Below are 57,671 nucleotides of genomic sequence, written 5' to 3'. Positions count from 1 at the left end.
ACGGCGCCGACGGGGCGCCCGTACGGGCCGTGGCGCGGATCGGTTAGCGCGTGCCCCAGGAGTACGACTGCTTACGCAGCTTCAGGTACACGAACGACTCGGTGGCCCGTACGGCGGGGATGGCCCGGATCTTGCTGAGGATCTCCAGCAGGTGACCGTCGCCCTCGCAGACCACCTCTACGATCACGTCGAAGGAGCCCGCCGTGAGCACCACGTAGTCGATCTCCTCGATGGCCGACAGCTCGTCGGCCACCGACTCCAGGTCGCCCTCGCAGTTGACCCCGATCATCGCCTGCCGGGGGAACCCGAGGGTGAGCGGGTCGGTCACCGCGACGATCTGCATCACCCCGGCGTCCTGCAACCGCTGGACGCGCTGGCGCACCGCGGCCTCGGAGAGCCCGACGGCCTTGCCGATCGCGGCGTACGGCATGCGCCCGTCGGACTGGAGTTGCTCGATGATCTGCTTGGAGAGATCGTCGAGCACGACGGGCCCGGAACTGGCGTTGGTTCGTCGTACGCGGGGCGGCGTCGTCATGTCAGAGGAATCCTCCTAGCGGTCCGGCGTTACGGGGGCGTTCCCGCTTGATTGCCGTCCTGGTGCGACATGTTGTCAGTTCTTGGAGCTCTGTCAAGCGAATTCGTAGCAATTTGATATCTTCACCACGAAATCCCTTGTCCAGATGCATCTGCTCTGTAAGAGTCGCGGCATCTCAGCCACCTCAACGAGGAGGTCGTGCATTGACCACCCGTCTGCAGAACTTCATCAACGGTGAGTTCGTGGACGCCCAGAGCGGCCGGTTCTCCGACATCATCGACCCTTGCACGGGAGAGGCCTACGTACAGGCGCCCGTCTCCGGCGTCGAGGACGTCGATGCGGCTTACGCCGCCGCGGCCGCCGCGTTCGAGTCGTGGGGTCGTACCACCCCCGGTGAGCGGGCGAACCTGCTGCTCAAGGTCGCCGACGCGATCGAGGCGCGGGCCGACGAGATCAACGAGGCCGAGTGCCTCAACACCGGCAAGCCGCGCGCCCGCATGGCCGAGGACGAGACCCCGGTGGCGGCCGACCACTTCCGCTTCTTCGCCGGCGCCGCGCGCACGCTGGAGGGCCCCACCGCCGGTGAGTTCCTCGCCGAGCACACCAGCGTCATCCGGCACGAGCCCATCGGCGTCGTCGGCCAGGTCACGCCCTGGAACTACCCGATGATGATGGCCGTGTGGAAGATCGCCCCGGCGCTGGCCGCCGGGAACACGATCGTGCTCAAGCCGTCGGACACCACCCCGGCCTCCACGCTCAAGCTCGCCGAGATCGTCGGCTCGGTGTTGCCGCCCGGCGTCTTCAACGTCGTCACCGGCGACCGCGAGACCGGCGCCCTCGTCGTGGGCCACCCGACCGCCGCCATGGTGGCGATCACCGGCTCGGTCGGCGCGGGCATGGCGGTCGCCAAGAGCGCCGCCGACGACCTCAAGCGGGTGCACCTGGAGCTCGGCGGCAAGGCGCCGGTCGTGGTCTTCGAGGACGTCAAGGACCTCGCCAAGGCCGCCTCCGACATCGCCACCGCCGGTCTCTACAACGCCGGCCAGGACTGCACCGCGGCCTGCCGCGTGCTCGTCCAGGAGAGCGTGCACGACGAGTTCGTGGCCGCGCTGACCGAGGCCGCCGCAGCCACCGTGACCGGCGACCTGGGCAACGAGGAAGCGCTCTACGGCCCGCTCAACAACGAGAACCAGCTCGCCAGGGTCCAGGGCTTCATGGACCGGGTCCCCGGCCACGCCAAGGTGCTCACCGGCGGTCACCGCGTCGGCGACAAGGGCTACTTCTTCGCCCCGACCGTCGTGGACGGCCTCAAGCAGGACGACGAGATGGTGCAGAACGAGGTCTTCGGCCCGGTCATCACCGTCCAGACGTTCAGCGACGAGGCCGACGCGCTGGCCAAGGCCAACGACGTCAGGTACGGCCTGTCCAGCTCGGTGTGGACCTCCGACCACGGCCGCGCCATGCGCATGTCGAACCGCCTCGACTTCGGCGTGGTCTGGGTCAACACGCACATCCCGTTCGTCTCGGAGATGCCGCACGGCGGCTTCAAGCACTCCGGGTACGGCAAGGACCTGTCGGTGTTCGGTCTGCACGACTACACCAGGGTCAAGCACGTCATGCACTACATCGGCGAATAAGGACAAGCCTGGACATGACCGAGCTATCCGCGATTCAGCTAGAGGACGTCGTCAAGGAGTACCTCTCGCACGGCGAGGTCGTCCAGGCGGTCAAAGGTGTGTCGCTGGACATCGCCGAGGGGGAGTTCTTCTCCCTCCTCGGCCCGTCCGGATGCGGCAAGACCACGACCATGAGGATGGTCGCCGGCTTCGAGGAGCCCACCAAAGGGCTGGTGAGGCTGCACGGCAAGGACGTCACGAACGTCCCGCCGAACAAGCGCGACGTCAACATGGTCTTCCAGTCCTACGCCCTGTTCCCGCACATGAGCGTGTGGGACAACGTGGCGTTCGGGCTGAAGCAGCGTAAGACGCCGCAGGAGGAGATCAGGCGGCGGGTCGGCGAGATGCTGGAGATCGTCGACCTCGCGGGCCGGGAGAAGCGCCGGCCGCGGGAGATGTCCGGCGGCCAGCAGCAGCGCGTGGCCCTGGCCCGCGCCCTGGTCAACCGGCCGAGGGCGCTCCTGCTGGACGAGCCGCTCGGCGCGCTCGACCTCAAGCTGCGCCAGGCCATGCAGATCGAGCTCAAGCGCATCCAGCGCGAGGTCGGCATCACGTTCGTGTACGTGACGCACGACCAGAGCGAGGCGCTGACCATGAGCGACAGGATCGCCGTGATGAACGACGGGCTGGTCGAGCAGCTCGCCGGCCCGCGGGAGATCTACGAGCGGCCGGCGACCGCCTTCGTGGCGGGGTTCATCGGCACCTCCAACCTGATCACCGGGACGGTGGCCGGCGGGGTGCTGGAGATCGGCGGCGGCCGGGTGCTGGTGCCGGGACACGAGGGCGACGTGACGGTGACCGTCCGCCCCGAGAAGATCACGATCTGCCCGGACGAGCCGGGGCGCGGGCTGAGCGCCGTGCCCGGGACCGTCACGGAGATGGTCTACCTGGGCACCTCCAACAGCTACGCGGTGAAGCTCGCCGACGGGGCCGACATCACCGTGTTTGAGCAGAACGCGCACGACGCGACGGCGACGGCGGAGCGGGGCGACTCCGTGTGGCTGTCGTGGGAGGCGCAGCACTCTTACGTGATTGGAAGTTGATAGCACCCCATGAACCCCCGCCAGATCACCCCCGCCCTCCTCAGGGGCATGACCCAGCCCCGCACCCGCCGCGACTTCTTCCGGGTCACCGGCCTGTCCGCCGCCGGCCTCGCGCTCGCCGCCTGCGGCGTCCAGGGCAAGAAGGCCGCCCCTCCGAAGGCCGACGCCGTCCAGGATTACTGGTCCAAGCAGACCAAGCACGGCAAGCTCGTCTTCGCCAACTGGCCCGAGTACATGCCCGAGGACCAGGCCCCGCTGAAGAAGTTCACCGAGACCACCGGGATCTCCGTGGAGTACAAGGAGGTCATCCAGGAGAACGCGGAGTTCTTCGGCAAGGCCGACCCCGTGCTCCGCGCCGGCCAGCCGCTCGGCTACGACATCGTCGTGATGACCAACGGCGTCCAGCTCCAGCACATGGTCGAGCTCGGCTACATCGTGCCGCTCGACCACAGCCGGATGCCGAACTTCCTGGCCAACGCCGGCGAGAAGTACAAGGAACGCGCCTACGACCCGGGCAACCAGTACACGATGCCCTACTCCTCGGGCGTGACCGGCATCGCGTACAACACCAAGTACGTCAAGGACGACGTCACCAGCATCGAGGCGCTGTTCGACCCCAAGTACAAGGGGCGGGTCGGGATGATGGCCGACGCGCAGGAGATCGGCAACTTCGGCATGTTCGCCCTCGGCATCGACCCGGAGAAGTCGACCGAGGCCGACTGGAAGAAGGCCGGCGAGAAGCTCAAGCAGCAGCGCGACGCGGGAATCGTCCGGAAATATTACGACCAGAGCTACATCGACGCGGTGTCCAAGGGCGACGTGTGGCTGACCATGGCCTGGTCGGGCGACGTCTTCCAGCGGCAGCTCGCCGGCGAGCCGGTCAAGTTCGTGGTGCCCGCGGAGGGCGGCACGATCTGGACCGACAACATGCTCATCCCCAAGGGCGCGGCCAACCCCGTGGACGCGCTCACGCTCATGGACTACCTGTACCAGCCCGCGGTGGCCGCCGAACTGGATGAGTTCATCCAGTTCGTGACGCCGATCCCGGCCGTGCAGGACCTCATGCGCGAGAAGGCCAAGACGGCCAAGGGCGACGCGAAGAAGGCCCTGGAGGACATGGTGGACAGCCCGCTCATGTTCCCCTCGGCGGCCGACTACGCCAAGCTGCGCACGTACACCACCCTGACCACGCAGCAGGAGCAGGTGTTCAACTCCATCTTCCAGTCGATCACCCAGGCATAGCCATGAAACGGCTCACCCCCTACCTGCTCGCCCTGCCGAGCTGGCTGTGGCTGGCGATCTTCCTGGTCGTGCCCATGGTGGCGATGGCGTCGGTCTCGCTGCAGACGGGCAACGCCATCGACGGCTACGCGATGACGTTCAGCTTCTCCAACTACGCCGACGCGCTCGGCAGGTACAGCGACCAGTTGCTGCGCTCGCTCCTGTACGGCGGCCTCGCCACCGTGGCCATGCTGGTGATCGGGTACCCGGTGGCGTACTGGATCGCCTTCAGGGGCGGCAGGCGCAAGTCGGTGTACCTGTTCCTGCTGCTGCTGCCGTTCTTCGTGTCGTTCGTGTTGCGCACGATCTCGTGGAACTTCCTGCTCGCCGACAACGGCATCCTGTTCGGGACGCTGAAGGGGTGGGGGCTGCTGCCCGAGAGCTTCCACGTGCTGGCCACGACCCTGGCGGTGGTGGGCGGGCTCACCTACAACTTCCTGCCGTTCATGATCCTGCCGATCTACGTGGCCCTGGAACGGGTCGACCCGCGGGTGGTGGAGGCCGCCCAGGACCTGTACGCCACCCGCGCCGGAGCCTTCCGCCGGGTGGTGTTGCCGCTGTCGCTGCCGGGCGTCTTCGCCGGGGTGCTGATGACGTTCGTGCCCGCGACGGCCGACCCGGTCAACGCGCAGATCCTCGGCGGCACGGCCAACACCATGATCGGCAACATCATCCAGACCGAGTACCTGACCAACCTCGACTACCCGACCGCCTCGGCGCTGTCGTTCACGCTGATGGCGATCCTGCTGGTCGGCATCTTCGTCTACGCCCGCGCGCTCGGCACCGAGAACGTCCTAGAGGCGGCGGCGCGATGAGGGGCGTACGGGGCAGGCTCGGCGACCGCCTGCTGCACGTCTACACGTGGCTGATCATCCTGTGGCTGTCGTCGCCGATCGCCGTCATGATCCTGTTCGGCTTCAACGACAAGAAGAGCAAGTCGAACACGAGCTGGCAGGGCTTCACCCTGAAGTGGTACGGCGAGCTCTTCGAGATCTCCGACCTGACCACGGCGCTGCGCAACTCGATCGTGATCGCCCTGGTCAGCACCGTGATCACGGTCGTCATCGGCACGATGCTGGGCCTGGCCGTCGGCCGGCACCGCTTCCGCGGCCTCGGCGCCACGAACTTCCTGGTCTTCGCCGCCATCTCCACCCCGGAGCTGGTCATGGGGGCCTCGCTGCTGTCGCTGTTCGTCTCGGGCAACGTGCCGCGCGACGGCAACACGATCATCGTCGCGCACGTGTTGTTCTCGCTCTCCTTCGTCGTGGTGACGGTCAGGGCGCGGGTCATCACGCTCGACCCGTCGCTGGAGGAGGCGGCCAAGGACCTCGGCGCGACCGCCTGGGGCACGTTCCGGCAGGTGACCCTGCCCGCGATCATGCCGGGCGTGCTCGCGGGCGCGATGCTCTCCTTCGCGTTGTCGATCGACGACTACGTGGTGACGAGCTTCGTCAACGGCTCGACCGTGACGTTCCCGCTGTGGATCGTCGGTGCGGTGAAGACCGGCATTCCGCCGCAGGTCAACGTGATGGGTACGCTCATCTTCGGGATCGGCGTGCTGATCGCCGTGGCTAATGCGGTGGCCGCCAGACGCCGCGCCTAGGATCTGCTCCAACAGGCTTTCCCCCCGCGATCCTGCGGGGGGATTGGTGTATTTCCGACCAAGAACAGGGAGGCGAGATCGGATTTCGGCGGGGGGAACCCGCGCGTGATCACATCACCCCTTTGGATCCCGCAATCAAAACAATGAACAATCTAAGAACTTCGTAGGGAAGTGGGATTTGTGGATCCGCTGAAGGCGCTGGCTGACGCGGAGCGCAAGCCGTACTGGCTGGACAGTCCGGCCAGACCCGAGCCGCGCGCGCGGCTCATCGGAAACACCGACGCCGACCTGGTCGTCGTCGGCGGAGGCTTCTCGGGGCTGTGGACGGCCCTGATGGCCAAGGAACGTGACCCTTCGCTGGACGTCGTCCTGCTCGAAGGGCGCAGGATCGGCTGGGCGGCCACGGGCCGCAACGGCGGGTTCTGCATGGCGACCCTCACCCATGGCCTGGCCAACGGCCTGGAGCGGTGGCCGGAGGAGATCGGCCGCCTCGAACGCATGGGCGTGGACAACCTCGACGAGATCGAGCGCACGCTGGAGCGCCACGGCATCGACTGCTCCTTCGAGCGCACCGGCGAGCTGCACGTGGCCACCGAGCCGTGGCAGCTCGACTCGCTGAGCGAGCATCTCGACCTGATCTCCGAGCTGGGGCTCGACTACGTGCCGCTGGACGAGCGGCAGGTGCGGGCCGAGGTCAACTCGCCGACCTACCTGGGCGGCCTGTGGGAACGCAGCGGCTGCGCCATGCTCGACCCGGCGCGGCTGGCCTGGGGGTTGCGCGATGCGTGCCTGCGGCTCGGCGTACGGGTCTTCGAGCGCAGTCCGGTGCGTTCGCTGAGCGACGACGGCACGACGATCACCCTGCGCACCCCGTACGGGTCCGTGGGGGCGCGCCGGGTGGCGCTGGGCACGGGGGTCTTCCCGCCCCTGCTGCGCAGGCTCAAGCACTTCGTCGTCCCGGTGTACGACTACGCCCTGATGACCGAGCCGCTGAGCGCGGCCCAGCTCGCCGAGGTGGGCTGGGGCAACCGTCAGGGCGTCGGCGACTCGGGCAACCAGTTCCACTACTACCGGCTGACCGACGACAACCGCATCCTGTGGGGCGGCTACGACGCGGTCTACTACAACGGCGGCCTGGTCAAGCCGGAGTACGAGCAGCGTGACGAGACCTTCGTCAAGCTCGCCGAGCACTTCGCCACCACCTTCCCGCAGTTGTCCGGGGTGCGGTTCACGCACCGCTGGGGCGGCGTGATCGACACCTGCAGCCGCTTCAGCGCCTTCTACGGCACGGCGCACGGCGGCCGGCTGGCCTACGCCGTCGGCTACACCGGCATGGGCGTCGGGGCCACCAGGTTCGGCGCGAACGTCATGCTGGACCTGCTGTCCGGCGAGGCCACCGAGCGGACCGAGCTGCGGATGGTCAAGGAGAAGCCGATCCCGTTCCCGCCCGAGCCGGTCCGGTCGGGGGTGATCCAGTTCACCCGGTGGTCGATCGCGCAGGCCGACCAGCATCAGGGCAAGCGCAACCTGTGGTTGCGCACGCTCGACAGGATGGGCCTCGGGTTCGACTCCTGATCGGTGTCACGAGGGGGCGCCGGGCCCGTCGCCGCGGGCCTGGCGCACACTTGTGGCCATGAGGATCGAGTTCGTGGCCGACGGCGTCCCCCTGGTCGGCGACCTCCGTGTTCCCGAGGGCGCGGGCCCCTGGCCTGGGCTGGTGCTCACCGGGCCGTTCACCGGGGTGCGCGACCAGGTCACGGGGCTCTACGCCGACCGGCTGACCCGGCGTGGGTACGCGACGCTGGCCTTCGACCACCGCAACTGGGGCGAGTCCGGCGGCCAGCCGCGCGGCCAGGAGGACCCGCAGGGCAAGCTGCACGACCTGCGCGCCGCGGTGTCGTTGCTGCGCTCGCGGCCCGAGGTGGACGCCGGCCGCGTCGGCGTCGTCGGGATCTGCCTGGGCGCCGGGTACGCGCTGAGGTTCGCCGCCTTCGACCCCCGCGTACGGGTGTTCGCGGGCATCGCCGGGGCCTACAACAACCCGTACACGATGCGGTCGGGCATGGACTACCAGGGGGCCCTGGCCGGGCTCACCGCCGTGCTGGAGCGGCAGGACCTGGGCGGCCCGGTCGAGTACGTGCCCGCCGTGGCCGAGGAGGGCGAGGCGGCGATGCCGGGCGACGAGCCGTTCGCCTACTACGGCACCGAGCGCGGCGCCTCCGCTCACTGGCGGAACCAGGTGACGCGGGCGAGCGTGCGCGAGCTGATCACCATGGACAACATGACGGGCGCCGACTTCCTGTCGCCGAAGCCCGCCCTGATCGTGCACGGCGTGATCGACAGGTTCTGCTCGCCGGAGGGGGCCGAGGAGGCGTTCAAGCGGCTCGACCAGCCGAAGAGGCTCGTCTGGGTGGACGCCAAGCAGCACATCGACCTCTACGACCGCGAGCCGTACGTGTCGCAGGCCGTGGACGCGACCGCGGACTTCCTCGGCGAGCACCTGTGACGGGCTGCCGGAACCCCTGACGTTACGCTGGATGGGTTCGCGCTGATCGGGGGGATTCATGCGTGCCATCCAGTTTGCCCGTTTCGGCGGGCCCGAGGTGCTCGAAGAGGCCGAGGTGCCCGACCCGGTCGTGGGCCCGGGGCAGGTGATGGTCGACGTCGAGGCCGCGGGGATGAACTTCGCCGACGTACGGCAGATCTCCGGCCACTACTCGGCCCCGGACGCCCTGCCGCACATCCCGGGCAACGAGGTCATCGGGCGAGACCCCCGGGGGCGGCGGGTGATGGGCTTCACCGCCAACGGCTACGCCTCCAGGGCCGTCCTCGACGAGGCCGAGGTCGTGGTCGTGCCCGACTCGCTGCGGCCCGGCGAGGCGCTGGCGCTGCTCGTGCAGGGGCTCACCGCCTGGCACCTGCTGCGCTCGTCGGCGCGGCTCAGGGAGGGGGAGAGCGTCGTCGTGCACTCCGGCGCGGGCGGTGTGGGCAGCCTGGCCGTGCAGCTCGCCAAGGTGTTCGGCGCCGGGCGGGTGATCGCCACCGCCTCCGGCCAGGACAAACGCTCGCTCGCCCGCGACCTGGGCGCGGACGCCGCCGTGGACGGCTCGGCCGACGGCTACGCCGAGCGCGTCATCGAGGCCAACGGCAACCTGCCGGTGGACATCGTGCTCGACGCCGTGGGCGGGGAGGTCTTCGACGCGGCGCTGACCGTGCTGGCCCCCTTCGGGCGGCTGGTGACGTACGGGTCGTCGTCGGGCGAGCCGGCCCGGCCGGTCGATCCGGGCCGGCTCACCGCGGGCAACCTGGCCGTACTCGGGTTCTGGCTGCGTCCGCTGCGGGTGCGGCCGGAGATGATCGGGCCCGCGCTGGGCGAGCTGCTCACGCTCACCGCGACCGGCCGGATCAGGCCGCTGGCGGGCGGCGAGTACCCGCTGGCGGAGGCGGCGCGGGCCGTGGCGGACCTGGCGGGGCGGCGTACGGTCGGAAAGGTCGTTCTGCTGCCCTGACGGGCAGGGTGTGACAGATGCCGCTACTGGGCAGGAGGTGAGCAAACCCCCGAGAGGTGATGATCACGGGGGTTTTGCGTGTGTGGTGGAGATTGCTGGCTGTCGCGGCGGTCTGGGCGCTCGCGGGCGGTTGCGCGGACGAGCGCTCGCCCGTGTTGCCGGAGGTGGTGAAGGCCCCGGCGAAGATCGCCCGATGCGTCCTGACACTTCAGGACGCGAGGGCCGGGGACGTGGCCCGTGAACGGCTCCAGCGCGACATCGACCAGTACGTGTCCGGGCGCCCCGGACGGGTGGCCTACAGCTTCCTGGAGCTCAACAGCGGCGTCGGCTTCGGCCACGCCGAGCACCAACACGACATGATCACCGCCAGCGGCGCCAAGGTGGACATCCTCACCGCGCTCATGCTCGACCGCGACCGCCTCCACGAGGACGAACGCGACCTGGCCGAACGCATGATCATCGAGAGCGACAACGGCGCCGCCGACGCGCTGTGGGGCCGGGTGGGCGGCGCGATGAGCGGCGTCTACCAGCGCCTCGGCCTGAACGAGACCGCCCCGGGGCCCGGCATGTACTGGGGCGGCACCAGCACCAGCCCCGCCGACCGCATCCGCCTGCTGAAGGTGCTGGTGAACGGCGGCAAGGGGCTCTCGGACGGCGACCGCGCCCTCGTGCTCGGCCTGATGGGCCGGGTGGTGAAGGACCAGTCGTGGGGCGTCAGCGCGGCCGCCCGGCCGGGGGACCGGGTGGCGTTGAAGAACGGCTGGACGCCGCGCCCGTTCATCCACAACTCGTGGGCCGTGACCAGCTACGGCCGCGTCGTCGGGCCGGGGCGCGACCTGCTGCTGGCCGTTCAGACCGACCAGCAGCCGGGGGAGGGGCCGGGCATCGAGACCATCGAGCGGGTGGCCAGGATGATCGGCTCGCGGTTCGACGAGCTGTCCCCGACGACGACCCGGTCCTGTCCCAAGAACCCGGTCGCCTGAGCTGCCCGTGTCAGGCGACCGTGCCCGCGGTGCCGTCCACGGTGACGGTCTGGCCCGTACGGATGCGCTCGACCGCGTGCGGGACGCCGACGACGGCCGGGATGCCGTACTCGCGGGCCACCACCGCGCCGTGCGAGTTGGACCCGCCCATCTCCATGACCAGCCCGCCCGCGGTCAGGAACAGCGGCGTCCAGCCCGGATCGGTGGACGGGCACACCAGGATCTCGCCGGGCTCCAGATGTGCGCCCACCGGGTCGAGCACGACCCTGGCCACGCCGGTGACCTGTCCGGGCGAGGCGGGCGAGCCGGTCAGCGCGCCCTCGGCCGCCCCGCCGGAGGCGACGGCCTCGGGCTCGGTGCCGTCCGAGAGCAGCACCCGCGGCACGTGCCTGCGGCGCAGCTCCCGCTCGTGCCGCTCACGCCGTTCGGCGACCCGTCCGCGCAGGTCCCGGCCGGACTTGGCCTCCGCCAGCGTCAGGAAGAACACGTCGCCGGGCGCGTCGAGCAGCCCCCGGCCGGCCAGCTCGCGGCCCACGTCGAGCAACTGGGCGCGCAGCGCCGCGAAGATCCGCACGATGAGGAACTTCGGCAGCTCCCGCACCCCCACCAGTTCCCTGGCCCGGCCGAGCGCGAAGCGCACCACCCGGCCGCGCAGGCCGCCCACGCGGCCGGCCAGCTCCTCGACCATGGCCTCGGCCTCGGCCGCGCCCCTGGCGAACAGCACGTCGGGGGCCAGGGCCGGGTCCTCCAGGCGCAGGTAGTTGGCGAGCATGCCGATGACGTGTGTGGGGTCCTCCGACCAGCGGGGGAGGCCGAGGTCGATCTCGGCGACCGCGCGGTGGCCGTACTCGTCGAGGAAGTCGCGTACGGGGGCGGGCAGGGGCTCGCGGGCCAGGAGGGCGGGCGGCTCGGACAGGAAACGGGCCGCCACCGCGGGGTCCCGGCGCAGGCGTTGCGCGAGCGCCCACAGCGCGAGGTCCATCTCGGTGGTCACGTTCCTGGGCGCGCCGCGCAGGACGGTCTGCAGCTCGCCGGGTGCGACCCTGCCCTTCAGCAGGCGGGCGGCCAGCAGCAGCATGGGCACCGCGGCGGCGGCCACCGGGAAGGCCCGCGGCGCGATCGGCACGACCTGGCCGATCAGCGCCCTGGCCACGTGGTCCACGCGCTCGGTCAGGCTCGCGCCGGTGGGCGGGGCCAGCCGGGCGAGGTGGGCGTCGGCCTGCCTGCGTACGCGCCGCTCGGCGCCCGCCGGGTCGGCGAGCGCCCGGACGAACGTGACCGGCACGCCGTGGCGCAGCGTGATCGCGGCCACCCGGCGGGCGAAGGGCCACACCGAGCGCCGGGTGACGCTGAGCCGCGGGTCGTCGAACAGGCCGCGCAGGACCCGGGCGGACCTGGCCTCCATGACGTCGAACACGCGCGGCACGACCGCCCGGCCGACCCGGCTCCGCAGCACGCCCGTGACGTCGATGAACAGCCGCCCGCCCGCCGCGGCGAAGGCGGGCGCCCCGGCCAGCGGCGCGGCGACGGGGAAGCCGAACAGGCCGGACACCCCGGCGGACACCGCCCGTGCCGCCGCCAGCCCCATCGGCGTGAACGGCCTGAAGACGCCCTGGGCGACGCTGAAGCAGAAGTAGGCCCGCAACCCCTCGCCGCGATGCCCGCCGGGCACCGGGAACAGGGTGGTGATCGGCCTGGCCTGGGTCAGCCACAGCTCCCCGGCCTGGTCGAAGGCCCATTCGAGGTCCTGCGGCGCGCCGTAGAGCTCCTCGACGCGCGCGCCGAGCGCGGCCAGCTCGCGCAGCTCGCCGTCGGTCAGGCACGGCTCCCCGGAGGCGGCGGCCCGCTCGTGGACGACGCCGCCGCCCGGCAGGGGACGGACGGCCAGGAGCTTGTCGCCGGGCCGCCGTTCCAGGACGCGCCCGCTGTCGGGATCGACCACGAAATGGTCGGGGTTGACCGCCCCCGACACCACGGACTCGCCCAGGCCGGGGGCGGCGTCGATGACCGCCTGCCGGCGCCGGCCGGTGACCGGGTTCGCGGTGAACATGACGCCGGCGGTCCGCGACTCCACCATGCGCTGGACGACCACGGCCAGGCTGACCGTCCGGTGGTCGATGCCGTTGGACTCGCGGTAGGCGACCGCCCGGTCGGTCCACAACGAGGCCCAGCACCGGCGTACGGCGTCGAGCACGGCCTCGGGGCCGACCACGTTGAGGAAGGTGTCCTGCTGGCCGGCGAAGCTGGCGTACGGCAGGTCCTCGGCGGTGGCCGACGAGCGGACCGCGACCGGGCCGCCGGGAAGTGCCTCGACCACGGCCCGCGCGAGGGCGGCGGGGATCGTGGCGTCGAGGATGTGCTTGCGGGCCACCGCCGGGTCCGTCACGTCGCCGAGCCCGGCGGTGATCGCGCGGTACGCCTCCGTGGTGACGCAGAAACCCGGCGGGACGGGCAGCCCCGCCCTGGTGAGCACGCCGAGGTTGGCCGCCTTGCCGCCGGCCTGCCCGAGCATCGAGCCATCGATGTCAGGAAATTTCAGGATCGCGTCCATGTGCACTGCCTCCATCCACACTCCGACGGTAAATCTCAACGGCGTTGAAGTCAACGATAAATGAATTAAGTCGACCGTTTCCTGCAATAGGATCGGCTCTTGTCGCGTTTGACTGAAGTGAACTGATTGACCGCTCGGCGGCCGGCGCCCGCCGGTATCTACCCCGGTCGAAGCCCACCTCCGACGGTGTGCTCCCCCGGGAGAGGACTCCGTCATGATCTGGACGGAGACCCTTGAAGTCCTACCTCCACGTGCTGGCCACGCCAGGAGCCTGGCGGTTCCTGGTGCCCGCGCTGCTGGCCCGCGTGCCGTTCGCGATGACCCAGATGGGCATCCTGCTGCTGGTCCAATGGTCCACCGGCTCCTACGGCGCGGCCGGGATCACCGCCGCCGCCACCGCCGTCTCCCAGGCCCTCGTCGGCCCTCAGACCGGCCGCCTGGCCGACCGCCACGGCCAGGCCCGCGTGCTGCTGCCGCAGGTGGCCGTGCACGCCCTGGCCATGGGCGGCCTGCTGGCCCTGGCCGCCGCGCACGCGCACCTCGGGCTGCTGGTCGCCGTGGCCGTCCTCGTCGGCGCGTCAGGCCCGCAGGTCGGTTCGATGGTCCGGGCGCGCTGGGCGCACCGGCTCGGCGGCACCGGCCGGCTGAACACCGCGTTCGCGGTCGAGTCGATCACCGACGAACTGACGTTCACGCTGGCCCCGGTGTTGCTGGTGGGGTTGTCCACGGCGTACTCGCCGGTGGTCGCGCTGCTCGGCGGGCTGGTGCTGATCCTGGTCGGCACGGTGGTCTTCGCCGTCGTCCGGACGGACGTGCCCGAACCGGCGCCGGTCCGGGTCGCCGCCTCCAAGGGCGTGCTGCGGCGACGCGGCGTGGCGCTGCTGGCCGCCGCCTTCCTGGCCATGGGCTCGGTCTTCGGCAGCCTCCAGGTCGGCGTCACCTCGCTCACCACCGCCCTGCACGCGCCCGCGTCCGCCGGTCCCGTCTACGGCGTGTTCTCCGCCGCCAGCATGCTCGGCGGCCTGCTGTACGGCGCCGTCCGCTGGCGGCCCACCGCCCGCGTCCGGCTGGCCGCCGGGCTGGCCCTGCTGGCGGTCGCGACCAGCGCGTTCACGCTCGCCGGCGCGATCCCCCACCTGTACGTCGCCGCCGCCCTGGCCGGCCTGGTGATCGCCCCCGTGGTGATCACCGGCTACACCCTCGTCGAGGGCCTGGTCGCGGCAGAGGTCCGGACGGAGGCGTTCACCTGGCTGAACGGCGGCATCGCCCTCGGCATCGCCGCCGGATCGTCGGTCGCGGGCCAGCTCGTGGACCACTTCGGCGCCTCCCTGGCGTTCGTGGTCGCGCCGGTGGCCACCGGCCTGGCCGCACTCCTCGTACTGGCCAGGATCGGCAGCCTGCGCCCGCGGCCCGCCGCGCCCGCGCCGGGCGTGCCGTCGCTCACGGGTGAACCGGCGACTCTTCCCGGATGACCTTCGGTACCCCGCGCAGCCCCGCCAGCGCCAGCACCGCCACCACGGCCAGCAGCACGGCCGTGACCAGCGTCGTCACGTGCATGCCGGACATGAACGCGGTCCGCGCCGCCCGCATCAGCTCGCCGGCCGCCTCCGATGGCAGGCCGGCCGCCGTGCGGGTGGCCCCCGCGATCGACTCCCGCGCGGCCTCCCCTGGCACCCCGGCGGGCAGGCGCAGGTTCGCCTGGTAGACGCTGTTCAGCACCGTGCCCAGAATCGCGATGCCGAGCGCCCCGCCCAGCTCGAACGCCGTCTCCGACACCGCGGCCGCCGCCCCCGCCCGCTCCTTGGGCGCGGTGGCCAGGACGTTGTCGTTGTTCACGGTGAACGTGAGCCCGACCCCGAGCCCGCCCACCAGCATGACGGGCAGCAGGGTGAGGTAGTCCAGCTCGGTGCCCAGGGTGCTGTACCAGGCGAACGCGCCCGAGTTCAGCGCCAGCCCGAGCGCGACCACGCCGTTCCGGCCGAGCGGGCCGATGAGCCGGGCCGCCAGCACCCCGCCCACCGCGCCGCTCAGACCGCCGGGGATCTGGGCCAGCCCCGCCTGCAAGGGGGACCAGCCCAGGACGAGCTGGAGGTACCAGGCGAACAGCAGGCTCATGGCCGACAACGCGAAGATCGCCAGCAGGTTCGTGCCCACGGACGCGCTGAAGGCCCGCCGCCGGAACAGCCGTACGTCGATCAGCGGGTCGGCCAGCCGCGTCTGCCGCCGTACGAACAGACCCAGGCACACCACGCCCACCACGGCCGCCACGAGCACGTCGGCCTGCGCCGGACCCTGGTGGGCGGCCTCCTTGACCGCGTAGACGGCCGTCACGATCCCGGCGAAGGACAGGACCACGCTGGGCACGTCGAGGCGGCCGGGGGCCGGGTCGCGCGACTCCGGCAGCACCAGGAACCCGGCGACGAGCACCAGCACCATGATCGGCACGTTGACGAGGAACACCGACCCCCACCAGAAGTGGTCCAGCAGCACACCCCCGACGACCGGCCCCAGCGCGAACCCGGCCGCGCTCATCCCGCTCCAGATCCCGATCGCCGCGGTGCGCTCGCCCGGATCGGTGAACACGTTCCTGACGATCGACAGCGTGGACGGCATGATCATCGCGCCCGCCACGCCCAGGAGCGTCCTGGCCGCGATCAGCAGCTCGGGGTTCGGGGCGTAGGCGGTCACCACCGAGGCGAGGCCGAAGCCGGCCGCGCCGATCAGCAGCAGCCGCCTGCGGCCCACCCGGTCGCCGAGGTTGCCCATGGTGACGAGGAGACCGGCCAGGGCGAAGCCGTAGATGTCGCCGATCCAGAGCAGTTGTGTGGAGTTCGCGCCGAGGTCGGCGACCAGCCGGGGCAGCGCCAGGTGCAGGACGGTGAGGTCTATCGAGAGCAGCAGCGTGGCCAGGCAGGCGACGGCCAGGCACGCCCATTTGTTCGTCATGCCGTCCACGGTCGCGGGGGTGGCTGACGGCGCGCCTACCGTCCGCTGACCGCCCTGTCGCGGGTGGCGTCGATGCGCTTGCGGATGTCCTCGGTGCTGTACCAGTCGTCGGGGCACTCCGCGCGGGCCTGGGCCAGCAGGGACAGCGCGACGTCGCGTTCGCCCTCCGCCAGTGCCACCTCGGCCAGCCCGAGGTGCGCCCAGGCCAGCATGTCCATGGAACCCACCCGGCGGGCCAGCTCGGCCGCCTCCTCGTAGTCGGCCCGCGCGCCCAGCGGCTCACCCATGCCGAGCAGCGCCTCGGCGCGCCGGCACAGGGCCTCGGCCATCTCCGCCCGTACGCCGAGCTCGCGGGCCACCGTCAGCGCCTCGTCCGACAGCGCGTACGCGGCCGCGTAGTCGCCCTGCTCGGAGGCCAGCGAGCCGAGCCCCGACAACACCAGCACCGCCCCCCACCGCTCGCCGATCTCCCGGAACGTGGCCAGACTGCGCCGGAAGGAGGCCACCGACTCCTCGACCCGGCCCAGGATCTGCAGCACGAACCCCGCCCCGCTGTACGACAACGCCCGCTGCCAGGGCGGGAGGCCGTCGACGTGCTCCAGCAGCTCGTGGTAGATCTCCTCGACGTCGCCCGGCGGCCCGGTGAACATCGAGCGCATCATCATCAGGAACTCCACCCGCTCCGGCAGGTGGGTCACCGGCAGCAGCTCGCGCACCTCCGCCAGCCGTTCGCGCAGCTCCTCGTCGGCCACGCCCGTCCACGCGCTGACGAGCACGCACATGACGTACTCCTCCTCCATGCCGGTAGGGCAGGCGCCGCCGGTCCTGGCCAGCAGCCCGGCGGCCAGGTTCGCGCTGGTGCCGCGGTGGCCGCGCATCCACCAGTAGCAGGAGCTGTGCGCCAGCAGCAGCAGGCCGGTCTCCAGCTGCCCGGACTCGGTCGCCCAGCGTACGGCGGCGTCGAGGTCGTCGCTCTCGGCGTCCAGCCGGGCCAGCCAGTCGAGCTGGTCACCGGTCCGCAGCAGCGGGTCGGCGGTCAGGACCAGGTCGAGGTAGTAGGCGGTGTGGGCGTCCCGGACCGCGGTGGTCTCGCCGGACTCGGCCAGGCGTTCGGCGCAGAACTCCCGGATCGTGTCGAGCATGCGGTACCGGCCGCCGACGTGCTCCACCAGCGACTTCTCCGCCAGCGAGAACAGCACCTCCTCCGGCAGCCCGCACACCCGCTCGGCCGCCCGAGGCGTGGCGCCGCCCACGAACACGCTCAGGCGTCTGGCCAGGCGCTGCTCGCCGTCGTCCAGCAGGTCCCAGCTCCACGCCACGACCGCGTGGAGCGTCTGGTGCCGGGGCAACGCCGTACGGCTGCCGCGGGTCAGCAGCCGGAACCGGTCGTCCAGGCGGGCCGCGACGTCGGCGACCGACAGCGTACGGAGGCGGGCCGCGGCCAGCTCGATGGCCAGCGGCAGCCCGTCGAGCGCCCGGCAGATGCGTACCACCTGCGCGGCGTTGCCGGCCTCCACGGCGAAGCCGGGCCGGACGGCGGCGGCCCGGTCGGCGAACAGCCGCACGGCCGCGTACGCCAGCGGGTCGTCCGGCTCGGGCGGCGGCAGGCGCAGCGGGGACACCGGCAGGATCGACTCCCCGGTGATGCCCAGCGCCTCGCGGCTCGTGGCCAGCACCCGCAGCCCCGGGCAGGAGGCCAGCAGCGTGTCGGCGAGGTCGGCCGCGGCGCCGACCAGATGCTCGCAGTTGTCCAGGACGAGCAGCAGGTCGCGTTCGGCCAGCACGGTGCCCAGCCGGGTGACGGGGTCGAGCGCGGGCCGCTGGGGCGCGTGCAGCAGGGCGTCGCGGATGTCGAGTGCGACCAGCACCGCGCCGGGCAGGCCCGCCGCGTCGGCCACCGGGGCGAGGGGCACGAAGCACACGTCGCCCGGCTCCTGGCCGGCCGCCTCCTGGGCGAGCCTGGTCTTGCCCGCGCCGCCCGGCCCGATCAGCGTGACGAGCCTGCTGCCCCGCAGCCGCGCGCCCACCTGCGCCAGCTCCTCGGCCCGGCCCACGAAACTGGTGAGCTGCGCCCGCAATCCCTGCTTGAGCCCCGGCTGCCCGCCGGTCGCCCCCACTGCTTTCGCCGGCGGGGTCGTCCCGGCCGCCTCGCCGAGGGCCGGGTCGGCGCGGAGCACGGCCAGGTGGGCGGCGGCCAGTTCGGCGCCCGGCTCGACGCCCAGCTCGTGGTCGAGCTGCCGCCGCGCCTCGCCGTAGACGGCCAGGGCCTCGGCCTGCCGGCCGCTGCCGTACAGGGCGCGCATGAGCTGGGCGCGCAGGCGTTCGCGCAGCGGATGGGCGGCGGTGAGCCGGCGCAGCTCGGCGACCAGGTCGCGGTGCCGGCCGAGTTCCAGGTCGGCCTGGATGCGGTCCTCGGTGGCCGCCAGCCGCAGCTCCTCCAGTCCGGCCGCGGCGGACCCGGCGTGCGGCGCGTCGGCGAGCGGCGCGCCCCGCCACAACTCCAGCGCCTCGCCCAGCAGCGCCGCCGCCCGTCCGGCGTCCCCATCCGCCAGCGCCCGCCGCCCGGCCGCGGCCAGGAGCTCGAACCTGCGCGCGTCCACGTCCTGCGGGTCGGCGACCAGGCGGTAGCCCGCCGGGTGGAACTCGACCAGGTCCCGGCCGAGCGCCCGGCGCAGCCTGGAGACCTGGGACTGCAGCGCGTTGGCCACGCCGTCCGGCGGGTGGGGGCCGTACAGGCCGTCCACGAGCTGGTCGGCGCCGACCACGCGGCCGGCGTGCAGGGCCAGCAGGGTGAGCAGGGCGCGCACCCGCGGCCCGCCGAGCGCCACCGGTGCGCCGTCCTCGTCCAGCGCGCTGGTGGGACCGAGGATCTCGAAGCGCATGCCCTGATTATCGGGTCTCCGGGAGGATCGCGGTGATTTCTCCGTACGTCGGCAGCGCCGGGGCCTCCTTGCCCTGCGCGCTCAGCACGGCGGCCAGGGCACCCTGGAGGGCCGCGCGGTAGAGCAGCGAGCCGGTGCTCACCCGCGCGACCCCGGCCCCGGCGAGCTGGTCGAGCGTGGGCCCGGCCGGCTGGTAGAGCACGTTGACCGGCAGCGGCGTACGCGCGACCACCTCGGCGATCTCCGCCAGGTCCGACAACCCGGGGACGAAGATGCCGTCGGCCTCCCCGTAGGCGTCCACCCGTTCCCGCCAGTCGCCGGTCCCGAGCCAGTGGGTGTCGGTACGGGCGTTGACGAACACGCCATGGCCCTTGGCCGCCTCGATGATCCGCCGGTGCAGCCCGACCGGGCGCAGCGTGCCGTCGGGACGGCCGTCCTCCAGGTTGACGCCCGCCACCCCGAGCGCGGCCAGGCCCGCCACCAGGTCCGACACCTCGGCCGGGTCGTCGCTGAACCCGCCCTCGATGTCCACCGTGACCAGCACGCCCAGATCCTTGACCGTCTCGGCCAGCTCGATCGTCTCGGCCTTCGTCGCGCCGGCGGCGTCCGGTTTGCCGTGCACGGCGGACACGCCGAGGCTGGTCGTGCCGATCGCCGGGAAACCGTGCGCGGCGAGGAACGCGGCCGAGCCGTAGTCCCAGGCGTTGGGCAGCAGCAGCGGGTCGCCCGGCCGGTGCAGGTCGTGGAAGTTCATCGGCCGGTCCCTCCGAGGAGCGCGTCGAGCACGCCCGCGGCCAGTGCGAGCGCGTGGGCGGGGGCGGGGCAGGGGCGCAGGCCGTCCCCGAAGGTCAGGTGGGGGGCCGGGCCGCGGGTGACGTCGAAGCGGGCCGGGTCGGGGAACACCTCGGGATCGCGATTGGCCGCGACCAGGTCGATCGTGACCTCTTCGCCGGTCCTGGTGTCGAGCCTGCGGCCGGCCTTGAGCGGCGGGTCCTGCCTGAGCGTCTCGTGCAGCACCGCCTCGGGGTCGTCACCCGGGCGCGCGTGGGCGAGCGCGTTCTCGATCAGCGCCTCGGTGGCCGCGTGGCCCTGGAGCAGCAGCGTGACGGCCGGCAGGTCGGTCAGTTCCACCAGCTCGGCGACGGCGGCGTCGGCCTGCGGGCCTCCCTCACCCGACAGGTAACCGCTCGCGGCCGCCGGTACGGCGGAGGTGTCCCGTACGCCGAGCGCGGCCCCGAGCACGGCCGTGGGCACGCCGCGCCAGTCGCCGCCGCGTTCCTCGGTCGCGGTCCTGGCAGCCGTCCGCAGCGCGGCCGGGTCCAGCGCGGACAGGCGCTCGACGACCAGGCGGCGGCGTTCGGCGTGCGTGTCGCCGGTGCTGAAGCGCGAGACCTGGGCCCGCAGCCAGGCGAGCGTCCCCGGCTCGCCGTCCTGCGGGACGGGGGGCGGCACGTACCGGCTGTCGGAGAGCACCGCCCTGGCTTCGGCGTGGTGGGTGATGAGCATGGGTTCACGCTAGGTCGCGGATCGTTCGACGGGGGACGAAGTGTGGTCGTGTCGCCCGGTCACGCGGCCAGCCGCTGCGGGCTCTCGGGCTGCGCGGGCTGCGCGGGCGCCCCGGTGGCCCGCGTTCCCTGGACCCGCGCGGCGGCGCGGCGCGGTACGGAGGCCAGCGCCATGGCCACGACGAGCACGATCTCGGCCAGCACCACCCCTCGTTCGAGCAGTCCGTAATAGGTCTCGCCGTCGATCAGCGAGGAGGTGAGGGCGGCCGGGTGCGCGGCCAGGTACGCCGCCAGCGTCAGCCCGGAGGTCACGCTCAGCGCCTTGACCGCGCTCCAGCGCGGGGCCGCGGCCCGTCCCCTGGTCAGGGTCCAGCCGGCGACCGGCAGCGCGGTGAAGACCACGGCCGCCGACCAGCGGTGGATCTCGCCGGTGAGGGTGCTGACGTCCGACATGCCGGGATCGGTGGGGAAGATCGCGCTCAGCATCAGCCCGGCGGCGCCCGCCAGCAGCAACACGCGGGTGGCGGCGGTGCGCGCCGGCTCGCGCGCGGCCAGCCCGTACGCCAGCGACAGGCAGGCCGCGGCCAGCGCGAGCGTCCCGACCAGTACGGGCAGCATGCCGCCGGGCACGAGCGCGTAGTCGCTGATCAGCGGCTGCGCGGGCAGGGTCGCCTGCGCGTAGCCGAGGGCGGCCACCGCCGTCACGGCTCCGGCCACGGGACCGAGCACGGCACGCCAGGTCATCGGGCCACCTCGTCGTAGATCTGCTCGAAGCGGGCGAGGGACGTCTGGTCGTCGTGGGTGAGCGCCAGCTCACGGCTGGTCCTGCCGAGCCGGGTGCGCAGGTCGTCGTCGGTGAGAATGCCGGTCAGGTGCCTGGCCAGCGAGACCACGTCGCCCGGCTGGTAGAGGTAGCCGTTGCCGTCCACCAGGTGCGGCAGCGCCATCGCGTCGGCGGCCACGACCGGCAGCCCGGTCGCCATGGCCTCCAGCGTGGCGATGCTCTGCAACTCGGCGACGCCCGGCATGGCGAACACGTCGGCGGCGGCGAACGCCTGCGGCATGCTCTCGTCCGGCACGAACCCGACGAAGAACACCCGCTCGCCCACCCCGATGCGCTTGGCCAGCTTCTCCAGCTCCATCCGCTGGTTGCCGCGGCCCACGAACGCCACCTGCGCGTCGGTCTCGTTGAGCACGAGCGGCAGCGCGCGGATCAGCTCGTCGAGGTGCTTCTCCTCGTCCAGGCGGCCCACGAAGAGGATGGTCGGCCGGTCGGGCAGCGCGAACCGGCGGCGCGCCCACGACTTGGGCTCGGCGTGCGGGTGGAACCTGGTCAGGTCGATGCCGCACGAGACGGCCTCGACCTCGCGGGAGAAGCCCTGGTCGGCCAGGAGCTTGGCGGCCAGCGGGGTCGGCGTGGTGATGTGGTCGGCGCGCTTGAAGACGCGGCTGAAGTCGCGCCAGGCCAGTCGGCCCGCCCCGGTCCGCAGCGCTTCGGGGACGTGCCCGAACTGGAAGAGGTTGTCGGGCATGAAGTGGTTCGTGGCCACGACCGGCACACCCCGGCGGCGGGCGGCGGCGATGGCGGCCCGGCCGACGACGAAGTGGCCCTGGGTGTGCAGCACGTCCGGGTCGATGTCGGCGACCAGCCGGTCGAGCCTGGTCGGCACGGTGACCCGCATGGTCGGGTGCACCAGCAGCGGGGCCGAGCGCAGCCGGTGGACGATCACGCCGTCCAGCACGTCGGCGCTGGCCGGGCCGGACTCCGACTGGCACACCACGTGCACCTCGTTGCCGCGCGCGGCCAGGCCGCTGGCCAGGCGGTGGGTGAAGTAGGCGGCGCCGTTCACGTCGGGGGGATAGGTGTCGGTCGAGATCAGGACGCGGCGGGGGCGTTCGGGCGCGGGGGCGAGCTGGGCGTGGTCGGTGACGTTGTGCAGGGGCATGGCCATGACGGTGACTCCGCTTTCACAAGGGGGGACGGCTGGGGGAGGGCCGATGGACGAACAGGGGATTTCGGTCAGGGGGGTGATCAGGCGACGTCGTTGCGCGCCTCCAGCGGGGTGGTCCGGGCCAGGGCGACCGTGCCGGCCGCGGTCAGGGCGGCGGCCGCGATCGGCGCGAGGCCGGTCGGCAGCGGCTCGCCGAGCAGCAGGGCCCCGAACGCCACGGCCGTGAGCGGGTCGGCGATCTGCAAGGAGGCGAACGAGACGCCGAAGTGGCCGACGGCGTAGGCGCGCTGGAGCATCATGAGCGCCAGCAGCAGCGGCACCGGCAGGGCCAGCAGGTACCACCAGTTCCAGCCGCCGTCCACGAGCACGCGCATGAGCGTGGCGGTGGCGCCGTACAGGACGCCGGAGCCCGTCGCCAGCAGCGCGGCCCGGCCGGCGGGGGAGGCCGCCTTGGAGCCCGCCCACAGCAGCACCGCCGCGACACCGGCCACGGCGAGCAGGGTGAACACGCCCGTGGGCGCCAGGGACGTCGGCCCGTCGGACTCGGGCACCAGCAGCACCAGGCCGATCAGCCCGGCGGCGACCACGCCGGCCGCGGCCAGCTCCTTGCGGGAGGGCCTGCGGCCGTGCAGCGCGGCGGCGATGGGCAGCGCGAACAGCAGGCTGGCCACCCCCATCGGCTGTACGACGGTCAGCGGGCCGAGCCCCAGCGCGACGATGTGCAGGCCGCCGCCCGCCACGATGGAGACGCCGCCGAGCAGCCAGCGCGGCCGGCGCAGCAGGGTCAGCAGGGCGGGCTTCGCCGAGCCCGCCGCCTCGAACTGCTGAAGCGCGGCCCCGAGCGCGAAGAACAGCGAACCGACCAGCGCGATCGCCGCGGCCAGCACAGTCATGCGCACTCCCTTCAGACGGATGGTTGCCAGACAGGGTCAAACGGACGTGTCCACCGGAAGACGTTCCGGGGAAGGCTGGGTGGCGCGCCGCTTCCTGACCCACCGGACCAGCTCGACCAGGCCCGTGACGGACAGCGCGATCCCGAGGCCCAGCAGCAGGCCCTTGATCGGGTCGTTCTCGAAGGCCATGCCGCCGAAGAAGCCGATCAGCCCGGAGTACACCGCCCACGAGCTCGCCGCGATGGCGTCGAAGAACGTGAACGAGCGCAGCGGATGCCCGACGGCGCCCATGGTCAGGGTCGTCGCGGTCCGTCCGCCCGGGATGTACCTGGCCACGACCAGGACGAGCCCGCCCCGCTCGGCCAGGGCGCCGCGCGCCCAGACGAACGCCTTCTTGTCCCGCAGCCGGCTCGCCGACTTGTTGCCGATCAGGTACGACACATGGTCACCCGCGAACGCGCCCAGCGCCGAGACCACGATCACCAGCGCCAGGTTGGTCTGGCCGGAGGCGGCGAACACCGCCGCGGTGATGACCGACGTCTCGGCGGGCACGACGGGGAAGAATCCGTCGAGCAGCGCCAGGGCGAACAGCGCCACGTACAACCACGGCGACGACATCACCTGCTGGACCAGATCGAGAATGGCGTGCGACATTTGCGTGGACTCCGATCGTTAGGGCACTCACACAGCCTGTCGGCGTGAGCGGACCGGGAACATCGGGGATGCCCCCGGTCGAACGCGGGCCCTTCCCCTAGGAGAGTCAGGGCCGCCTACCCCATGAAGGTAGAAATTCCGCAGGTCACGGCACATCGGACCAACGGCACACACCACCCCCTACTTTCGTCAGGGGCGGGAGTGCCACCTCCGTGTGACATCAACGATCAAACCGGTTGCGCGTCCCGGATACAGGAGAGGAGGTATCCGCCTTTTGGGTGGAGCTAGCCCTACCGTGACTGCTGCACCAGGCCCCACCCTGACTTTCGTCGGGGGCACCGGATGACCTTCGGGCGGGACTTGGCCCGTCCGGCGGCGGATAACGTCGGTGGCGTGAAGCGTCTGCGCCGCGAGAACCGCCGTCAGGTGGTCTACGACCTGCTGCTCTGGGCCGTCATGGCCGTCTTCGTGACGGCCATGGGTCCCGACCCGTTCGTCGATCCGGCCGCGTTCGCGGTCGTGACCGTGCCCAGGGTGGGGATCGCCGCGCTGGCCGTGCTCGTGGGCCGGCCCTGGCCGCTGGTGGCGCTGGTGTTGCTGCTGCCGCTCGGGCCGTGGCGCTTCACCGACGGCTTCGCCACGGTGGACCTGACGTGGTTGCTGCCGCGCCGCGACGTGAAGATCCTCCCGCTGCTCGCGACCTCGCCGTTCATCATCTGGTACGCCTACCTCACCGGCCGGCGGATGGCCCGGCTGTGGCCCGCGGGGGCCGTGTTCTGCCTGATCACGGCCGTCGGGTGCGGGGTCGTGCTGGCCCAGGGCGGGGACCTGGCGCTGTGGGTGTCGATGGGCACCGCGCTCGTCGGCACGTACGCGGTGCCGTACCTGCTGGGGTTGCTCCGGCGCGGCGTGCTGCAGCAGCGGCGGCAGGCGCGGCTGTCGGTCGAGGCGCAGGCACGGCTGCGCGAGCGGGCCAGGATCGCCCGCGAGATGCACGACTCGCTCGGCCACGACCTGGCATTGATCGCGGTCCGGGCCGCCGGGCTCGAACTCGCCCCGGGGCTCGGCCCGGCCCAGGTGAAGGCGGCGGGCGAGCTGCGCCTCGCGGCGGCCGACGCGACCGAGCGGCTGCGCCAGATCATCGGCCTGCTGCGCGAGGACGCCGAGGCGGCCCCGCTGTCCCCCGTGAACGAGGACGTCGCCGAGCTGGTCGGCCGGGCCAGGGACTCCGGCATGTCGATCACCCTCGACCTGGCCGACGGGGCGCCGCCCGAGCTGGCGCACGCCGTCGTCCAGGAAGGGCTGACGAACGCGGCCAAGCACGCGCCGGGGGCGGCGGTCACGGTGTCGGTCGAGCCGCAGCGGGTGGTCGTGCGCAACGCCCCGCCGCGCTCGCGTCCCACGGCCAGGTCCGGCGGTCTGGGGCTGGCGGGGCTACGCGAGCGCGTACGGCTGGCCGGCGCCACCCTGACGGCGGGCCCCGACGGCGACGGCTTCCGCCTGGCCGTCGAGCTCCCCCGCGAGGGGGAGGCGGATCCCCGCCGCTCGGGAGGGGAACGGCCCGCCTGAGCCGCAGGATCGGGGCATGACAGAACAGCGAGCGGGCATCGGCCGGCTCACCGCCGCGATCGTGGCGGCCGCCGCCACGCTGCCCTACCTCACGATCAAGACGCTCTGGCTGACCGGCGACCCCGTCGGCGTCTCCGACCCCACGCTCATGGAGAGCGGCGCGATGATGGGACTGAACGCGCTGACGTTCGCGATGGAGGCCGCCGGGCTGCTGCTGGCGCTGGCCTTCACCATGCGGTGGGGCATGCGGCTGCCGGCCTGGCTGGTGCTGCTCCCGCTGTGGACCGGCACCGGGCTGCTGTCGGTGCTGGTCGTCACCACCCCGCTGATCCTGCTGGTCGGCGGCCTGTCGGTGTTCCGCGGCGGGCCGATCCAGATGTGGGTCTACCTGGTCGTCTACGGCGGCTTCATCACCCTCGGCATCGCCCTCATGACGGCCTTCGCCCTCTACGCCCGCGACCGCTGGCGGGCCGTTTTCACCACCTCGGTCGCTCTGCCCTTCCCCAGCGCGACCAGGTCGTTCCAGGAGGTGGTCGCCTGGGGGGCGCTCCTGGTGGCGGCCGTCGTCGCCGGACTGCGCGTCGTCATGGCGTTCGACGGGGGCGCGCCGGCCGTCCAGGACGGGCTGAAGGCCCTGCTCGCGCTCGGCGGGGCGGTCGCGCTCGTCGTCCTGGTCAGGCGACGCGGGAACGGGCCGTTCTGGCGGCCGCTGGTGCTGGTCTGGCTGGGGTCGGGCTCGATGTTCGCCTGGGGGCTGTTCTCGATGGTCGTCAGGTCCACGGGCGGGCCCCTGGCCTACGGCGGCTCGGGCATCGCCGACTTCACCGAGCTGTTCGGCATGCTGACCGGGCTGGTCATGGGGATGTGCGGGGCGTTCCTGCTGGCCGAACGGTCAGGCGTGGGCCACGTGCAGCCTGGCCAGGACACGCTTGAACGCGAGGATGGAGAACGTGATCGCGAGCCCGCTGATCACGGCCACCGCTGAGGTACGCAGCACCATGAACGCGCCGAGCGAGCCTTCGAGCTTCTCGTAGACGGCCAGGAAGATGCTCAGCGTCGAGTTGGCCAGCAACACGAACGCCCACAACAGCGTGATCCGGGCGAAGAACCGCCGTACCCGCTCGTGCTTGAGCACGGCCGACGGCAGGTGGATGTAGTCGAGGGTGAGCTTCTGCACCAGCGGCCGGTTGAGCCGTACGGAGGCCATGAAGACCACGCTGATGCAGATCGTGCCCAGCTCCGGCTGGATGAAGAACCACATCCAGGTGCCCGTCCAGAACGACACCAGCGCCCGCACCGTGGTCGCGAACGCGGCCAGGAACATGGTGGCGGGCACCTTGACCCCTCTGACCAGCCGCCAGGCCACGCCGAGGTAGACCCAGGCGACGGTGGCCACCAGGGCCCACTTGAAACCCAGCACGACCATGGCCAGGTAGAACACCAGCAGAGGGGCGACCACGCCTTCGAGCAGGCGGGGGGCCGCCTGCCGGGCGAGCGCCGTCAGGCGGGGGAGGGCGACCGGGTGGGGGTTCAAGGCTGCTCCGCAGATAGGCCGACGATCAGCGTCTACCCGGGCTTCGGGGGTCCAGGCTTGTCAGATGGACCGGGCGTCGTCACCGTCGAGCGCGACTCCGAAGGCCGGTGGCCTACCGTACCGGAGCCCGGCGGATGCGACTGCCTCTTTTGCCACGTTCCATCTGTTCCATACGAAACCAGCCCACCCTTGAACCCGGCTTTCAGCCCAGTGACGCCGTGGCCAGCTTCGCGCCGAAGCCGAGGAACAGCGCGCCGACCCCCGAGGTCAGGCCCGCGCTGAGCTTCTTGTGCCGGCGGAACCGGTCGGCCAGGAACGTGCCGGAGAAGATCAGCGTGGTGAGGTAGAGCACGCTGAAGACCTGGATCACCGCGCCCAGGATGAGGAACGACAACACCGGGGCGCCGTACCCGGGGTCGACGAACTGGATGAAGAACGAGACGAAGAACAGGATGGCCTTCGGGTTCAGCAGGCTGATCGTCAGGGCCTTGCGGAACGGCCGCGCCTGGCGTACGGGAGCCTCCACCACCTCGGACGACGCCGTCGCCGGACCGGAGCGCCAGGCCCGTACCGCGCCGCGGATCATCTGGAAGCCGATCCAGGCCAGGTAGGCGGCGCCCGCGTACTTGACGGCGGTGAACAGCAGGGGCGTCGAGCGCAGCAGGGACGACGCCCCGGCGGCGGCCAGCACCATCAGGACGGTGTCGCCGACGAACACGCCCGCCGCTGCCCGGTAACCCTGGCGGACGCCGTGCTGGGCGGCGAAGCTGAGGACGTATAGGGAGTTCGGGCCGGGCAGGAGCACGATGAAGAAGGCGCCGAGGACGTAGGTCCAGAGGTCCGTGATACCGAAGAACACGCTTAACGGTATCGCGGGATTTATGCCGATTTAATCCCTCCGGTGGCACGGTCCCGTCGCCGCGGTCCACACGGAGAGTAGTTACCTATTGACCCTGTAGGAAGACCGTGAATATCTGGAGTCATGACGCTGTGGACTCCCGACCCCACGTTCTACCCCTCCCCACGCGACGCCGTCGAGGCCCCCATGGAGAAACTGGCCTACGTCGCCGCCTTCGACAGGTCCGCGAGCCGCCCCGACGCGCTGGCCGTGCTCGACACCGACCCCGCCTCGCCGGCCTACGGCACGATCGTCGGCTGGACCGACCTGCCCGGCACCGGCGACGAGCTGCACCACTTCGGCTGGAACGCCTGCAGCAGCGCCCTGTGCCCCAACGCGCCGCACCCGCACGTCGAGCGGCGCTACCTGGTCGTCCCCGGCCTGCGCTCCTCGCGCATCCACATCTACGACACCAAGGACCGGGTCAGCCCCGAGCTGGTCAAGGTGATCGACGCCGAGACGCTGGCCCGGCGGGCGGGCTACTCCCGCCCGCACACCGTCCACTGCGGCCCCGAGGGTCTGTACGTCTCGGCGCTCGGCGGCGCGGACGGCGCGGAGGGCCCCGGCGGGATCGCCGTGCTCGACCACACCTCGTTCGAGGTCCTGGGCCGGTGGGAGCTGGACCGGGGCCCGCAGTACCTGGCCTACGACTTCTGGTGGCACATCAACCACGACGTGCTGATCACCTCGGAGTGGGGCACACCGTCCATGATCGAGGACGGCGTGGTCGGGGAACTGCTGCTCGGCCGCAAGTACGGCCACAAACTGCACTTCTGGGACCTGCGCAAACGCCGTCACGTCCAGGAGGTGGACCTCGGCGACCAGTACCAGATGCCGCTGGAGCTGCGCCCGGCCCACGACCCCACCCGCCTGTACGGGTTCGTCGGCGTCGTCACCAGCGTCGAGGACCTGTCGGCCTCGGTCTGGTTGTGGTTCCAGGAGGACGGCCGCTGGCAGGCGCGGCAGGTCATCACCATCCCCGCCGAGCCGGCCGACCCCGCCCTGCTGCCGCCGGTCCTCCAGCCGTTCGCCGCCGTGCCGCCGCTGGTCACCGACATCGCCCTCTCCGTCGACGACCAGCGCCTGTACGTCTCGTGCTGGGGCACCGGGGAGTTGAAGCAGTACGACGTGTCGGATCCGTACAAGCCGGTTGAACTCGGGTCGTTGCACATCGGCGGCATCACCCGGCGCGCCCCGCACCCCGCCCAGCCCGGCCTCCCGCTGAGCGGCGGCCCGCAGATGGTCGAGGTCAGCCGCGACGGCCGCCGCGTCTACCTCACCAACTCCCTGTACGGCTCCTGGGACGACCAGTTCTACCCCGATGGCGTCGGCGCGTGGCTGGCCAAGGTCGACGCCGCCTCGTTCACGTTCGACACCGGCTTCTTCCCCCACGGCGACGACTTCCGCGGCCTGCGCCCCCACCAGGTACGCCTCCAAGGCGGCGACGCCTCCTCCGACTCCTACTGCTACCCGTGACCCTGCCGACCGCGAGCACTGCGACGGTCCTGCTGCTCGGCGCGTTCCACGGCCTGAACCCGGCCATGGGCTGGCTCTTCGCGGTGGCCCGCGGCCTCCAGGAACGCAGCCGGGACCTGCTGCTGGCGTCGATCCCCGTGATCGCGCTGGGCCACCTGGCGTCGGTGGCCCTGGTCGCCCTGGTGGTGACCGCCACCGGCTCCCTGGTCACGGGCGCGGCGCTGCCGGTGGCGGGCGGGCTGGTGCTGGTGGCGTTCGGGTTGTGGCGGTTGTTGTCCACCCGCCACTTCCGGTGGGTGGGCATGCGACTGTCGCTCGGCCAGCTCGCCGGGTGGTCGTTCCTGATGTCGTCGGCCCACGGCGCGGGACTGATGTTGTTGCCCGTTCTCACCGGGCTGCCCACGGAGGGGCACGCGGGCCACGCCCTCTCGGGCGGGCTGGCGGTGGCGGCCCTGCACACGCTGGCCATGTTCGTGGTGGCCGGCGTCGTGGCCGTGGTGGTCTACGAGGTGCTCGGCCTGACGATCCTGCGCCGGGCCTGGTTCAACGTGGACCGTATGTGGGCCGTCGCCCTCATCGGCGCCGGCCTGGTCACCCTCCTCCAGACCTGACCCGCCCCCCTCCTCGAAGAGGCTGCCCGCCGTCAGCCTTCCTCCCGCCGCTCGTCCTCCACCCCGAAGATGTCGGAGAGGCTGGTGGCGTGAATGGCCCGCTTGAACCAGATTTCGAGGAGGGCGGCGTCGGTGCAGGAGGCGATGCGCTCCCGCACCGCCTCGGGCACCACCACCCCACGATCGTCGAGCATCAGCAACAACGTCTTGGCCGCCCCCCGCGCCTCACCTTCGGCGCGGAGCATCTGGGCGTACTCGGACTGGTAGCGGTAGGTCTTGGTCGCCATCAGCTCTCTCCAGATTCGTCGGGCGTCGGTGTCGGAACGTTATATGGCGGCCACTCCGCGTGTCAGGGGGATCGGGTGCCTGGGGTGCTGTGGTGGACAGGTCTCTGCCTGAGCAGGTGGGCTGGCAGGGCAGGATGTGACATGTGCGGATATCCATCTTGGGGCCGCTGGAGGTCGAGGGCGACGGGGGGCCGATCGCGGTCGGTGGTCTCCGGCTGCGGGCGTTGCTGGCCGTGCTGGCCCTCGAAGCGGGCCGGACGGTCACGGCCGAGCGGTTGATCGACGTGCTCTGGCCGGAGGAGCCGCCCGCCAACGCGGCCAATGCGCTCCAGACGCTGGTCAGGCGGCTACGAGCGGCGCTGCGGCCGTACGAGGTGGTCGAGAGCAGGCCCGGCGGGTACGCCCTCGCGCTGCCGGCCGGCCAGGTGGACGCGACGGCGTTTCGGCGGCTGGCCGGGGAGGACGCCGATCGTGCGCTGGCGATGTGGCGGGGGGCGGCGCTGGCGGATCTGACGTCGGTCCCGTACCTGGCCAACGCGGCGACCGCGCTGGAGCAGGAGCGGCTGGCGGCGGTCGAGGCCAGGGCTGAGCGCCTGCTGGCGGCCGGGCGGCCGGTCGATCTCACCGCCGAGGTGACGGCACATCCGCTGCGCGAGCGGCTGGTCGGGCTGGCGATGCGAGGGCTGGCCGCGTCGGGACGGCAGGCCGAGGCGCTGGAGGTGTTCGAACGCACCCGGCGCCGGCTGGCCGACGAGCTGGGCGTCGATCCCGGCGCCGACCTGCGGGCCGCGCACCTGGCCGTGTTGTCCGCCGAGCCGCCCCCGGTCGCGGTGTGGCCGAGGGCTCGGCCCAAGGGCAACGTACGGGAGCCGCGGACCAGCTTCATCGGCCGGGAGGCGGAGCTCGACCAGCTCACCGGCCTGCTCCGCCGGGACCGGCTGGTCACGCTCGTCGGCCCCGGCGGCGCCGGCAAGACCAGGCTGGCCACCGAAGCGGCCCTCCGCCTGACCACGGACCCCAGCGCCCCGCCCGAGGCGGGGGGACGCGGGGGTGCGGGTTCCTCCCGGTGGGTCGGGTTGGGGCTGGTCGAGGCGTGGATGGTGGAGCTGGGGTCGGTCAGTGAGCCGGGGGACGTCGCGGGGGCCGTGGTCGACGCGCTCGGCCTGCGCGACGACCGGCCCGGTTACCGGCCGCCGGAGGAGGCCCGCGACGCGGTCGTCCAGGTCGCCGAGTCGCTGGGCGAACGGCCCGCGCTGATCGTGCTGGACAACTGCGAGCACGTCGTCACGGCCGCCGCGGTGCTGGTGGAACGGCTGCTCGACGAGTGTCCCGGGCTGCGGGTGCTGGCCACCAGCAGGGAACCGCTCAACGTGCCGGGCGAGCGGCTGGCGCCCGTACCGCCGCTCGCACCGCCGCCGGAGGGGGCCGGGCCGGCCGAGGCGGGGGCGTACCCGTCGGTCCGGTTGCTGGTGGACCGGGCGACGGCGGCCCGGCCGTCGTTCGCGGTGGACGAGGAGAACGTGGCGGCCGTGGTCGCGCTCTGCCGCAGGCTCGACGGCATGCCGCTGGCGATCGAGCTGGCCGCCGCCAGGCTGCGGACGATGACGCCCCGGCAGCTCGCCGACCGGCTGGACGACAGGTTCAGGCTGCTGAACGGCGGCAGCCGTACCGCGCTGCCGCGCCAGCAGACGTTGCGGGCGGTCGTGGAGTGGAGCTGGGACCTGCTCGACGAGCGGGAACGCGTACTGGCCAGGCGGTTGAGCGTGTTCGCCGACGGCGCGACGCTGGAGGCCGTCGAGGAGGTGTGCGGCGGGACGGCCGACGTGCTGGGCGCGCTGGCCGACAAGTCCCTGGTACGCGTCTCGCCGGAAGGCCGCTGCTCGATGCTGGAGACCATCCGCGCCTACGCCCAGGAACGGCTGGCCGAGGCGGGCGAGAGCGAGGCGTACCGCGAACGGCACGCCCGCCACCTGCTCGACCTGGCCGAACGCGCGGTCCCCGAGCTGCGCACCGGCGCCCAGATCGGGTGGATCGAACGGCTGGCCGCCGAGCGCGACGACTTCGCGGCGGCGCTGCGCTGGACGATCGAGCGGCGCGACGCCGAGCACGCGCTGCGGTTGTGCGGGGCGCTCAACTGGTACTGGTGGATGTGCGGTTACCGGCAGGAGAGCGCGGCCTGGGCCCTGCAGGCGCTCGACCTGGCCGGCGACACGCCGCCACCGGGGCTGGCCGGGGTGTACACGGCCTGCATGTTCGCCCATGGGGTGACCCTGTTCGGGACGATCGTCAGCGACCGCCCGGCCATGCTGGAGCTGTCGGCCCGGATGGACGAGCTCGTGGAGCGGGCGGTCCAGGAGGGGCCGGTGCACCCGTTGCTGCTGATCAGCAGGGTCGTCATGGCCGCCGCCTCCGGCCGGGACGAGCACGCCGCCGCGCTCCTGGACGACTGCGCCGAGAGCGACGACCTGTGGTTGTCCTCGTCCGCCCTGATGATCGGCGCGCGGATGCGGGCGGAGGGGGATCGCAGCGAACGGGACCTGGAACGGTCGGTGGACGGGTTCAGGACGCTCGGCGACCGGTGGGGGCTGAGCGAGGCGCTGCTGGGGCTGGCCGACCTCCGGTCCGAGCGCGGCGCCAGGACCGACGACCTGATCGCCGAGACCTGGTCGCTCACCAGCGAGTGGGTCAGCGACGACGAGTCGATCTCCACGCTGATCAGGCTGGCCCAGCTTCGCCAGCGGGCCGGCGACCCGGACGGCGCGGCGGCCGACCTCGCCATGGCCAGGGCGCGGGTGGGGGAGGAGACGTCGCCGTACACGCTGGTGATGCTCGGCCTCGGCGAGGCCGGGTACGAGGCGCAATGCGGCGACCTCCGGAAGAGCCTGGCGATCTACCGCGACCTGGCCGGGGCCGTGGCGGCGGCGTCCCCGATGCCGCAGCTCACGGTCATGTACCTGAACGCCTACGGCCGGGCACTGGCCCGCGCCGGCGACCCGGACGCCGCCCTCGCGCGGCACCGCCAGGCGCTCGACGCCCTCGGGACCGCCGCCCCGGACCGGCCGCTGCTGTCGATGACGCTGGCCGGGTCCGCGCTGGCCGCCCAGGCCGCGGGCGACCAGGAACGGGCGGCGGTGCTGTTCGGCGGCGCGTCGGCGGTCACTCCCCAGGACACCTCGCCCGAGACCACGCACGGACGGGCGGAGGCCAGGACGGCCCTCGGCGACGAGCTCTTCGAACGCCGCTTCGCCGAGGGCGCCGGGATGTCGCCGGAGGAGCTCTACTCGATGGTGGGCAGCAGCACGTAGGAGGGCGCGTGCAGCGTGGTCGTGCCCTTGTCCGGGTTCCTGGCGAAACGCGGGAAGTTGGAGCCGGCCACGTCGATCCTGATCCGGTGTCCCGGGCGGAAGAGGTTCGAGGTCCAGCCGAGGGGCACCCTGATCTCGCGCGGCTCGCCCGGTGTCAGGCCCGTGACCCGGACGATGCCGTCGATCAGCAGTTCGGCGTGCCCGTCGGGGTGCACGTCGATCAGCTTGGCGGCCACGTCGGCGCTGGGCGCGGTGGAGGAGACCAGCGCGACCAGCTCGACCCGGCCGCTCACCTCGACGGCGGCGGCCAGCGGTTCGGTCCGGTGGCGCAGCACGTCGCCGCGCGCGTCCAGCGGTCGCTGGTCGAGCGGGCCGAAGGCGTCGAACACCATGACCGCCCCGCCCACCGTCGGCACGGGATCACCGGGATCGGCGGTGAACGCCCCCGCCGCACCCCCGCCCGGGGGCTCGCTGCCCAGCGTGCCGTCCGCACCCAGGTGGTACGGCACCGGCCGGGCCCGCGTCAGCGGCCAGGACTCCTCCTCCCGCCACTCGTCGGCCCCCATGACGAAGATCTTCACCGGCGCGCTCTCCCGGGCGGGCGCGCCGCGCAGCCAGTGGTCGAACCAGTCCAGATGGATGCCGGTCCAGTCCACGGCGTCCTGGCCGGCCCGGTCGCCGTAGTCGCGGCCGCAGATGTCCCGGCCGTGGCTGATATGGCTCCACGGCCCGACGATCAGCCGGCGCGGCCCGCGCAGGCGCAGGTAGTGCTCGATCGAGGCGGTGTTGAAGTAGTCGTACCAGCCGGTGCCGACCAGGGCGGGGGTCTCGATCGCGGCGTGGTCCACGACGCCCTCGCGCCACAGCGGGTCGGCCGGGTCGGTGGTGTTCATGAACGTCGAGTAGAACGGCACGAGATCGGCCAGCAGCGGCTGGTCGCCGGGCGGCACCCGCTCGGACAACTCCTGGACGGTCCGGGCGAAGGCGTGGGGCATGCCGACCGCCTCCAGGTACGCCTCCCTGTCGCGCGGGCCGCCGGTGCCGGCCGCGATCCGGCGGTCCAGCTCCTGGACGGCCAGGACCATCAGGCTGACGGTGAGGAAGACGTTCAGGTTGGGGATGCCGCCCGGCTGGTGGACGCATTCGTACAGGCCGAAGGGGGAGACGTGCGGGGCGATGGCCCGCAGGCCCTCGGGCCGCTCCTGGGCGGCCAGGAGCTGGGTGATCGCCAGGTAGGAGTCCCCGAACATGCCGACGTTCCCGTCGGACCAGGGGCGCGTCGCCGCCCAGCGGACCGCGTCGTGGCCGTCGGTGGCCTCGCCCCTGATGAAACGGAACTCGCCCTGGGAGGAGCCGGTGCCGCGGACGTCCTGGAGGCACACGGCGTAACCGGCGGCGACCAGGCGTTCGACGTCGAGGTGGTAGCCGGGGGCCTGCGGGCCCCGGCCGTAGGGGGTGCGGGAGAGCAGGACGGGATGGGAACCGTCCTGATCGGGACGCCAGAGCGTCGCCACGAGCTCGACGCCGTCGCGGGTGGTCATGGTCTCGGTGGTTTCGATCATCGTACTTTCCTGGAGTAGGCCCGGAGGGCGAAGGGGGCGAAGAGGGCGAGCAGCGCGGCGGTCCAGCCGAGAGTGATCCACACGTCCGAGGCCGCCAGGCCGCCCACCATGAGCCCGCGCAGGGCGCCGGCCAGGTGGGAGACGGGGTTGACGCCCATCCACCAGGTCAGCCAGCCCGGCAGGCCGGTGGCGGGGACGAAGGCGCTGCTGCCGAACGTCAGCGGCAGCAGTACGGCGGTGGCGATGCCCTGCATCGAGGTGACCGACTTGGCCGCCAGCCCGATCCAAGCCGACCCCCAGCTCAGGGCCATCGCCATGAGCAGCACCAGGCCGACCCCGGCCAGCGCGCTCAGCGGATCGGTCCGTACGCGGAAGCCGACGGCGTACCCCACGGCCACGGACATGGCGATCGTGATCAGCAGCGTCAGCAGGTCGGCCATGATCCGCCCGGCCAGCGGCGCCGACCGGGCGATCGGCATGGTCCTGAACCGGTCGAACACGCCGTTGCCGATGTCGGTCGCCAGGTTCATGCCTGTCGTGATCGTCGCCATCAGCGCGACCTGGACCAGCACCCCGGGCAACATGTACGACACCGCGCCGGCCCGGTCACCCCCGGCCGCCCCGCCGAACAGGTAGACGAAGATGACGATCATGAAAACGGGCTGGAGCAGCAGCCCGGCGAGCTGGCCGGGATTGTTCTTCAGGGGGATCAGGCTGCGCCAGGCGAGCGTCAGCCCTTGGGAGAGCGCGGTGGTCATGAGCTTGCTCCGGTGAGTGTGCGGAAGACGTCGTCGAGCGAGGGCAGGCGCAGGGCGTGCTCGGCCAGCACGATCCCGGCGTCGTCCAGCCGCCTGAGCAGGTCCGGAGGGGCGGCCAGGTCGTGCACGGGCACGCTGAGCAGGCCGTCCACGGCCGTGGCGCCGAGGATCGAGCCGGCCTTCTCCAGGTCGGCGGCGCGCAGCGGCCGCACGTCCAGCCGGTGCCCGCCGGCCCGCGACTTCAGCTCGGCGGGCGTGCCGCTCGCCGCCACCCGTCCGCGGTCGACGACCAGCAGGTCGTCGGCGAGCTGGTCGGCCTCCTCCAGGTACTGGGTGGTCAGCAGTACGGTCACCCCGTCCGCGACCAGGTCCCTGACCACGTCCCACAGGTCGCCGCGGGCCCGCGGGTCGAGGCCGGTCGTCGGCTCGTCCAGGAACAGGATCCGCGGCCGGCTGACCAGGCTGACCGCCAGGTCGAGCCGGCGGCGCATGCCGCCCGAGTAGCCGGCCGTCGCCCGGCCCGCCGCCTCCTCCAGCCCGAACCGGGCCAGCAGCTCGGCGGCCCTGGCCCTGGCCCGCTGCCTGGACAGGCCGAGCAGGCGGCCCACGAGCACGAGGTTCTGGGTGCCGGTCAGCTTCTCGTCGACCGAGGCGTACTGGCCGGTCAGGCCGATCAGCTCACGGACCCGGCGGGCCTGGGTGGTGACGTCGTACCCGCCGACCGTGGCGTGCCCGGCGTCGGGGACGGCGAGGGTGGCCAGGACGCGGACGGCGGTGGTCTTGCCCGCGCCGTTCGGGCCGAGCACGCCGAGCACGCTGCCGGTCCTGACCCGCAGGTCCACGCCGTCCAGCGCGGCCTTGTCGCCGTACCTCTTGACGAGCCCTTCCGCTTCGATCGCGTATGTCATGCCCCTACGGTCGCGGGGCGCGCTGGCAGCGGCCTGGCAGCTACCTGTCAGCCGCCGCCAGCGGCCGCACCCGGTGAGGGACCACCGTCGACAGCGCGATGACGGTGGTGCTCCTGCGTACGCCCGGGATCGTCAGCATGTCGTCGATCACCCGCTGGATGTGCTCGTTGTCGCGGCCCGCGATGCGGCACCACACGTCGCCGGGACCGGTCACGATGCAGGCTTCGAGCAACTCGGGGATGGACTCCAGCGTCCTGGAGATGTGCTCGCGGGCGGCCTGCTCGACCTCCAGGGTGGTGAACGCCTGCACCGGGTAGCCCAGCGCGGCGGGGGACAGGTTGGGGCCGTAGTCGGTGATCACGCCGTCCGCGGTCATCCGGTCCAGCCTGGCCTGTACGGTCCCGCGCGCCACCCCGAGCAGCCGGGCGATCTCCAGCAGCCCGCTGCGCGGACGTTCGGCGACCAGGCGCAGGACGCGCAGGTCCAGATCGTCAAGCCCGCGGCGACGTGCCGGCATATTCGCCTCCCAAAAGCCATTTTTCCTGTCAGATCGGCAGCATACGGCGACCGGTGTTGTCACAGCCGCCAGTCATGCCGAGACTGCGGATCTTATGGAGCACCAGTATCCGTTCGTCCCCTACCGGCCCGAGCGTTTCGAGGCCGACGAGATGATCAAGCGCGGGGAGGAGTTCCACGCGCTGGTGGACCGGCGGCGCAGCGTGCGCTTCTTCAGCGACGAGCCGGTGCCGTACCGGTGCGTCGAGCTGGCCGTACGGGCGGCCAACACCGCGCCGTCCGGGGCCCACCAGCAGCCGTGGAAGTTCGTGGCGATCAGCGACCCGGAGACCAAGCGCCGCATCCGCGAGGCCGCCGAGCTGGAGGAACGCCAGAACTACGAGGGCGGCCGACTGCCGCAGGAGTGGCGCGAGGCGCTGGCGCCGCTGGAGACCACCTCCGACAAGGGCTACCTGGAGGTCGTGCCCTGGCTGGTGGTGTGCTTCGCCGAGAAGTACGGCGTGCGCCCCGGCGGCCGGAAGGTCAAGCACTACTACGTCAACGAGAGTGTGGGCATCGCCTGCGGCCTGTTCATCACCGCCCTGCACGCCATGGGCCTGTCCACGCTCACCCACACGCCCAACCCGATGGCCTTCCTGACCGAGATCTGCGGCCGGCCGGCCAACGAGCGGCCCTACATCCTGTTCCCGATCGGGTACGCGGCCCCCGACGCCGAGGTGCCTGATCTGGCCAGGAAACCGCTGGCCGAGACCCTGGTCCGGTTCGACGGAAAATTGGGTCTTTCCTAGAGCACCCAACGTCTTCACTCTCAGTTCAGGCGCGGGTCAACCCCCAGCCCCGCGCGGGCGAGGAGGACGAGGTGAAACGCCGATTAGTCATCCTGCTGGCGGTCCTGAGCATGGTCAGCCTGACCGGCATGACCGGTGCGGGCGCCGGCGCCGAGCCACCGGCGAACAAGCAGTACCGGGTCTCCGGCCCGGCCGACGCGCGGCAGCGCAGCGCGGTGGCGGCCACCGGGGCCGCCATCGAGGAGGTGAACCCGGACTCGGTGCTGGTCACCGCCACTCCGGCGGAGATCGCGGCCATCAGGCGGCTCGGCTACCGGGTCGCGGACGCGCCGCGTCCGGCGCCCCCGTCCGCCGCCGGGGCGTTCGACTTCCCGCCGGCCGACTCCGGCTACCACAACTTCGCGGAGATGACGACCGAGATCAACAACATGGTCGCGGCCAATCCCTCGATCATGAGCCAGAGCACGTTCGGCACCTCGTACGAGGGACGGGCGCTGCGGCTGATCAAGATCAGTGACAACGTGGGCACCGACGAGGCCGAGCCCGAGGTGTTGTTCAGCGCGCACCAGCACGCGCGCGAGCACATGACGGTCGAGATGGCGCTCTACATCATGCATCTGCTGACCGACAACTACGGCACCGACTCCAGGATCACGAACCTCGTCAACACCCGCGAGATCTGGATCATGCCGGACCTCAACCCGGACGGCGGCGAGTACGACATCGCCAGCGGCACGTACCGCTCCTGGCGCAAGAACCGGCAGCCGAACTCCGGCTCCTCGGCCGTCGGCACCGACCTGAACCGCAACTGGGCCTACCAGTGGGGCTGCTGCGGCGGCTCCTCGGGCACGACCTCCAGCGAGACCTACCGCGGCGCGAGCGCCGAGTCGGCCCCCGAGGTCAAGGCGGCGGCCGACTGGGTACGCAGCCGGGTCGTCGGCGGCGTGCAGCAGATCAGGACGAACCTCGACTGGCACACCTACAGCGAACTGGTCCTGTGGCCCTACGGCTTCACCTACAACGACACCGCCCCCGGCCTGACCCAGGACGACCGGGACGCCCACGCCACACTCGGCCAGAACATGGCCGCGACCAACGGGTACACACCCGAACAGTCCAGCGATCTCTACATCACCGACGGGACCATCGACGACTGGATGTGGGGCGCGTACAAGATCTTCAGCTTCACGTTCGAGATGTACCCGGTCGGCGCGAGCCCCGGCTTCTACCCGCCGGACGAGCAGATCGTCCCGCAGACCACCCGCAACAAGGAGGCCGTGCTGCGCTTCCTCGAGTACTCGGACTGCGTGTACCGCATCATCGGCAAGGAGGCCCAGTACTGCGGCACCGGCACGCCGCCGGTGACGGTCTGGTCCGACACGTTCGAGACGGCGACCGGCTGGACGGTGAACCCGTCCGGCACCGACACCGCCACCACGGGCGTGTGGGAGCGCGGTGACCCCGAGGCGACCACCTCCTCGGGCGCCAAGCAGCTCGGCACCACGGTCAGCGGCACGAACGACCTGGTGACCGGCCGCCTGGCGGGCACCGCCGCCGGTGACTACGACATCGACGGCGGCGTCACCTCGATCCAGTCGCCGCCCGTCACGCTGCCCTCGACGGGCACCCTGAGCCTGTCGTTGTCGTGGTACCTGGCGCACGGCTCGAACGCCTCCAGCGCGGACTACTTCCGGGTCCGCGTCGTCGGCGGCACCACGACCACCGTGCTCCAGCAGGCCGGCGCGGCCGCCAACCGCAACGGCGCCTGGGCCGTGGCCACGGCCGACCTCACCGCGTACGCGGGCCAGACGGTCCGCATCCTCATCGACGCGGCCGATGCCTCCGGCGCCTCCCTCGTGGAGGCCGGCGTGGACGACGTCAAGATCACGCAGCAGCCCTGACCGACCGCCGCGCCCCCTCGTTCCGGACCCCGATCCGGTCGAGGGGGCGCTGCCTTTCGGTCCCGTACCGCGTGTTTCGGCACGTCACGGGATGTCACGTGATTGGGTCTTGTAAGCACCCGGTGTCAAGGCTACGATCGCGACAACTCTTAGGAAACTTTCCTAAAAGAAATCATGGATCGGATGGCCCATGACTCGCTCGCCACCCGCGTGACTCGACTCTGAGCTGCGGATACACCCCCCGAACCATCCTTTTCCCACGCCCCCGGCGCTGCGGGCGTGGACACCCCCCACGTTGTTTCCCAGCCGCGAGAGCGATCATGCGGCCGTGCCCGTTCGCACCGGCCCTGACTGCCGCTGCAAGCTCCGCGCGCCCCCGTTCCACCGGCCTGCGCTGACACCCCCCGAAAAGGCCCGTGTCTCACCTCCACGGGCCCGTGCCGTACGGCTTGCGCTCTCACCCCCCGGTGCAAGCCGTACGGCACGCCAGAAGAACGGAAATCGACAGTGAGATTTCGCGCGATCCTCATTGCGCTCGCGACCCTCGCACTGAGTCTCCTGGCCCTGCCCGCCCAAGCCGCCGCCGCCACCGCGACCTTCGTCAAGGTCTCCGACTGGGGCTCCGGCTTCGAGGGCAAGGTCACCGTCGTCAACGGCACCATCGCCCCCCTGAGCTGGAACGTGCAGTTCGACGTGCCCTCCGGGTTCTCGATCCCGTCCGCCTGGGACGCGGTCCTGACCAGGAGCGGCCAGCACTACACGTTCACCGCGCCGAGCTGGGCGGGTCCGCTGGCGGCCGGGGCGAGCACGAGCTTCGGCTTCAACGGCGCCCCGGGCAACTTCCCCGGCATCACCGGCTGCACGCTGAACGGCTCCTCGTGCGGCGGCTCGACCGTCGAGGTCCCCGGCAAGCCCGGCACGGCCACCGCGACCAGCACCGACACCAGCATCGCCCTGTCCTGGGGCGCCTCCTCAGGCACGGTGACCGGCTACCGCGTCTACGAAGGCAGCGCAGTCAAGGCCACGGTCACCGGTACCACGGCGACCGTCACCGGGCTCGGCACCTGCGAGAACCACACCTACACCGTCAAGGCGTACAACTCGGCGGGCGAGTCGGCCGCCGGCGACGCCGTGACCGCCACCACCACGGGCTGCGGCACCGGCGTGCCCGGCAAGGTCGGCGCGATCAGCCTGACCAGCAGCTCCCCGACCAGCGTCACGGTCTCCTGGCCGGCGGTCGCGGGGGCCACCGGTTACAAGGTCCGCCTCAACGGTTCCCAGGTCGCCTCCGTCACCGGCACCTCCTACACCCTCTCCGGCCTGACCGTCTGCACCACGTACACGCTGACGGTCACCGCGACGAACGCCACCGGCGACGGCCCGCCCAGCGACACCTTCTCCTTCACCACCCCGGGCTGCCCGACCGACCCGCTGCCCAAGCACTTCCTCACCGGTTACTGGCACAACTTCGTCAACGCGGCGACCGAGCTGAAGTTGTCGGCCGTGCCCAACGAGTACGACGTGGTCGCCATCGCGTTCGGCGAGGCCACCTCCACCGCGGGCGAGGTCGTCTTCTCGGTCGACCCGGGCCTTTCCACCGCGCTCGGCGGCTACACCGACGCCCAGTTCAAGGCCGACGTGCAGGCCCTGCACCAGCGCGGCAAGAAGGTCATCCTGTCGGTCGGCGGCGAAGCCGGCCGCGTGCAGGTCTCCAGCGGCACGGCCGCGACGAAGTTCGCCGACACGGTGTACGCGCTCATGCAGAACTACGGCTTCGACGGCGTGGACATCGACCTGGAGAACGGCCTCAACGCCACCTACATGGCCCAGGCCCTGCGGGCGCTGCGGGCCAAGGCGGGCAGCGGCCTGATCATCATGATGGCCCCGCAGACCATCGACATGCAGTCGACCGGGATGGAGTACTTCAGGCTCGCCCTGAACATCAAGGACATCCTCACCGTCGTCAACATGCAGTACTACAACTCGGGCTCCATGCTCGGCTGCGACCAGTCCGCCGCGTACTCGCAGGGGACGGTCAACTTCATGACCGCCCTGGCCTGCATCCAGCTGGAGAACGGCCTGCGCCCCGACCAGGTGGCGCTGGGCCTGCCGGCCGGGCCCGGCGCCGCGGGTGGCGGCGTCGTCTCGCCCTCCCTCGTCAACCAGGCACTCGACTGCCTGGCCAAGCGCACCAGTTGCGGGACCTTCGTGCCGCCGCGCGCCTACCCGGACATCCGGGGCGCGATGACCTGGTCCATCAACTGGGACGCCAGCAACAACTGGTCCTTCTCCAAGACCGTCAAGCCGCACCTTCAGGGAATGCCATGAGATTACGTAGAAAGCTGATCGCCTCGATGGCCGGCATGGCCATCGCCCTCACCGGGGCCGGCCTCGCCACCGGCGTGCCCATGGCCTACGGCGCCGCGGCCCAGCAGCAGCTGGCCGCCGCCTGGGCGCCGTGGACCGCGTACGCCACGGGCGCCTCGGTCACCTACAACGGCGTGGACTACGTGGCCATCCAGGGCCACACCTCCCAGCCCGGCTGGGAGCCGCCGAACGTGCCCGCGCTGTGGAAGCAGGGCGGCGGCGGGGGCGACCCCACACCGCCGTCGGTGCCCGGCAACCTCCGCTCGACCAACGTCACCTCGACCAGCGCCTCCCTGGCCTGGGACGCCTCCACCGACAACGTCGGCGTGACCGGCTACAACGTCTACCGGGGCGGCACGCAGGTCGGCACCGCGACCGGCACGACGTACACCGACAACGGGCTGACGGCCTCGACCACCTACGCCTACACCGTCCGGGCCCGCGACGCCGCGGGGAACCTGTCCGGCGTCAGCAACACGCTCAGCGTCACCACCCCCGGCGGCAACGGCGCGCCCGGCCAGCCCGGCACGGTCACGACGACGGTGACCGACACCAGCATCGCGCTGTCGTGGGGCGCCTCCTCCGGCACGGTGACCGGGTACCGCGTCTACGAGGGCGCGACCCAGAAGGCCGAGGTCACCGGGACCAGCACGACGATCTCCGGACTGAGCGTCTGCCAGAGCCACACCTACACCGTCAAGGCGTACAACTCGGTCGGCGAGTCGGCCGGACGTGACGTCTCCGCGACCACGACCGGCTGCCCGACCGGCGGCAAGATGCCCGGCGCCCCCTACCTCTACACCGGCTGGGGCGACCCGCCCTCTCCCACCACCGTGATGAACGCGACCGGCATCAAGTCGTTCACCATGGCGTTCATCCTGGCCAGCAACGGCTGCAACCCGGCCTGGGACGGGCAGCGCCCGCTGTCCGGCGGCCAGGACGCGCAGGCCATCTCGGCCATCAAGGCGGCCGGCGGCAGCGTTCAGGTCTCCTTCGGCGGCTGGCAGGGCAACAAGCTCGGCCCGAACTGCTCCACGCCCGAGCTGTTCGCCGGCGCGGTCCAGAAGGTCATCAACGCCGTCGGCCCGGCCGTCGTGGACTTCGACATCGAGAACACCGACGAGTTCGAGAACCTGACCGTCCAGGACCGCATCCTGAACGCCCTCAAGATCGTCAAGTCGGCCAACCCGAACGTCAAGATCGCCGTCACCTTCGGCACCGCGACCACCGGCCCGACCTACTACGGCACCCGCCTGATCAACCGCGCCAAGGAACTGGCGGTGCCGATCGACAACTACACGATCATGCCGTTCGACTTCGGCGGCGGCGCCAACATGTACCAGAACACCGTCAACGCGGCCGAAGGGCTCAAGAACGCCCTGAAGACCGCCCAGGGCTGGACCGACGCCCAGGCGTACGCCCACATGGGCATCTCCGGCATGAACGGTCTGTCCGACCAGCAGGAGCTCACCAACCAGAGCACCTGGACCCAGATCCGGGACTACGCCAACTCCCACGGCCTGACCAGGCTCGCGTTCTGGTCGGTCAACCGCGACCGTCCCTGCCCGGGTGGCGGCGTCGCGGAGAACTGCAGCGGCATCGCCCAGGAGAACTGGGAGTTCACCAAGATCACCGCTGGCTTCTGACCCGCTGAGGCGGCCCGTCACCCCCGGGTGGCGGGCCGCACCGGCGCGCGGTCCGCACCCCCCGAAAGGACCCGCATGAGACCCCGCATGAGACTGCGAGGACTGGCGGCCACGGCCCTGGCCGCACTGGGACTCACCGCCCTGCACGCCACCCCCGCCGCCGCCGCGAACATCCTGACCAACCCCGGCTTCGAGTCCGGCCTGAGCGGCTGGACCTGCCCGGCCGGCGCGCAGGCCGTCACCACCCCCGCGCACAGCGGCACGCAGGCGCTCCAGGCCACCCCGCAGGGGTCCGACCTCGCCCGATGCCAGCAGACCATCACCGTCAAGCCCAGCACCGCCTACCAGCTCTCCGCCTGGGCCCAGGGCTCCTACGTCTTCCTCGGCGCGACCGGCACCGGCGTCAACGCCAGCACGTGGGGCGCCCCCGGCAACCAGTGGGGCCAGCTCAAGACCTCCTTCACCACCGGCGCGAGCACCACCTCCGTGACCGTGTACGTCAACGGCTGGTACGGCCAGACCGCCTACACCGCCGACGACATCGTGCTCGACGGCCCCGGCGGCCCGCCCGACACCGAGGCCCCGACCGTCCCCGGCGGCGTGGCCGTCGGCGGCGCCACCGGCACCTCCCTCACCGTGACCTGGTCGGCCTCCACCGACAACTCCGGCTCGGTGGCCCGCTACGAGGTCTCCAGGGACGACGCCGCCCCCGTCGCCGTACCCACGACCAGCCACACCGCCACCGGCCTGACCCCCGACACCGCCTACGCCTTCCGCGTCAGGGCCTGCGACGCCGCCGGCAACTGCTCGGCCTACTCGGCCCCGGTCAGCGGCCGCACCTCCAAGGACACCGTCCCGCCCGCCGGCGACATCAGGTACGCCCCCTACATCGACATCACGATGACCAGCCCGTCCCTGGTGGGCGCGGCCAACGCGACCGGCGTGAAGAACTACACGCTGGCCTTCGTCCTCGGCGACAGCAGCGGCTGCAACCCCGCCTGGGGCGGCACGATCCCGCTCGCCGACACCCGGATCATCAACGACGTCAAGGCACTCCAGGCCCAGGGCGGCCAGGTGGTCGTGGCCAGCGGCGGCGCGGTCGGCCCGTACCTGGAGCACGCCTGCGGCACCTCGGCGGCGCTGCTGGCCGCGTACAAGAAGGTGCTCGACACCGTCGGCACCAACCACCTGGACATCGACGTCGAGGCGAGCATCGACGCCGGCAAGGTCAACACCGCGCTCAAGCAGCTCCAGAGCGAGCGCGGCACGGTGATCAGCTACACGCTGCGCGTGCAGGGCCAGGACTACGGCGTGGACCCGTTCTCGCTGCAGATCCTCCAGGACGCCGCCGCCAAGGGCCTCGACGTGATCGTCAACCCGATGCTGATGAACTTCGGCTACACCGGCAACTGGGGCGACGCGATGACCGCCGCCGCACAGGCCACGCTCGGCCAGATGAAGGGCGTCTGGCCCGCCAAGAGCGACGCCCAGCTCAGGCGCGCGTTCGGCGTCACCCCCATGATCGGCAAGAACGACACCGGCATGACCACCACCCAGGCCGACGCCCGCAAGCTCCTGACCTGGGCCAACAGCAACCACATCGGATTCGTCGGCTTCTGGTCCGCGGCCCGCGACAACGGCGGCTGCCCGAACGGCCAGATCTCACCCACCTGCAGCGGGATCTCCCAGTCCAGCTACGAGTTCACGAACATCTTCAAGGGGTTCACCGGATGAGCGGCATCTTCAGGTGGCGCACCGCCGTGGCGGCGGTCGCGCTCGCCCTCGGCACGGCGGGACTGACCGCCACTCCCGCCCTGGCGGCCAACATCGCCGTCAATCCCGGCTTCGAGGACGGGCTGACCGGCTGGACCTGCAGCGCCTCCTCCGGCGCCGCCGCCGTCACCTCTCCCGTCCACGGCGGCACGAAGGCCCTGCGGGCCACCCCGGCGGGCGTCGACACCGCCCGGTGCCAGCAGCAGATCAGGGTGCAGCCGTCGTCGTCGTACACGCTGTCGGCCTGGGTGCAGGGCAGCTACGTCTTCCTCGGCGCGACCGGCACCGGCGGCACCGACCCGCAGACGTGGGGCTCGCCCGGCTCGGCCTGGACGCAGCTGCGCACCACCTTCACCACCGGCGCGAGCACCACGTCCGTGACGATCTACCTCAACGGCTGGTACGGCCAGACCGCCTACGTCGCCGACGACATCGTCCTGGACGGCGCACCCGGCGGCGGAGGCGGCGGCGACAACCAGGCCCCCACCGTTCCCGGCAACCTGACCGTGGGCGGTGCCACGAGCAGCACGCTCACCGCCACCTGGTCGGCCTCCACCGACAACGTCGGCGTCGACCGGTACGAGGTCTCCCGCGACGGCGGCTCCCCGGTCGCCGTGACCGGCACCAGTTACACCGCCACCGGCCTCAACGCCTCGACCACGTACCGCTTCAAGGTCCGCGCCTGCGACGCGGCCGGCAACTGCTCGGCCTACACCTCCGAGGCCACCGGCACCACCACGACCGGCGGCGGCGGAGGCGGCGGCCTGCCCAAGCGCGTCCTGGTCGGCTACCTGCACGCCTCCTTCGCCAACGGCTCCGGCTACATCCGCATGGCCGACGTCCCCGCCGAATGGGACGTCATCAACCTGGCCTTCGGCGAGCCCACCTCGGTGACCTCGGGCGACATCCGCTTCCGCCAATGCCCGGTCGCCGAGTGCCCGAACGTCGAACCCGAGGCCGACTTCGTCGCCGCCATCAAGGCCAAGCAGGCCCAGGGCAAGAAGGTGCTCATCTCGATCGGCGGCCAGAACGGCCAGGTGCAGCTCACCACCACGGCGGCCCGCGACAAGTTCGTCGAGTCGGTCGCGGCCATCATCGACAGGTACGGCCTCGACGGCCTCGACGTGGACTTCGAGGGCCACTCCCTCTATCTCAACCAGGGCGACACGAACCTGGCCAACCCCACCACACCCGTCGTCGTCAACCTGATCTCCGCGCTGCGCGCGCTCAAGAGCCGCTACGGCGCCAAGTTCGTGCTCACCATGGCGCCCGAGACGTTCTTCGTCCAGCTCGGCTACCAGTTCTACGGCCCCGGCCCGAACGGCTCGGCCGACAGCAGGGCCGCCTCCTACCTGCCCGTCATCCACGCCCTGCGCGACGACCTGACCCTCCTGCACGTGCAGGACTACAACTCCGGGCCGATCACCGGCCTGGACAACCAGTACCACACGATGGGCGGGCACGACTTCCACGTCGCCATGACGGACATGCTGCTGGCCGGCTTCCCGATCATGGGCAATCCCAACAACGTGTTCCCGCCGCTGCGCCAGGACCAGGTGGCCATCGGACTGCCCGCCTCGCCCAACGCGGGCAACGGGTTCACCACCGTCGGGGAGGTGCAGAAGGCGTTCGACTGCCTGGCCAAGGGCGTCAACTGCGGCTCCTACAAACCGCGCGGCGTCTACCCCAACCTGCGCGGCCTGATGACCTGGTCGATCAACTGGGACAGGTACAACGCCTTCGAGTTCTCAAGGAGTCACCGGTCCTACCTCAACGGCCTGTGAACGGCCGGACCAGCTGGGTGGGCTTGAGCTGCACCCCCAACCCCGGCGGACGGTAGGTCGGCAGCGCCTCGCCGTACTCGTGCATCCAGGCGTGGTCGACCATCAGGCGCATGCGCCCGTCCGCCGGCGTGCCGCCCGGGTCCGCCCGGGCGGTACGCCCGGCCAGCCGCGCCACCGCCTCGGCCACCAACTCCGCGTCCGGCGGCGCGAGGTCGCACTGCTCGTCGGGGCCGATGAGCAGGTCGACCTCCGGCGGCAGCGGATAGATCGGCCGGGAGATCGCCAGCACGCGCGGCGAGGGCGCCATCGGCCACCCGTCGCGCACCGCCTCCAGCAGGACCGAGCGCGACGTGCGGCGCGCGAACAGCCCCTCGCACAGGGCCCAGCTCAGCGCGCCCACGTCCGCGCGGTCCTCGCCGCAGGCGTGCAGGCACAGGTACGGCACCAGCGGGATCCCCTCACCGCCCGCCGGCTGCGCCCACCCGCTGCCGCACCCGGTCAGCACCAGCAACGCCAGCATCGCCCGGTAGGCCGTGTCGGCGTGCGGCGTCTCCAGCCGCCCCGGCACGATCATGCACCGCCCGCCGGTCTTCTCCGCCGTCACGCCCAGCTCCCGCGCGGTCTTCACGGTCCGCGACGCGGCCACCCCGGTGTAGATCTCCTGCCACCCCGGCGTGTACGGCTCCCGATCCGCGTACCCCTGCGGCCACACCCCCGGCAACCCGTCGCGCGCCACGCCGTAGGCGGCCAGCAGCAGGTCGAACACCGTGGTCACCAGCTCGCCGCCGTCCCGGACGACCGGCACGCCGCGCCGCAACACGCCCGGCCCGAAGTCGAAACGCGGCAGCAGCACCTGCACGGCCTCGCCGCCGTACAGGCTGAGCCGGTCGCAGGTCCGGCCGAGCAGCCCGCCCGGCACGTACGCGTCCTCACGCTCGCGCAGCCGCACCAGGAACGGCAGGTCCGTACGCTCCATCGCGTGCGCGGCGAACGGCGGCCGGTCCAGGAAGAACTCCTTCAGCAGCACGTGGCCCATCGCCATCGCCAGCGCGCCGTCCGTGCCCGGCCGCACGACCAGCGTCTCGTCCGACAACCGGGTCGGATGGGTGCCGATCGCCACCACCTTCTGCCCCTTGTACCGCCCGGCGATCACCCAAGGCGTGTCCGCCGTACGGGCCAGCCGGTTGTTCTCGCCCCACAGCAGCACGTACGCCGCCCGCGCCCAGTCATCGGCCCCCGGCCCCGTGAAACGCGGCCCGAGCACCTGCTCCGACGCGCACGGATGCTCGGTCAGCAGCGCGCCGCCCAGCCCGCCCACCAGCCCGGCCAGCGGCGACGTCGCCAGCGCCGCCACCCGGTCCGCGCCGTGCTCGGAGGCGGTGTGCACGATCGCCGCCGCCGCCAGCTCGGCCGCCGTGGCGTCGTCCAGCGGCACTCTCCGCTCGCCGCGCCGGGCCCGGTAGACCTGAGAGTTCCCTGTGAGTTTCGCCCAGGCCGCGACCGGGTCGCGGACCCCGTGCCGCACCTCGAAATAGAGCCTGACCAGTGCCTGGTTGACCTGCGATCCCCCCATGGAAAAAGTTCAACACAGACAGTCATGTTCTATCGCGTTACGTGTCCGCATGTCGGGGATAAGAATTGGAAGCCCAGGTGGCGGCACTCAGATTGTTACGGCAGGCTAGGGGCCGCCATGGATTACGCAGTTCTCACGGGGATAGTCCTCGTCGCCGGTGTCCTGCTCGCCCTCGTCGCGCAGTGGCGGGATTGGCGGCCACCCCTCTACGTCGCCGTCCTCGTCGGCGTCGCCGTACGGGTGCTGATCATGTACACGTCGGCGATCGACTCCTGGCAACCCGTCGACTTCATGGAGAGCTTCAAACCGGCCGGCGAAGCGGTCCTCCAGGGCAAGGACCCGGTCCTGGCCAGCGAGGGCGGCTGGCACTTCCTGCCGACCATCCCCTACGTCTACGGCATCCTGCTCTGGCTCGGCATCCCATGGGAGTACGCCGGCCGCCTGGTCACCGTCGTCGCCGACATCGTGCTGATCCCGCTGGTCGGCAAGCTGGCCGGCGGCCCCAAGTCCTCCCTGCGCGCCCTCCAGTACGCGCTCAACCCGCTCGCCCTGCTCATCGCCAGCGTCCACGGCCAGGTCGAGCCGGTCGCGCTCGTGTTCGGCGTGGCCGCGTTCGTCGTCGCCCGCGGGCCCGGCGACCCCGACCGCCCCGGCATCACGACCGACGTCGTCGCCCGCGTGCGCAACGGGGTGTCCGCCTACGGGATCGGCCCCTCGGCGCGCCGGGTGCTCGGCCGCGGCGGCATGCTCCGCCGGGCCCTCCTGCCGGGCTCCACCGACCGGGCCGACCTGCGGCGCGGCCTGCTCGCCGGGCTCCTCATGGGCCTCGCGCTGTGCGCCAAAAGCTGGCCGATCTGGTTGATCCCCGGCATGCTGCTGCTCCTGCCCCACCTGCGCGCCAGGATCGCCGCCCTCGCCGTCACCGGCCTGGTCCCGGTGTTCTTCCTGCTCACCTCGCCGATCTTCGCGGGCACCACGCTCGACGAGATCCCCGCGGTCATCCGTACCATCCAGGACATCCGCCCGATCGTCGGCGAATGGGGTTACACCCCGTGGTTCACCGGCGGCGACTGGGCGCTGATGCCGGGGCTGGCCTCGTTCGGCACGAAGCTCATCTACATCAGCGTCGTCGCCGTACTGCTGCTGTGGCGGCGCGCCGACCCGATCGACCTGACCACGGCCATCCTGCTCGTCTTCATGGTCATGACGCCCCGGCTCGGCGCCCAGTACCTGCTGTGGTTCATGCCGTTCCTGGTGGCCAGGCCGACCAGGTGGGCCTGGCCGGCCATCATCGGCGCCTCCACCTGGGCCGCCTTCGGCTACCTCTACATGACGCAGTTCAGCGTGAACGACTGGTGGTACCTGCACCGCGACTGGTCGCGGGCCTCCATCGTGCTGCTGCCGGTCCTGCTGCTGGCCATGCCCTGGGGCCGCCGCGTGGCCAAGGCCGGGAGCAGGGCCGCCGCCGTCGGGGCGGCGGCCAAGGTCACCTCAGCGGCATAGCCGCCGCCACAGCGCGACCCACTGATCCGGGTGCACGTGGCCCACGACGGCGTCGCGGGCCACGCCCGCCTCGCCGAGCGCCGCGTCCACCCCCCGGTAGCGGGTGCGCAGCGAGGCCCGTACGGAGCCGCCGACCCCGCCGAAGCCCAGTTCGACCAGCTCCAGGTAGCCGCCGCGATCCGTGACCAGCGGCTCCGGCCGCCGGCGCAGGCGCAGGATCGCCGAGTCGACCGACGGCACGGGACGGAAGCTCTCCCTGCCGATCGTGTCGCCGAGCCGCCAGTCGAACCACGGCCACGACGACACCGTCACGAGGCTCCACCGGCCGTAGTCGCCCGTACGCTTGCGCGCGTACTCCCGCTGCGTGACCAGCGTCGCCGAGGTCAGCTCCCGCGCCCGCAGGCACCAGTCGACGATCCTCGACGTGATCGAGTACGGGATGTTGCCCACGACCGCGAACGGCTCGCCCGGCGCCCGGGCCGCCGTGAAGTCGCCCCTGACCACCTCGATCCGCGGATCGGTACGCGTACGCGAGGCCAGCCGCCCCGCGAGCCGGGGATCGAGCTCGTAGCCGATCACGCGGGCCCCGGCCTCGGCCAGCGCCAGCGTGATCGCGCCCGGCCCGCAGCCGGGTTCGAGCACCAGACCCTCCGGCGCCGCCGCCTTGACCACCAGCTCCACGGCATGCCGATCGGCCATGAAGTTCTGCGAGAGCTCACGCCTGATCCGGTCGGCGGGCGTGCGACCGCCGCCGCCGTTCCTGACGTTCTTCTGAGTGTGTGAATAGTTTCCGTGCGCGAAATTCTGCGCCACAGCACTGCCCCTTCGGGTCTTCGAGATGAACGGGTCTCGAAGGGCCCTGGGCGCGCCTGCGGACGCGCGATGTCAGCCGTCCGCTAGCAGGCCAGAGCCCGGCCGTGGCGGATGCGGATGAACACGGTGCAGAACATGGAACACATGGCGCCGACAGTAGGCGGGCCCGCGCCACCAGGGCAAACGATTAATGTGATGCGGACGCCCACCCCGGTTCGCCACTCTGGGAGGCATGCAGGCAACGGTCAAGGTCACCCCGGCACGCCTGCCGGAGGTGCTGCTGCACGTCGCCGTGGTCCGCCCGGTCTTCCTGTGGGGCGCCCCCGGCATCGGCAAGAGCTCGCTGGTACGCGAGTTCGCCCGCTCGCTCGACCTGGAATGCGTGACCCTGCTCGGCACCCAGCTCGCCCCCGAGGACCTGATCGGCGTGCCCGAGCTGGTCGGCGGGCGCAGCCGGTTCGCCCCGCCGGAGTCCATCGCCCGCGACGAGCCCTACTGCCTGTTCCTCGACGAGCTCAACGCCTCGGCGCCCGAGGTGCAGAAGGCGTTCTACTCGCTCATCCTCGACCGCCGCATCGGCACGTACGAGCTGCCCGAAGGCTCGGTCGTGATCGGTGCCGGCAACCGGGCCACCGACAACGCGCTGGCCCGTCCGATGGCCTCGGCGCTGATCAACCGCCTGGTCCACGTACACCTGCACGCCTCGGCCGACGACTGGCTGACCTGGGCGGCGGCCAACGGCATCCACCCGTGGGTCGTCGACTACGTCGCCCAGCGTCCCGACCACCTGTGGAGCACGCCGCCCAAGACAGAGGAGCCGTTCTCCTCGCCGCGCGCCTGGCACATGCTCTCCGACGTGCTCACCTCCTACGGCGACGACGTCGACGACGAGACGATCGCGATGCTCGCCTTCGGCACCCTCACCACCGCCCACGCCTCGGCCTTCCGCGCCTACGTCAAGACCGTCCGCCACGCCTACGACCTCGACGCCGTCCTCAAGGGCGAGGCCCCCTGGCCGCGCCGCCCGGAGGAGCGCGACCTGCTCTACTTCCTCGCCGAGGCCTTCCGCGCCCGCCTGATCAAGGAGCTGCCCGCCGACCAGCGCGGCGCCTCCGCCCGCGGCCGCGACCTGGGCTTCCGCGCCAAGACCCGGCTCGTCGAGCTGGCCGAGATCTCGCTCGAATGCGCCCAGCTCGTCATCGCCAACGACGCGGACGGCGCGCCCGCGCTGCCCATCTGGTTCCTCGTCGAGATCGGCAGGGACGTGCCCCGGCTCATGGCGGCCCGCGCGTGAGCCGCCGCAAGCCCAAGGCCGACCCCTGGCGGGCCGAGGTGCTCAAGGGCTGGACCGCCGTCACCCGCCACCCGCTGTTCGCCGGCTTCCGCAGCGACCTGCTGGAGGCCGACGACGGCTGGCTGCCGCCCGAGGCGTGGGCGGTCGTCGGCGGCGACGGCGACGTCACCTTCCACCCCAAGCGCCGCGCCTCCGCCGAGGAGTGGTCCTGGGTCTTCGGCCACCTGCTGCTCCACCTCGGCTTCGGCCACGCCGACCCGCGCCTGTGCGCCCCCAAGGACGTCGACGGCGACCGGCCCGACCCCGCCTTCCATGCCGCCTGCTGCGTGGCCGTCGAACGTTTCCTGCGCACGCTCAAGATCGGCCGCTGCCCCGCGCCGCTGCCCGATGAGCTGCCCGAGGAGGACGAGGTGACACTGTCCGAACAGTGGCGCAGGCTCGGCGTCCCGCCGCGGTTCCAGCCGCTCGGCCCGGCCGACTTCCCGATCTCCACCGAGGAGGACGCCGACCACTTCGACTTCCGCCGCAGGTTCGCGATCGGCATCGCGGAGGCGGCCACGTCCGCGCTGGACCGGGCGGGCGCGCCGCGCACCCCCGTCGAAGGCCACGTCAAGGGCCCCTGGGACGTCGCGCTGCGCTGGTTCATGTCGTCGTACCCGCTGCTCGGCGCGCTGGCCGCGGGCATGAAGATCGTCTCGGACGCCGAGCTGGCCAGGGGCTGGGACATCTCGATCGCCGCGGTCAGCGCCGAGGCGGGCGAGATCTACGTCAACCCGCTGGCCGAGCACACCGAGCACGAATGGCGTTTCGTCCTGGCCCACGAGATGCTGCACGCCGCGCTGCGCCACGGCGAGCGCGCCGGGATGCGCGACCCGTACCTGTGGAACGTCGCCTGCGACTACGTGATCAACGGCTGGCTGGTCGAGATGGGCGTCGGCGAGATGCCCGAAGGGCTGCTGTTCGACCAGTCGCTGAGCGCCATGTCCGCCGAGGCCGTCTACGACCGCATCACCGGCGACCTGCGGCGTATGCGCAAGCTGGCCACCCTGCGCGGACGCGGGCTCGGCGACGTGCTCGACCGCCCGCCACGCCGCGCCGGCTCCTACGTCGACCTCGACGAGTACTACCGCAACGCGCTGTGCACCGGCCTGGCCTACCACCAGTCCGGCGGACGCGGCCTGCTGCCCGCCGGGCTCGAACAGGAGATCCGCGCACTCGACCAGCCGCCGCTGCCCTGGGACGCCCAGCTCGCCCGCTGGTTCGACGAGCACTTCCAGCCCGAGGAGAAGCGCCGCTCGTACGCCCGCGCCTCCCGCCGCCAGGCCGCCACCCCCGGCATCCCGCGGCCCGGCCGGGTACGACCCGAGGAGGTCGTACGGAAGAAGACGTTCGGCGTCGTGCTCGACACCTCCGGCTCCATGGACGTCAGGCTGCTCGGCAAGGCACTCGGCGCCATCGCCTCCTACGCCGCCGCCCGCGACGTCCCGAAGGCCAGGGTCGTGTTCTGCGACGCCATGGCGTACGACGCCGGCTACCTGCCGGTCGAGGAGATCGCCGGCCGGGTCAGGGTACGCGGCCGGGGCGGCACCGTCCTCCAGCCCGGCGTCAAGCTGCTCGAACGCGCCGAGGACTTCCCGCCCGACGGCCCGATCCTGCTGATCACCGACGGCCGCTGCGACGTGCTGCGCATCCGCCGCGAGCACGCCTTCCTGGTGCCCCAGGGCGCCCCGCTGCCCTTCCGGCCACGCGGTCCGGTCTTCTACATGAAATGACCTCGTCCGCCGCGTCCGATTCGGACAAGAACCAGCCCCGCCCTGAACGATAGCTTCGCCGGGAAGACAGCCTTTCGACGGAGAAGAACATGGACACACTTGACCGGGCGGCACAGTTCCTGCGACTCCACGGCAGGCTGATCGACAGGCTGAGGTTCGAGGCGCTGTTCGCCGGCGGCTCCCGCGAGCGGGTGCTCGACGCCCTGCGCTGCTACCAGAACCCCGACGGCGGCTTCGGCAACGCCCTGGAGCCCGACCTGCGCGGCGCCGGCAGCCAGCCGCAGCCGGTCGAGGTCGCCTTCTGGATCCTCGACGAGCTCGACGCCTTCGACTCCCCGATGGTCGCCGCCGCCTGCGACTACCTGTCGGGCATCACGGCGGCGGGCGGCGGGGTGCCGTTCGTGTTGCCGTCCGTCCGCGACACGCCGCGCGCGCCCTGGTGGCAGACCGCCGACGACCCGCCCGGCAACCTCAACCCCACCGCCGCGATCGCCGGGCTCCTGCACAAGCACGGCGTCACCCACCCCTGGCTCGGCCCGGCCACTGATTTCTGCTGGTCCCGCGTCGCCCACCTCACCGAGACCAGTCCGTACGAGGCCCGCGCCCTCCTCGTGTTCCTGGAGCACGTACCCGACCGCGAACGCGCGCTCGCCGAGTTCGCCCGCCTGCGCGAGGCCGTCCTGGCCACGGTCACCTTCGACCCGCACGCCGAGGGCGCGGTCCATCACCCGCTCGACCTCGCGCCCGCGCCGTCGGCCCTGCCCCTGTTCGACGCCGCCACCCTCGACACCCACCTCGACGTCATGGAGGCCGCCCAGACCCCCGAAGGCGGCTGGCTCCCCAACTGGGCCGCCTGGACCCCGCTCGTCCTGCACGAATGGGCGGGCTACCTGACCGTCCAGCGCCTGAGGACCCTGCGCGCGTACGGCCGCCTCCACCCCTGACCCGGTTCTGTCGGCGGGGTCGCATACGTTGGAGGCATGTACGCGGAACGGCACCCCGGCCCCGACCTCGTCGACCGCATCGCGTGCGTGTGGCACCAGGTCAGCGAGGGCGACACCACCCAGCTGGTGGTGCCCGACGCCTGCGTCGACCTCGTCTGGGGGCCCGGCGGCCTCTTCGTGGCCGGCCCCGACACCGGCCCGGAGCCGGTCCCGATGGCGGCCGGCGACAGCTTCGTCGGCATCCGCTTCCGGCCCGGCGCGGCCGGCGCCGTCTTCGGCGTCCCGATCCACGAGCTGCGCGACCGCCGCGTCCCCCTGACCGCCCTGCCCGCACTCGCCGCTCTCACCGCGCCCGCCCTCGACGAGGCGCCGTCCGACCGCCTCGCGGTCATGCGCGCCGCCGTCCTCGCCCGGCTGCGCGAGGCCCCCGGTCCCGACCCGGCCGCCCCCGCCATCGCCGGCGCGCTGCGCATGGGCCGCAGCGTGCGCGACGTCGCCTGGACCCTCGGCCTCAGCGAGCGCCAACTCCACCGCCGCAGCGTCGCCTCCTTCGGCTACTCGCCGAAGACCCTCCAGCGCATCACCCGGTTCCAGCGCGCGCTCACCCTCGCCCGTACGGGCCTCCCCCCGGCGGACGTCGCGGCCCGCGCCGGCTACGCCGACCAGGCCCACCTGTCCCACGACGTCAAACGGCTGAGCGGCGTGACGCTGGGCCGCCTGCTCTCACCCGTTCGGCATCTTGCCTGACACCAGCGCCTGCGCCCACTTCGCGCTCGGATCGCTGTCGATCAGCAACGCCCGCGTCAGCAGGCTGAGCGGGATCGCCAGGATCGCGCCGAGCGGCCCCAGCATGAACGTCCACACGATCAGCGACAGGAACGTCATCGTCGTCGAGAGCCCGACCGCGTCCCCCAGGAACTTCGGCATGATGAACGACTGCGTGACCACGTTGATGACGATGTAGGCCACGACGACCAGCACCATCGTCTTCACCCCGCCGTCCAGCAGCGCCAGCATGGCCGGCGGCAGCAGCCCGATGATGAACCCGATGTTCGGGATGTAGTTGGCGATCAGCGCCAGCACCCCCCACAACAGCGGCAACGGCACGTTCAGCAACGACAGCACGATCACATCGAGAATCGCGTCGATCAGCCCGAAGACGGTCGAGACGATGAGATACCGCCGCGTCTTGTGCGCGAACATCGCCAGCGCCGTCACCAGCTGCGGCCTGTTCCCCTCCCCGGTGGTGAGGATCCGCGCCGTCATCGGCGCGTCGAGGCACATCGCCAGCAGCAGCACCACGATGAGGAACAGGCTGGACAGGATGCCGATCACGCTCCCGAGCAGGCTCTGCGCGAGACCCAGCATCCGGCCCGGATCGAACGCCTGCACCGCCTTGCCCAGCACGTCGCTGCCCAGCCCATGAGTACCGGCCCAGTGCTCGGACTCGGCCAGCAGCGCCTGGAACTGTTTGGTGTACGACGGCAGCAACGACACGAGCTGCGTCACCGAGATCGTCAGGATCCCGACCATGCCGAGCAACATCAGCACCACGACCAGGAACGGCACGGCGACCTGCACCCACGTCGGCGCCCGCCGGGCCGCCAGCCAACTGCGCACCGGGGCGACGGCGATGACCAGTACGAGCGCCAGGACGACGGGCCCGACGATGGAATTGATCTCGCGAAGTCCGAAAAGGGCGATCACCGCGCCGGCGATGCCCACCAGAAGGATGAGTGCTCTGGGCACGGTCTGATCTCGCACGCCGGAATACCTACCCAGCGAGCTTCGCCGAGGAGTCGCGCGCCGCCGATTTGACGGTTCTGGGAGCCGTACATAGAGTTCACCAGTCCCACGAGGACGGCGTTGATCGTCGGCCTCACTCGGGGGCCACCTTCAGAACTGCCACTCCGGTGAACGTCCGCGTCCACGGAAGGTCGATTCGACAAGAGTCGGGCTTGGGAGTAAGTTCGAGGGGTTGTCCCGGAAGCGGGGCGCGACTTAATTCCAGCAGGTCGAGCAAGTCCGGTCAATTTGACAGAGACTTGAACGGCTGAAAGAATTAAGACACAACGA

At 71.8% G+C, this 57,671-nt stretch carries 47 protein-coding genes (1 of these 47 running past the window's edge); 27 read left to right on the top strand and 20 right to left on the bottom strand.

Translation table 11 applies throughout. From position 1 onward, the window contains the following. Positions 1-47, top strand: the end of a protein-coding gene (locus IEZ27_RS20805; protein ID WP_189649056.1) for a cyclase family protein. 610 nt of this gene lie to the left of the window's left edge; 47 of the gene's 657 nt are visible here — the last part of the coding sequence; its start codon lies off the left edge, out of view; it ends in the stop codon at positions 45-47. Here the strand turns inward: IEZ27_RS20805 and IEZ27_RS20800 are convergent. Beyond that, positions 44-535, bottom strand: coding sequence for an Lrp/AsnC family transcriptional regulator (locus tag IEZ27_RS20800; protein ID WP_125631294.1), 492 nt, complete (start codon positions 533-535; stop codon positions 44-46). The genes IEZ27_RS20805 and IEZ27_RS20800 overlap by 4 nt on opposite strands. A 203-nt stretch (positions 536-738) precedes the next feature. On the opposite strand from IEZ27_RS20800, the gene IEZ27_RS20795 reads away from it, so the two are divergent. The 9 genes from IEZ27_RS20795 to IEZ27_RS20755 all read left to right on the top strand — a co-directional run bounded on the left by IEZ27_RS20795 (position 739) and on the right by IEZ27_RS20755 (position 10,630). Beyond that, complete coding sequence (locus tag IEZ27_RS20795; RefSeq protein WP_189648792.1) at positions 739-2,172, top strand: gamma-aminobutyraldehyde dehydrogenase; 1,434 nt, start codon at positions 739-741, stop codon at positions 2,170-2,172. 14 nt (positions 2,173-2,186) lie between these two features. After that, positions 2,187-3,254: an ABC transporter ATP-binding protein gene (locus tag IEZ27_RS20790; protein ID WP_189648791.1), complete on the top strand. Its 1,068-nt coding sequence runs from the start codon at positions 2,187-2,189 to the stop codon at positions 3,252-3,254. A gap of 9 nt (positions 3,255-3,263) precedes the next feature. After that, complete coding sequence (locus IEZ27_RS20785) at positions 3,264-4,496, top strand: polyamine ABC transporter substrate-binding protein (protein ID WP_189648790.1); 1,233 nt, start codon at positions 3,264-3,266, stop codon at positions 4,494-4,496. Between the two features lie 2 nt (positions 4,497-4,498). Beyond that, positions 4,499-5,350 carry an ABC transporter permease gene (locus IEZ27_RS20780; protein ID WP_189648789.1) on the top strand — a complete coding sequence of 284 codons (852 nt, stop codon included), beginning with the start codon at positions 4,499-4,501 and terminating at the stop codon, positions 5,348-5,350. Continuing rightward, positions 5,347-6,138 carry an ABC transporter permease gene (locus IEZ27_RS20775; protein WP_189648788.1) on the top strand — a complete coding sequence of 264 codons (792 nt, stop codon included), beginning with the start codon at positions 5,347-5,349 and terminating at the stop codon, positions 6,136-6,138. Before IEZ27_RS20780 ends, IEZ27_RS20775 begins: the two co-directional genes overlap by 4 nt. A 180-nt stretch (positions 6,139-6,318) precedes the next feature. Then, positions 6,319-7,713 (top strand): NAD(P)/FAD-dependent oxidoreductase, encoded by a 1,395-nt coding sequence (locus IEZ27_RS20770; protein WP_189648787.1) that lies wholly within the window; start codon positions 6,319-6,321, stop codon positions 7,711-7,713. A gap of 58 nt (positions 7,714-7,771) precedes the next feature. Continuing rightward, positions 7,772-8,644 carry an alpha/beta hydrolase gene (locus IEZ27_RS20765; protein ID WP_189648786.1) on the top strand — a complete coding sequence of 291 codons (873 nt, stop codon included), beginning with the start codon at positions 7,772-7,774 and terminating at the stop codon, positions 8,642-8,644. Positions 8,645-8,702: 58 nt separating this feature from the next. Further along, a complete protein-coding gene (locus IEZ27_RS20760; protein ID WP_189648785.1) occupies positions 8,703-9,647 on the top strand; it encodes a quinone oxidoreductase family protein in 945 nt (314 codons plus the stop codon). A 92-nt stretch (positions 9,648-9,739) separates the two neighbouring features. After that, positions 9,740-10,630: a serine hydrolase gene (locus tag IEZ27_RS20755; protein WP_189648784.1), complete on the top strand. Its 891-nt coding sequence runs from the start codon at positions 9,740-9,742 to the stop codon at positions 10,628-10,630. A gap of 10 nt (positions 10,631-10,640) precedes the next feature. Here the strand turns inward: IEZ27_RS20755 and IEZ27_RS20750 are convergent, their stop codons facing one another. Beyond that, the gene (locus tag IEZ27_RS20750; protein WP_189648783.1) at positions 10,641-13,181 is read right to left on the bottom strand and encodes a PEP/pyruvate-binding domain-containing protein; all 2,541 of its coding nucleotides are present in this window, start codon (positions 13,179-13,181) and stop codon (positions 10,641-10,643) included. Between the two features lie 233 nt (positions 13,182-13,414). Here IEZ27_RS20750 and IEZ27_RS20745 point away from each other — a divergent pair, with 233 nt between their 5' ends. Next, positions 13,415-14,653, top strand: a complete 1,239-nt coding sequence (locus IEZ27_RS20745) for an MFS transporter (RefSeq protein WP_189648782.1) — start codon at positions 13,415-13,417, stop codon at positions 14,651-14,653. Here the strand turns inward: IEZ27_RS20745 and IEZ27_RS20740 are convergent. The 8 genes from IEZ27_RS20740 to IEZ27_RS20705 form a co-directional block, all read right to left on the bottom strand. After that, positions 14,622-16,127 carry a DHA2 family efflux MFS transporter permease subunit gene (locus tag IEZ27_RS20740; RefSeq protein ID WP_189648781.1) on the bottom strand — a complete coding sequence of 502 codons (1,506 nt, stop codon included), beginning with the start codon at positions 16,125-16,127 and terminating at the stop codon, positions 14,622-14,624. The genes IEZ27_RS20745 and IEZ27_RS20740 overlap by 32 nt on opposite strands. A 35-nt stretch (positions 16,128-16,162) precedes the next feature. Further along, positions 16,163-19,009 (bottom strand): AfsR/SARP family transcriptional regulator, encoded by a 2,847-nt coding sequence (locus IEZ27_RS20735; RefSeq protein WP_189648780.1) that lies wholly within the window; start codon positions 19,007-19,009, stop codon positions 16,163-16,165. 7 nt (positions 19,010-19,016) lie between these two features. Next, positions 19,017-19,763, bottom strand: a complete 747-nt coding sequence (locus IEZ27_RS20730) for an isocitrate lyase/PEP mutase family protein (RefSeq protein ID WP_189648779.1) — start codon at positions 19,761-19,763, stop codon at positions 19,017-19,019. Further along, positions 19,760-20,515 carry a cytochrome P450 gene (locus IEZ27_RS20725; protein ID WP_189648778.1) on the bottom strand — a complete coding sequence of 252 codons (756 nt, stop codon included), beginning with the start codon at positions 20,513-20,515 and terminating at the stop codon, positions 19,760-19,762. The genes IEZ27_RS20730 and IEZ27_RS20725 overlap by 4 nt, the downstream gene beginning before the upstream one ends. A 59-nt stretch (positions 20,516-20,574) precedes the next feature. Then, positions 20,575-21,258 carry a DUF998 domain-containing protein gene (locus IEZ27_RS20720; RefSeq protein ID WP_189648777.1) on the bottom strand — a complete coding sequence of 228 codons (684 nt, stop codon included), beginning with the start codon at positions 21,256-21,258 and terminating at the stop codon, positions 20,575-20,577. Continuing rightward, positions 21,255-22,460 (bottom strand): glycosyltransferase, encoded by a 1,206-nt coding sequence (locus IEZ27_RS20715; RefSeq protein WP_229824172.1) that lies wholly within the window; start codon positions 22,458-22,460, stop codon positions 21,255-21,257. The genes IEZ27_RS20720 and IEZ27_RS20715 overlap by 4 nt, the downstream gene beginning before the upstream one ends. An 86-nt stretch (positions 22,461-22,546) precedes the next feature. Beyond that, positions 22,547-23,359, bottom strand: a complete 813-nt coding sequence (locus IEZ27_RS20710; RefSeq protein WP_189648775.1) for a DMT family transporter — start codon at positions 23,357-23,359, stop codon at positions 22,547-22,549. 36 nt (positions 23,360-23,395) lie between these two features. After that, positions 23,396-24,013 carry a DedA family protein gene (locus tag IEZ27_RS20705; RefSeq protein WP_189648774.1) on the bottom strand — a complete coding sequence of 206 codons (618 nt, stop codon included), beginning with the start codon at positions 24,011-24,013 and terminating at the stop codon, positions 23,396-23,398. 393 nt (positions 24,014-24,406) lie between these two features. On the opposite strand from IEZ27_RS20705, the gene IEZ27_RS20700 reads away from it, so the two are divergent. Both IEZ27_RS20700 and IEZ27_RS20695 read left to right on the top strand, forming a co-directional pair. Next, on the top strand, positions 24,407-25,582 hold the full coding sequence (locus tag IEZ27_RS20700; RefSeq protein WP_189648773.1) for a sensor histidine kinase: 1,176 nt from the start codon (positions 24,407-24,409) through the stop codon (positions 25,580-25,582). Positions 25,583-25,598: 16 nt separating this feature from the next. Next, entirely contained in the window at positions 25,599-26,567 is a 969-nt protein-coding gene (locus IEZ27_RS20695; RefSeq protein ID WP_189648772.1) for a hypothetical protein, read from the top strand. Here the strand turns inward: IEZ27_RS20695 and IEZ27_RS20690 are convergent. Then, positions 26,475-27,116, bottom strand: coding sequence for a VC0807 family protein (locus IEZ27_RS20690; RefSeq protein WP_189648771.1), 642 nt, complete (start codon positions 27,114-27,116; stop codon positions 26,475-26,477). The genes IEZ27_RS20695 and IEZ27_RS20690 overlap by 93 nt on opposite strands. A gap of 202 nt (positions 27,117-27,318) precedes the next feature. Beyond that, positions 27,319-27,975, bottom strand: a complete 657-nt coding sequence (leuE, locus tag IEZ27_RS20685) for a leucine efflux protein LeuE (protein WP_189648770.1) — start codon at positions 27,973-27,975, stop codon at positions 27,319-27,321. A gap of 123 nt (positions 27,976-28,098) precedes the next feature. On the opposite strand from leuE, the gene IEZ27_RS20680 reads away from it, so the two are divergent. Beyond that, positions 28,099-29,490, top strand: a complete 1,392-nt coding sequence (locus IEZ27_RS20680) for a selenium-binding protein SBP56-related protein (protein ID WP_189648769.1) — start codon at positions 28,099-28,101, stop codon at positions 29,488-29,490. A gap of 2 nt (positions 29,491-29,492) precedes the next feature. Further along, positions 29,493-30,101, top strand: coding sequence for a hypothetical protein (locus IEZ27_RS20675; RefSeq protein ID WP_189649055.1), 609 nt, complete (start codon positions 29,493-29,495; stop codon positions 30,099-30,101). Between the two features lie 32 nt (positions 30,102-30,133). Here IEZ27_RS20675 and IEZ27_RS20670 read toward each other — a convergent pair whose 3' ends face one another. Next, the gene (locus tag IEZ27_RS20670; protein ID WP_189648768.1) at positions 30,134-30,388 is read right to left on the bottom strand and encodes a hypothetical protein; all 255 of its coding nucleotides are present in this window, start codon (positions 30,386-30,388) and stop codon (positions 30,134-30,136) included. A 143-nt stretch (positions 30,389-30,531) separates the two neighbouring features. Here IEZ27_RS20670 and IEZ27_RS20665 point away from each other — a divergent pair, with 143 nt between their 5' ends. Beyond that, a complete protein-coding gene (locus IEZ27_RS20665; RefSeq protein WP_189648767.1) occupies positions 30,532-33,693 on the top strand; it encodes a BTAD domain-containing putative transcriptional regulator in 3,162 nt (1,053 codons plus the stop codon). Here the strand turns inward: IEZ27_RS20665 and IEZ27_RS20660 are convergent. The 4 genes from IEZ27_RS20660 to IEZ27_RS20645 are packed head-to-tail and all read right to left on the bottom strand — an operon-like array spanning position 33,666 to position 37,438. After that, entirely contained in the window at positions 33,666-35,255 is a 1,590-nt protein-coding gene (locus IEZ27_RS20660; protein ID WP_189648766.1) for a CocE/NonD family hydrolase, read from the bottom strand. The two genes, IEZ27_RS20665 and IEZ27_RS20660, sit on opposite strands and share 28 nt — an antisense overlap. After that, positions 35,252-36,013 carry an ABC transporter permease gene (locus IEZ27_RS20655; protein WP_125649275.1) on the bottom strand — a complete coding sequence of 254 codons (762 nt, stop codon included), beginning with the start codon at positions 36,011-36,013 and terminating at the stop codon, positions 35,252-35,254. The genes IEZ27_RS20660 and IEZ27_RS20655 overlap by 4 nt, the downstream gene beginning before the upstream one ends. Then, positions 36,010-36,921 carry an ATP-binding cassette domain-containing protein gene (locus IEZ27_RS20650; RefSeq protein WP_189648765.1) on the bottom strand — a complete coding sequence of 304 codons (912 nt, stop codon included), beginning with the start codon at positions 36,919-36,921 and terminating at the stop codon, positions 36,010-36,012. The genes IEZ27_RS20655 and IEZ27_RS20650 overlap by 4 nt, the downstream gene beginning before the upstream one ends. Positions 36,922-36,961: 40 nt before the next feature. After that, a complete protein-coding gene (locus IEZ27_RS20645; RefSeq protein WP_125649281.1) occupies positions 36,962-37,438 on the bottom strand; it encodes an Lrp/AsnC family transcriptional regulator in 477 nt (158 codons plus the stop codon). Positions 37,439-37,532: 94 nt separating this feature from the next. Between IEZ27_RS20645 and IEZ27_RS20640 the strand changes: the two genes are divergently transcribed. The 6 genes from IEZ27_RS20640 to IEZ27_RS20615 all read left to right on the top strand — a co-directional run bounded on the left by IEZ27_RS20640 (position 37,533) and on the right by IEZ27_RS20615 (position 47,696). Beyond that, positions 37,533-38,225, top strand: a complete 693-nt coding sequence (locus IEZ27_RS20640) for a nitroreductase family protein (RefSeq protein WP_125649284.1) — start codon at positions 37,533-37,535, stop codon at positions 38,223-38,225. Positions 38,226-38,296: 71 nt separating this feature from the next. Further along, positions 38,297-40,126: a M14 family zinc carboxypeptidase gene (locus tag IEZ27_RS20635; protein ID WP_229824171.1), complete on the top strand. Its 1,830-nt coding sequence runs from the start codon at positions 38,297-38,299 to the stop codon at positions 40,124-40,126. 507 nt (positions 40,127-40,633) lie between these two features. Continuing rightward, on the top strand, positions 40,634-42,454 hold the full coding sequence (locus IEZ27_RS20630; RefSeq protein WP_189648764.1) for a cellulose binding domain-containing protein: 1,821 nt from the start codon (positions 40,634-40,636) through the stop codon (positions 42,452-42,454). After that, positions 42,451-44,139 carry a fibronectin type III domain-containing protein gene (locus IEZ27_RS55285; protein ID WP_189648763.1) on the top strand — a complete coding sequence of 563 codons (1,689 nt, stop codon included), beginning with the start codon at positions 42,451-42,453 and terminating at the stop codon, positions 44,137-44,139. The genes IEZ27_RS20630 and IEZ27_RS55285 overlap by 4 nt, the downstream gene beginning before the upstream one ends. A gap of 87 nt (positions 44,140-44,226) precedes the next feature. Beyond that, complete coding sequence (locus IEZ27_RS20620) at positions 44,227-45,873, top strand: carbohydrate binding domain-containing protein (RefSeq protein ID WP_189648762.1); 1,647 nt, start codon at positions 44,227-44,229, stop codon at positions 45,871-45,873. Next, on the top strand, positions 45,870-47,696 hold the full coding sequence (locus IEZ27_RS20615) for a chitinase (RefSeq protein ID WP_189648761.1): 1,827 nt from the start codon (positions 45,870-45,872) through the stop codon (positions 47,694-47,696). The genes IEZ27_RS20620 and IEZ27_RS20615 overlap by 4 nt, the downstream gene beginning before the upstream one ends. On the opposite strand, the gene IEZ27_RS20610 is transcribed toward IEZ27_RS20615, so the two are convergent. Then, complete coding sequence (locus tag IEZ27_RS20610) at positions 47,683-49,269, bottom strand: molybdopterin-dependent oxidoreductase (protein ID WP_189648760.1); 1,587 nt, start codon at positions 49,267-49,269, stop codon at positions 47,683-47,685. The genes IEZ27_RS20615 and IEZ27_RS20610 overlap by 14 nt on opposite strands. 117 nt (positions 49,270-49,386) lie before the next feature. On the opposite strand from IEZ27_RS20610, the gene IEZ27_RS20605 reads away from it, so the two are divergent. After that, positions 49,387-50,772 (top strand): hypothetical protein, encoded by a 1,386-nt coding sequence (locus IEZ27_RS20605; protein ID WP_189648759.1) that lies wholly within the window; start codon positions 49,387-49,389, stop codon positions 50,770-50,772. On the opposite strand, the gene erm is transcribed toward IEZ27_RS20605, so the two are convergent. After that, positions 50,761-51,498: an ErmE/ErmH/ErmO/ErmR family 23S rRNA (adenine(2058)-N(6))-methyltransferase gene (erm, locus tag IEZ27_RS20600; protein ID WP_379478612.1), complete on the bottom strand. Its 738-nt coding sequence runs from the start codon at positions 51,496-51,498 to the stop codon at positions 50,761-50,763. The two genes, IEZ27_RS20605 and erm, sit on opposite strands and share 12 nt — an antisense overlap. A gap of 319 nt (positions 51,499-51,817) precedes the next feature. On the opposite strand from erm, the gene IEZ27_RS20595 reads away from it, so the two are divergent. The 4 genes from IEZ27_RS20595 to IEZ27_RS20580 all read left to right on the top strand — a co-directional run bounded on the left by IEZ27_RS20595 (position 51,818) and on the right by IEZ27_RS20580 (position 56,342). Then, positions 51,818-52,879 carry an ATP-binding protein gene (locus tag IEZ27_RS20595; protein WP_189648757.1) on the top strand — a complete coding sequence of 354 codons (1,062 nt, stop codon included), beginning with the start codon at positions 51,818-51,820 and terminating at the stop codon, positions 52,877-52,879. Continuing rightward, positions 52,876-54,651, top strand: coding sequence for a vWA domain-containing protein (locus tag IEZ27_RS20590; protein ID WP_229824169.1), 1,776 nt, complete (start codon positions 52,876-52,878; stop codon positions 54,649-54,651). The genes IEZ27_RS20595 and IEZ27_RS20590 overlap by 4 nt, the downstream gene beginning before the upstream one ends. A gap of 89 nt (positions 54,652-54,740) precedes the next feature. After that, positions 54,741-55,595, top strand: a complete 855-nt coding sequence (locus tag IEZ27_RS20585) for a hypothetical protein (RefSeq protein WP_189648755.1) — start codon at positions 54,741-54,743, stop codon at positions 55,593-55,595. A 36-nt stretch (positions 55,596-55,631) separates the two neighbouring features. Then, positions 55,632-56,342 (top strand): helix-turn-helix transcriptional regulator, encoded by a 711-nt coding sequence (locus tag IEZ27_RS20580; RefSeq protein ID WP_189648754.1) that lies wholly within the window; start codon positions 55,632-55,634, stop codon positions 56,340-56,342. Here IEZ27_RS20580 and IEZ27_RS20575 read toward each other — a convergent pair. Beyond that, positions 56,319-57,359 carry an AI-2E family transporter gene (locus IEZ27_RS20575; protein WP_229824168.1) on the bottom strand — a complete coding sequence of 347 codons (1,041 nt, stop codon included), beginning with the start codon at positions 57,357-57,359 and terminating at the stop codon, positions 56,319-56,321. The two genes, IEZ27_RS20580 and IEZ27_RS20575, sit on opposite strands and share 24 nt — an antisense overlap. Positions 57,360-57,671 lie beyond the last annotated feature (312 nt).

Source organism: Nonomuraea spiralis (genome assembly GCF_014648435.1).
GTDB classification, from domain to species: Bacteria; Actinomycetota; Actinomycetes; order Streptosporangiales; family Streptosporangiaceae; genus Nonomuraea; species Nonomuraea spiralis.
The sequence above is the reverse complement of the archived record's forward strand: the minus strand, read 5'-3'. Positions and strand labels throughout refer to the sequence as shown.

Bases quoted from the DNA above. Each gene is read 5' to 3' on its own strand.
- IEZ27_RS20800 (WP_125631294.1), bottom strand. From the start codon at position 535: ATGACGACGCCGCCCCGCGTACGACGAACCAACGCCAGTTCCGGGCCC.
- IEZ27_RS20790 (WP_189648791.1), top strand. From the start codon at position 2,187: ATGACCGAGCTATCCGCGATTCAGCTAGAGGACGTCGTCAAGGAGTAC.
- IEZ27_RS20785 (WP_189648790.1), top strand. From the start codon at position 3,264: ATGAACCCCCGCCAGATCACCCCCGCCCTCCTCAGGGGCATGACCCAG.
- IEZ27_RS20780 (WP_189648789.1), top strand. From the start codon at position 4,499: ATGAAACGGCTCACCCCCTACCTGCTCGCCCTGCCGAGCTGGCTGTGG.
- IEZ27_RS20775 (WP_189648788.1), top strand. From the start codon at position 5,347: ATGAGGGGCGTACGGGGCAGGCTCGGCGACCGCCTGCTGCACGTCTAC.
- IEZ27_RS20765 (WP_189648786.1), top strand. From the start codon at position 7,772: ATGAGGATCGAGTTCGTGGCCGACGGCGTCCCCCTGGTCGGCGACCTC.
- IEZ27_RS20760 (WP_189648785.1), top strand. From the start codon at position 8,703: ATGCGTGCCATCCAGTTTGCCCGTTTCGGCGGGCCCGAGGTGCTCGAA.
- IEZ27_RS20750 (WP_189648783.1), bottom strand. From the start codon at position 13,181: ATGGACGCGATCCTGAAATTTCCTGACATCGATGGCTCGATGCTCGGG.
- IEZ27_RS20740 (WP_189648781.1), bottom strand. From the start codon at position 16,127: ATGACGAACAAATGGGCGTGCCTGGCCGTCGCCTGCCTGGCCACGCTG.
- IEZ27_RS20735 (WP_189648780.1), bottom strand. From the start codon at position 19,009: ATGCGCTTCGAGATCCTCGGTCCCACCAGCGCGCTGGACGAGGACGGC.
- IEZ27_RS20730 (WP_189648779.1), bottom strand. From the start codon at position 19,763: ATGAACTTCCACGACCTGCACCGGCCGGGCGACCCGCTGCTGCTGCCC.
- IEZ27_RS20725 (WP_189648778.1), bottom strand. From the start codon at position 20,515: ATGCTCATCACCCACCACGCCGAAGCCAGGGCGGTGCTCTCCGACAGC.
- IEZ27_RS20720 (WP_189648777.1), bottom strand. From the start codon at position 21,258: ATGACCTGGCGTGCCGTGCTCGGTCCCGTGGCCGGAGCCGTGACGGCG.
- IEZ27_RS20715 (WP_229824172.1), bottom strand. From the start codon at position 22,460: ATGCCCCTGCACAACGTCACCGACCACGCCCAGCTCGCCCCCGCGCCC.
- IEZ27_RS20710 (WP_189648775.1), bottom strand. From the start codon at position 23,359: ATGACTGTGCTGGCCGCGGCGATCGCGCTGGTCGGTTCGCTGTTCTTC.
- IEZ27_RS20705 (WP_189648774.1), bottom strand. From the start codon at position 24,013: ATGTCGCACGCCATTCTCGATCTGGTCCAGCAGGTGATGTCGTCGCCG.
- IEZ27_RS20695 (WP_189648772.1), top strand. From the start codon at position 25,599: ATGACAGAACAGCGAGCGGGCATCGGCCGGCTCACCGCCGCGATCGTG.
- IEZ27_RS20680 (WP_189648769.1), top strand. From the start codon at position 28,099: ATGACGCTGTGGACTCCCGACCCCACGTTCTACCCCTCCCCACGCGAC.
- IEZ27_RS20670 (WP_189648768.1), bottom strand. From the start codon at position 30,388: ATGGCGACCAAGACCTACCGCTACCAGTCCGAGTACGCCCAGATGCTC.
- IEZ27_RS20660 (WP_189648766.1), bottom strand. From the start codon at position 35,255: ATGATCGAAACCACCGAGACCATGACCACCCGCGACGGCGTCGAGCTC.
- IEZ27_RS20655 (WP_125649275.1), bottom strand. From the start codon at position 36,013: ATGACCACCGCGCTCTCCCAAGGGCTGACGCTCGCCTGGCGCAGCCTG.
- IEZ27_RS20650 (WP_189648765.1), bottom strand. From the start codon at position 36,921: ATGACATACGCGATCGAAGCGGAAGGGCTCGTCAAGAGGTACGGCGAC.
- IEZ27_RS20645 (WP_125649281.1), bottom strand. From the start codon at position 37,438: ATGCCGGCACGTCGCCGCGGGCTTGACGATCTGGACCTGCGCGTCCTG.
- IEZ27_RS20640 (WP_125649284.1), top strand. From the start codon at position 37,533: ATGGAGCACCAGTATCCGTTCGTCCCCTACCGGCCCGAGCGTTTCGAG.
- IEZ27_RS55285 (WP_189648763.1), top strand. From the start codon at position 42,451: ATGAGATTACGTAGAAAGCTGATCGCCTCGATGGCCGGCATGGCCATC.
- IEZ27_RS20620 (WP_189648762.1), top strand. From the start codon at position 44,227: ATGAGACTGCGAGGACTGGCGGCCACGGCCCTGGCCGCACTGGGACTC.
- IEZ27_RS20615 (WP_189648761.1), top strand. From the start codon at position 45,870: ATGAGCGGCATCTTCAGGTGGCGCACCGCCGTGGCGGCGGTCGCGCTC.
- IEZ27_RS20610 (WP_189648760.1), bottom strand. From the start codon at position 49,269: ATGGGGGGATCGCAGGTCAACCAGGCACTGGTCAGGCTCTATTTCGAG.
- IEZ27_RS20605 (WP_189648759.1), top strand. From the start codon at position 49,387: ATGGATTACGCAGTTCTCACGGGGATAGTCCTCGTCGCCGGTGTCCTG.
- IEZ27_RS20595 (WP_189648757.1), top strand. From the start codon at position 51,818: ATGCAGGCAACGGTCAAGGTCACCCCGGCACGCCTGCCGGAGGTGCTG.
- IEZ27_RS20585 (WP_189648755.1), top strand. From the start codon at position 54,741: ATGGACACACTTGACCGGGCGGCACAGTTCCTGCGACTCCACGGCAGG.
- IEZ27_RS20580 (WP_189648754.1), top strand. From the start codon at position 55,632: ATGTACGCGGAACGGCACCCCGGCCCCGACCTCGTCGACCGCATCGCG.